The 54,228-nt window shown below is 58.5% G+C and carries 58 protein-coding genes, 1 other RNA gene and 1 pseudogene (1 of these 60 running past the window's edge); 30 read left to right on the top strand and 30 right to left on the bottom strand.

What is annotated here, in order from left to right; genetic code table 11:
- On the top strand, window positions 1–683 hold the 3' portion of the coding sequence (gene rlmB / locus B3797_RS02265) for a 23S rRNA (guanosine(2251)-2'-O)-methyltransferase RlmB (protein ID WP_081140753.1). The gene continues 52 nt to the left of window position 1, outside the view; 683 of the gene's 735 nt are visible here — the last part of the coding sequence; its start codon lies beyond the left edge, outside the window; the stop codon is at window positions 681–683.
- Window positions 684–768: 85 nt separating this feature from the next.
- Window positions 769–2,397 (top strand): isovaleryl-CoA dehydrogenase, encoded by a 1,629-nt coding sequence (locus tag B3797_RS02260; RefSeq protein ID WP_311790262.1) that lies wholly within the window; start codon window positions 769–771, stop codon window positions 2,395–2,397.
- Here B3797_RS02260 and bsmA read toward each other — a convergent pair.
- Window positions 2,371–2,697 (bottom strand): biofilm peroxide resistance protein BsmA, encoded by a 327-nt coding sequence (gene bsmA, locus B3797_RS02255; protein WP_311784508.1) that lies wholly within the window; start codon window positions 2,695–2,697, stop codon window positions 2,371–2,373. The two genes, B3797_RS02260 and bsmA, sit on opposite strands and share 27 nt — an antisense overlap.
- 56 nt (window positions 2,698–2,753) lie before the next feature.
- Entirely contained in the window at window positions 2,754–4,685 is a 1,932-nt protein-coding gene (locus B3797_RS02250) for a methyl-accepting chemotaxis protein (RefSeq protein ID WP_311790261.1), read from the bottom strand.
- A gap of 156 nt (window positions 4,686–4,841) precedes the next feature.
- Between B3797_RS02250 and yjfP the strand changes: the two genes are divergently transcribed.
- Window positions 4,842–5,591 carry an esterase gene (yjfP, locus tag B3797_RS02245; RefSeq protein WP_311784510.1) on the top strand — a complete coding sequence of 250 codons (750 nt, stop codon included), beginning with the start codon at window positions 4,842–4,844 and terminating at the stop codon, window positions 5,589–5,591.
- A 46-nt stretch (window positions 5,592–5,637) separates the two neighbouring features.
- Here the strand turns inward: yjfP and B3797_RS02240 are convergent, their stop codons facing one another.
- A complete protein-coding gene (locus B3797_RS02240; RefSeq protein WP_120455013.1) occupies window positions 5,638–5,844 on the bottom strand; it encodes a hypothetical protein in 207 nt (68 codons plus the stop codon).
- A 373-nt stretch (window positions 5,845–6,217) separates the two neighbouring features.
- On the opposite strand from B3797_RS02240, the gene rpsF reads away from it, so the two are divergent.
- From rpsF to rplI, 4 genes are read left to right on the top strand one after another with little or no spacing between them, the layout of a single operon-like run.
- Entirely contained in the window at window positions 6,218–6,613 is a 396-nt protein-coding gene (gene rpsF, locus B3797_RS02235) for a 30S ribosomal protein S6 (RefSeq protein ID WP_120455011.1), read from the top strand.
- A gap of 6 nt (window positions 6,614–6,619) precedes the next feature.
- Window positions 6,620–6,937 (top strand): primosomal replication protein N, encoded by a 318-nt coding sequence (priB, locus tag B3797_RS02230; protein ID WP_311790260.1) that lies wholly within the window; start codon window positions 6,620–6,622, stop codon window positions 6,935–6,937.
- A 4-nt stretch (window positions 6,938–6,941) separates the two neighbouring features.
- The gene (gene rpsR, locus B3797_RS02225) at window positions 6,942–7,169 is read left to right on the top strand and encodes a 30S ribosomal protein S18 (RefSeq protein ID WP_000135199.1); all 228 of its coding nucleotides are present in this window, start codon (window positions 6,942–6,944) and stop codon (window positions 7,167–7,169) included.
- Window positions 7,170–7,208: 39 nt separating this feature from the next.
- Window positions 7,209–7,658 (top strand): 50S ribosomal protein L9, encoded by a 450-nt coding sequence (gene rplI / locus B3797_RS02220; RefSeq protein WP_120455007.1) that lies wholly within the window; start codon window positions 7,209–7,211, stop codon window positions 7,656–7,658.
- Between the two features lie 97 nt (window positions 7,659–7,755).
- On the opposite strand, the gene B3797_RS02215 is transcribed toward rplI, so the two are convergent.
- A complete protein-coding gene (locus B3797_RS02215) occupies window positions 7,756–8,427 on the bottom strand; it encodes an OapA family protein (protein ID WP_376751030.1) in 672 nt (223 codons plus the stop codon).
- A gap of 218 nt (window positions 8,428–8,645) precedes the next feature.
- On the opposite strand from B3797_RS02215, the gene fklB reads away from it, so the two are divergent.
- Window positions 8,646–9,266 (top strand): FKBP-type peptidyl-prolyl cis-trans isomerase, encoded by a 621-nt coding sequence (gene fklB, locus B3797_RS02210; RefSeq protein ID WP_311784512.1) that lies wholly within the window; start codon window positions 8,646–8,648, stop codon window positions 9,264–9,266.
- Window positions 9,267–9,359: 93 nt separating this feature from the next.
- On the opposite strand, the pseudogene B3797_RS02205 reads toward fklB, so the two are convergent.
- Window positions 9,360–11,304: pseudogene (locus tag B3797_RS02205) on the bottom strand (bifunctional 2',3'-cyclic-nucleotide 2'-phosphodiesterase/3'-nucleotidase).
- 272 nt (window positions 11,305–11,576) lie between these two features.
- Between B3797_RS02205 and cysQ the strand changes: the two are divergent.
- The gene (gene cysQ, locus B3797_RS02200; RefSeq protein ID WP_311790259.1) at window positions 11,577–12,317 is read left to right on the top strand and encodes a 3'(2'),5'-bisphosphate nucleotidase CysQ; all 741 of its coding nucleotides are present in this window, start codon (window positions 11,577–11,579) and stop codon (window positions 12,315–12,317) included.
- Window positions 12,318–12,350: 33 nt separating this feature from the next.
- On the opposite strand, the gene B3797_RS02195 is transcribed toward cysQ, so the two are convergent.
- The gene (locus B3797_RS02195; protein ID WP_311784514.1) at window positions 12,351–12,905 is read right to left on the bottom strand and encodes a YtfJ family protein; all 555 of its coding nucleotides are present in this window, start codon (window positions 12,903–12,905) and stop codon (window positions 12,351–12,353) included.
- 315 nt (window positions 12,906–13,220) lie between these two features.
- Here B3797_RS02195 and B3797_RS02190 point away from each other — a divergent pair, with 315 nt between their 5' ends.
- Entirely contained in the window at window positions 13,221–13,427 is a 207-nt protein-coding gene (locus tag B3797_RS02190) for a DUF1107 domain-containing protein (protein ID WP_033754894.1), read from the top strand.
- A gap of 33 nt (window positions 13,428–13,460) precedes the next feature.
- Here the strand turns inward: B3797_RS02190 and B3797_RS02185 are convergent, their stop codons facing one another.
- Entirely contained in the window at window positions 13,461–14,789 is a 1,329-nt protein-coding gene (locus B3797_RS02185) for a hemolysin family protein (protein WP_311790258.1), read from the bottom strand.
- Between the two features lie 471 nt (window positions 14,790–15,260).
- Here B3797_RS02185 and tamA point away from each other — a divergent pair, with 471 nt between their 5' ends.
- From tamA to B3797_RS02170, 3 genes are read left to right on the top strand one after another with little or no spacing between them, the layout of a single operon-like run.
- Window positions 15,261–16,976, top strand: coding sequence for an autotransporter assembly complex protein TamA (gene tamA, locus B3797_RS02180; RefSeq protein WP_311784527.1), 1,716 nt, complete (start codon window positions 15,261–15,263; stop codon window positions 16,974–16,976).
- Window positions 16,973–20,743 (top strand): autotransporter assembly complex protein TamB, encoded by a 3,771-nt coding sequence (tamB, locus tag B3797_RS02175; protein ID WP_311790257.1) that lies wholly within the window; start codon window positions 16,973–16,975, stop codon window positions 20,741–20,743. The genes tamA and tamB overlap by 4 nt, the downstream gene beginning before the upstream one ends.
- Window positions 20,744–20,745: 2 nt before the next feature.
- Entirely contained in the window at window positions 20,746–21,102 is a 357-nt protein-coding gene (locus tag B3797_RS02170) for a gamma-glutamylcyclotransferase family protein (protein WP_033792318.1), read from the top strand.
- A gap of 125 nt (window positions 21,103–21,227) precedes the next feature.
- On the opposite strand, the gene ppa is transcribed toward B3797_RS02170, so the two are convergent.
- From ppa to B3797_RS02155, 3 genes are all read right to left on the bottom strand, one after another.
- Window positions 21,228–21,758 (bottom strand): inorganic diphosphatase, encoded by a 531-nt coding sequence (gene ppa / locus B3797_RS02165; protein ID WP_120454990.1) that lies wholly within the window; start codon window positions 21,756–21,758, stop codon window positions 21,228–21,230.
- A gap of 99 nt (window positions 21,759–21,857) precedes the next feature.
- Complete coding sequence (locus B3797_RS02160) at window positions 21,858–22,307, bottom strand: DUF441 domain-containing protein (protein ID WP_311784517.1); 450 nt, start codon at window positions 22,305–22,307, stop codon at window positions 21,858–21,860.
- Window positions 22,308–22,377: 70 nt separating this feature from the next.
- A complete protein-coding gene (locus B3797_RS02155; RefSeq protein ID WP_311790256.1) occupies window positions 22,378–22,791 on the bottom strand; it encodes a lysozyme inhibitor LprI family protein in 414 nt (137 codons plus the stop codon).
- A gap of 156 nt (window positions 22,792–22,947) precedes the next feature.
- Here B3797_RS02155 and B3797_RS02150 point away from each other — a divergent pair, with 156 nt between their 5' ends.
- Window positions 22,948–24,507 carry a methyl-accepting chemotaxis protein gene (locus B3797_RS02150; protein ID WP_311790255.1) on the top strand — a complete coding sequence of 520 codons (1,560 nt, stop codon included), beginning with the start codon at window positions 22,948–22,950 and terminating at the stop codon, window positions 24,505–24,507.
- An 82-nt stretch (window positions 24,508–24,589) separates the two neighbouring features.
- Here B3797_RS02150 and fbp read toward each other — a convergent pair whose 3' ends face one another.
- The gene (gene fbp, locus B3797_RS02145) at window positions 24,590–25,594 is read right to left on the bottom strand and encodes a class 1 fructose-bisphosphatase (protein ID WP_120454983.1); all 1,005 of its coding nucleotides are present in this window, start codon (window positions 25,592–25,594) and stop codon (window positions 24,590–24,592) included.
- Window positions 25,595–25,762: 168 nt separating this feature from the next.
- Between fbp and mpl the strand changes: the two genes are divergently transcribed.
- Entirely contained in the window at window positions 25,763–27,115 is a 1,353-nt protein-coding gene (gene mpl / locus B3797_RS02140) for a UDP-N-acetylmuramate:L-alanyl-gamma-D-glutamyl-meso-diaminopimelate ligase (RefSeq protein ID WP_126690403.1), read from the top strand.
- A gap of 95 nt (window positions 27,116–27,210) precedes the next feature.
- Here the strand turns inward: mpl and yjgA are convergent, their stop codons facing one another.
- Entirely contained in the window at window positions 27,211–27,753 is a 543-nt protein-coding gene (yjgA, locus tag B3797_RS02135) for a ribosome biogenesis factor YjgA (protein ID WP_120454979.1), read from the bottom strand.
- 117 nt (window positions 27,754–27,870) lie between these two features.
- Between yjgA and pmbA the strand changes: the two genes are divergently transcribed.
- From pmbA to B3797_RS02080, 11 genes are all read left to right on the top strand, one after another.
- Window positions 27,871–29,211, top strand: coding sequence for a metalloprotease PmbA (gene pmbA / locus B3797_RS02130; protein ID WP_311784520.1), 1,341 nt, complete (start codon window positions 27,871–27,873; stop codon window positions 29,209–29,211).
- A 70-nt stretch (window positions 29,212–29,281) separates the two neighbouring features.
- Window positions 29,282–29,668, top strand: coding sequence for a cytochrome b562 (gene cybC / locus B3797_RS02125; RefSeq protein WP_311784521.1), 387 nt, complete (start codon window positions 29,282–29,284; stop codon window positions 29,666–29,668).
- Between the two features lie 293 nt (window positions 29,669–29,961).
- Window positions 29,962–30,294, top strand: a complete 333-nt coding sequence (locus B3797_RS02120) for a glycine dehydrogenase (RefSeq protein ID WP_240629457.1) — start codon at window positions 29,962–29,964, stop codon at window positions 30,292–30,294.
- 15 nt (window positions 30,295–30,309) lie between these two features.
- A complete protein-coding gene (locus tag B3797_RS02115) occupies window positions 30,310–30,672 on the top strand; it encodes an SFCGS family glycine-rich protein (protein ID WP_096072111.1) in 363 nt (120 codons plus the stop codon).
- Window positions 30,673–30,674: 2 nt separating this feature from the next.
- The gene (locus B3797_RS02110) at window positions 30,675–30,974 is read left to right on the top strand and encodes a DUF4312 family protein (protein WP_311790254.1); all 300 of its coding nucleotides are present in this window, start codon (window positions 30,675–30,677) and stop codon (window positions 30,972–30,974) included.
- A gap of 28 nt (window positions 30,975–31,002) precedes the next feature.
- Window positions 31,003–31,779 carry a DUF4311 domain-containing protein gene (locus tag B3797_RS02105; RefSeq protein WP_311790253.1) on the top strand — a complete coding sequence of 259 codons (777 nt, stop codon included), beginning with the start codon at window positions 31,003–31,005 and terminating at the stop codon, window positions 31,777–31,779.
- Window positions 31,780–31,789: 10 nt separating this feature from the next.
- Entirely contained in the window at window positions 31,790–32,431 is a 642-nt protein-coding gene (locus tag B3797_RS02100) for a DUF4310 family protein (RefSeq protein ID WP_120454968.1), read from the top strand.
- Window positions 32,432–32,476: 45 nt separating this feature from the next.
- Window positions 32,477–33,610, top strand: coding sequence for an amidohydrolase/deacetylase family metallohydrolase (locus B3797_RS02095; protein WP_311790252.1), 1,134 nt, complete (start codon window positions 32,477–32,479; stop codon window positions 33,608–33,610).
- Entirely contained in the window at window positions 33,594–34,715 is a 1,122-nt protein-coding gene (locus B3797_RS02090; protein WP_311790251.1) for a DgaE family pyridoxal phosphate-dependent ammonia lyase, read from the top strand. Before B3797_RS02095 ends, B3797_RS02090 begins: the two co-directional genes overlap by 17 nt.
- The gene (gene dagF, locus B3797_RS02085; RefSeq protein ID WP_311790250.1) at window positions 34,712–35,452 is read left to right on the top strand and encodes a 2-dehydro-3-deoxy-phosphogluconate aldolase; all 741 of its coding nucleotides are present in this window, start codon (window positions 34,712–34,714) and stop codon (window positions 35,450–35,452) included. The genes B3797_RS02090 and dagF overlap by 4 nt, the downstream gene beginning before the upstream one ends.
- A gap of 131 nt (window positions 35,453–35,583) precedes the next feature.
- On the top strand, window positions 35,584–37,494 hold the full coding sequence (locus B3797_RS02080; protein ID WP_120454961.1) for a BglG family transcription antiterminator: 1,911 nt from the start codon (window positions 35,584–35,586) through the stop codon (window positions 37,492–37,494).
- 42 nt (window positions 37,495–37,536) lie between these two features.
- Here B3797_RS02080 and B3797_RS02075 read toward each other — a convergent pair whose 3' ends face one another.
- Complete coding sequence (locus B3797_RS02075) at window positions 37,537–38,436, bottom strand: LysR family transcriptional regulator (protein ID WP_120454959.1); 900 nt, start codon at window positions 38,434–38,436, stop codon at window positions 37,537–37,539.
- Window positions 38,437–38,566: 130 nt separating this feature from the next.
- On the opposite strand from B3797_RS02075, the gene B3797_RS02070 reads away from it, so the two are divergent.
- Window positions 38,567–39,271: a pirin family protein gene (locus tag B3797_RS02070; RefSeq protein ID WP_311790249.1), complete on the top strand. Its 705-nt coding sequence runs from the start codon at window positions 38,567–38,569 to the stop codon at window positions 39,269–39,271.
- A gap of 41 nt (window positions 39,272–39,312) precedes the next feature.
- Here B3797_RS02070 and dolP read toward each other — a convergent pair whose 3' ends face one another.
- Genes dolP through B3797_RS02050 form a run of 4 tightly spaced genes read right to left on the bottom strand, consistent with a single transcriptional unit; the run spans window position 39,313 to window position 42,882 of the window.
- On the bottom strand, window positions 39,313–39,885 hold the full coding sequence (gene dolP, locus B3797_RS02065) for a division/outer membrane stress-associated lipid-binding lipoprotein (RefSeq protein ID WP_120454955.1): 573 nt from the start codon (window positions 39,883–39,885) through the stop codon (window positions 39,313–39,315).
- A gap of 14 nt (window positions 39,886–39,899) precedes the next feature.
- The gene (gene diaA / locus B3797_RS02060) at window positions 39,900–40,487 is read right to left on the bottom strand and encodes a DnaA initiator-associating protein DiaA (RefSeq protein WP_311790248.1); all 588 of its coding nucleotides are present in this window, start codon (window positions 40,485–40,487) and stop codon (window positions 39,900–39,902) included.
- A gap of 14 nt (window positions 40,488–40,501) precedes the next feature.
- On the bottom strand, window positions 40,502–40,897 hold the full coding sequence (locus B3797_RS02055; RefSeq protein ID WP_120454951.1) for a YraN family protein: 396 nt from the start codon (window positions 40,895–40,897) through the stop codon (window positions 40,502–40,504).
- Window positions 40,855–42,882: a penicillin-binding protein activator gene (locus B3797_RS02050; RefSeq protein WP_311790247.1), complete on the bottom strand. Its 2,028-nt coding sequence runs from the start codon at window positions 42,880–42,882 to the stop codon at window positions 40,855–40,857. Before B3797_RS02050 ends, B3797_RS02055 begins: the two co-directional genes overlap by 43 nt.
- Window positions 42,883–42,944: 62 nt before the next feature.
- Here B3797_RS02050 and rsmI point away from each other — a divergent pair, with 62 nt between their 5' ends.
- Together rsmI and rnpB are read left to right on the top strand one after the other, a co-directional pair.
- Window positions 42,945–43,808, top strand: a complete 864-nt coding sequence (gene rsmI, locus B3797_RS02045; protein WP_311790246.1) for a 16S rRNA (cytidine(1402)-2'-O)-methyltransferase — start codon at window positions 42,945–42,947, stop codon at window positions 43,806–43,808.
- A 33-nt stretch (window positions 43,809–43,841) separates the two neighbouring features.
- An RNA gene (gene rnpB, locus B3797_RS02040) (RNase P RNA component class A) lies at window positions 43,842–44,219 on the top strand.
- A 595-nt stretch (window positions 44,220–44,814) separates the two neighbouring features.
- Here the strand turns inward: rnpB and B3797_RS02035 are convergent.
- Both B3797_RS02035 and B3797_RS02030 read right to left on the bottom strand, forming a co-directional pair.
- On the bottom strand, window positions 44,815–45,162 hold the full coding sequence (locus B3797_RS02035) for a DUF1493 family protein (RefSeq protein WP_311790245.1): 348 nt from the start codon (window positions 45,160–45,162) through the stop codon (window positions 44,815–44,817).
- A complete protein-coding gene (locus B3797_RS02030) occupies window positions 45,156–45,599 on the bottom strand; it encodes an STM2901 family protein (protein ID WP_311790244.1) in 444 nt (147 codons plus the stop codon). The genes B3797_RS02035 and B3797_RS02030 overlap by 7 nt, the downstream gene beginning before the upstream one ends.
- A gap of 387 nt (window positions 45,600–45,986) precedes the next feature.
- On the opposite strand from B3797_RS02030, the gene B3797_RS02025 reads away from it, so the two are divergent.
- On the top strand, window positions 45,987–47,390 hold the full coding sequence (locus tag B3797_RS02025; protein WP_311790243.1) for a PLP-dependent aminotransferase family protein: 1,404 nt from the start codon (window positions 45,987–45,989) through the stop codon (window positions 47,388–47,390).
- On the opposite strand, the gene B3797_RS02020 is transcribed toward B3797_RS02025, so the two are convergent.
- The 11 genes from B3797_RS02020 to B3797_RS01970 all read right to left on the bottom strand — a co-directional run.
- Window positions 47,387–47,869: a YlaC family protein gene (locus B3797_RS02020; protein ID WP_120454943.1), complete on the bottom strand. Its 483-nt coding sequence runs from the start codon at window positions 47,867–47,869 to the stop codon at window positions 47,387–47,389. The genes B3797_RS02025 and B3797_RS02020 overlap by 4 nt on opposite strands.
- Before the next feature lie 129 nt (window positions 47,870–47,998).
- On the bottom strand, window positions 47,999–48,973 hold the full coding sequence (locus B3797_RS02015) for a glutathione S-transferase family protein (RefSeq protein WP_120454941.1): 975 nt from the start codon (window positions 48,971–48,973) through the stop codon (window positions 47,999–48,001).
- A gap of 73 nt (window positions 48,974–49,046) precedes the next feature.
- Window positions 49,047–49,460, bottom strand: coding sequence for a DoxX family protein (locus B3797_RS02010; RefSeq protein WP_311790275.1), 414 nt, complete (start codon window positions 49,458–49,460; stop codon window positions 49,047–49,049).
- Window positions 49,461–49,669: 209 nt separating this feature from the next.
- A complete protein-coding gene (locus tag B3797_RS02005) occupies window positions 49,670–49,957 on the bottom strand; it encodes a YqjK-like family protein (protein ID WP_311783730.1) in 288 nt (95 codons plus the stop codon).
- Complete coding sequence (locus B3797_RS02000) at window positions 49,954–50,352, bottom strand: phage holin family protein (protein ID WP_311783731.1); 399 nt, start codon at window positions 50,350–50,352, stop codon at window positions 49,954–49,956. Before B3797_RS02000 ends, B3797_RS02005 begins: the two co-directional genes overlap by 4 nt.
- A gap of 2 nt (window positions 50,353–50,354) precedes the next feature.
- Entirely contained in the window at window positions 50,355–50,660 is a 306-nt protein-coding gene (locus B3797_RS01995) for a DUF883 family protein (RefSeq protein WP_048784365.1), read from the bottom strand.
- A gap of 36 nt (window positions 50,661–50,696) precedes the next feature.
- The gene (locus B3797_RS01990) at window positions 50,697–51,071 is read right to left on the bottom strand and encodes a DUF1090 domain-containing protein (protein WP_120454933.1); all 375 of its coding nucleotides are present in this window, start codon (window positions 51,069–51,071) and stop codon (window positions 50,697–50,699) included.
- A 178-nt stretch (window positions 51,072–51,249) separates the two neighbouring features.
- A complete protein-coding gene (mzrA, locus tag B3797_RS01985) occupies window positions 51,250–51,612 on the bottom strand; it encodes an EnvZ/OmpR regulon moderator MzrA (protein WP_311783732.1) in 363 nt (120 codons plus the stop codon).
- Window positions 51,609–52,286, bottom strand: a complete 678-nt coding sequence (locus B3797_RS01980; protein ID WP_311783733.1) for a DedA family protein — start codon at window positions 52,284–52,286, stop codon at window positions 51,609–51,611. Before B3797_RS01980 ends, mzrA begins: the two co-directional genes overlap by 4 nt.
- Before the next feature lie 322 nt (window positions 52,287–52,608).
- Entirely contained in the window at window positions 52,609–53,382 is a 774-nt protein-coding gene (gene exuR, locus B3797_RS01975) for a transcriptional regulator ExuR (RefSeq protein ID WP_311783734.1), read from the bottom strand.
- A gap of 126 nt (window positions 53,383–53,508) precedes the next feature.
- The coding region (locus tag B3797_RS01970) for an MFS transporter (protein ID WP_311790242.1) at window positions 53,509–54,228 on the bottom strand (720 nt) is incomplete at its 5' end.

Raw genomic sequence — 54,228 nt, 5'->3', positions numbered from 1 at the left:
ATCCCCAGCGCTTCCAGGAAGTCTTTATCCTCAAGGGCCGCGACGATCGTCGCCTGCAGCCGTTGGTGGCGGCGCTGGAAGCTCAGGGCATCGTTATCCAGCTGGCGAACCGCCAGTGGCTGGACGGTCAGGTTGAAGGCGGCGTGCATCAGGGCATCGTGGCGCGCATTAAGCCTGGCCGTCAGTACCAGGAAGGGGATCTGCCGGATCTGCTGGCGAGCCTGGAGAAACCGCTGCTGCTGGTGCTGGATGGCGTTACCGATCCGCATAACCTTGGCGCCTGCCTGCGCAGCGCCGACGCCGCAGGCGTGCATGCGGTGATCGTGCCAAAAGATCGTTCCGCCTCGCTCAACGCTACCGCGAAGAAAGTGGCCAGCGGCGCGGCGGAGAACGTGCCGCTGATTCGCGTCACCAACCTGGCACGCACGCTGCGTCTGCTGCAGGAATACAACATCTGGGTAGTGGGCACCGCTGGCGAAGCGGATCATACCCTCTATCAGAGCAAAATGACCGGGCCGATGGCGCTGGTGATGGGCGCAGAAGGCGAAGGCATGCGCCGTCTGACGCGCGAGCACTGCGACGAGCTGATCAGCATCCCGATGGCGGGCAGCGTTTCATCGCTTAACGTCTCTGTCGCGACCGGCGTCTGCCTGTTCGAAGCGGTACGCCAGCGCGGGGCGTGATCGCCGCCGCAAAACTTTTCAGATCCAGGCATAACCACGCGGCGCTCTCCCATACTTATCGGGACACGCATTGCGAGGAGTGGTTATGACCTGGACAACCCACACCGTTTTTAATCAGCCGCAGCCCCTTAGCAACAGCAATCTCTTTCTCTCCGACACGCCGCTGCGCGAAGCGCTGGCGCGCGAAGGTGCGGAGTGGGATCGCGAGTGGCTGGCGTCGGTAGGCGCGCAGCTTGGGGGCGCCGAGTCGCTGGAGCTGGGGCGGCTGGCTAACGCCGCGCCGCCGGAGCTGCTACGCTACGACGCGCGCGGCGTACGCATCGACGAGGTGCGTTTTCATCCCGCCTGGCACCTGCTGATGCAGGGCGTCTGCGCCAGTCGTCTGCACAACCTCAGCTGGCAGCCCGACGTGCTCGATCGCGCCATGGTGGCGCGCGCCGCGCGCTTTATCCTTCACGCTCAGGTCGAGGCGGGCACGCTCTGTCCGGCGACCATGACGCACGCCGCCATACCGCTATTGCAACGCTGGCTGCCCGACGCCTTTAGCGACTGGCGCGACCCGCTGCTCAGCGATCGCTACGACACCCACGCGCTGCCGGGCGACCAGAAGCGCGGTTTGCTGATCGGCATGGGCATGACGGAAAAGCAGGGCGGCAGCGACGTCACCACCAACACCACGCGCGCGGAGCCGCTGGCGGATCGCGCGCCCGGCTCGCTCTGGCGCATCACCGGCCATAAATGGTTCTTTTCCGTCCCGCAGAGCGACGCGCACCTGATCCTTGCGCAAAGCGGCAATGGGTTAAGCTGCTTTTTCCTGCCGCGTCTGCTGCCGGACGGCACGCGCAACGCCATTCGTCTTGAACGGCTAAAAGATAAGCTGGGCAACCGCGCCAACGCCAGCAGCGAAGCGGAATTTCAGGACGCTACCGGCTGGCTGCTGGGGGAAGAGGGCGACGGCGTGCGCATGATACTCAAAATGGGCGGCATGACCCGCTTCGACTGTGCGCTCGGCAGCCATGGTCAGATGCGTCGCGCCTTCTCCGTCGCGCTTTACCATGCGCACCAGCGTCAGGTTATGGGTAAAAATCTGGTGGATCAGCCGCTGATGCGTCAGGTATTAGCGGCGCAGGCGCTGCAGCTTGAGGGACAAACGGCGCTGCTGATGCGGCTGGCGCGCGCCTGGTCGCAACCGGCGCAGCCGCTGGAAGGGGTGTTCGCGCGGCTCTTCACACCGGCGGCAAAATACGCCGTCTGCAAGGCGGGCATGCCGTTTGTGGCTGAAGCGATGGAGGTGCTGGGCGGAATCGGCTATTGCGAAGAGAGCGAACTGCCGCGTCTCTATCGCGATATGCCGGTCAACAGCATCTGGGAGGGATCGGGCAACGTGATGTGCCTCGACGTACTGCGCGTGCTGCGTAAGCAGCCGGGCGTAATGGAGATGTTGAATCAGGAGTTCGACGCGGTCAGAGGCGTCAATCGTCTGTTTGATGCTGGCTGGCGACAGCTAAAACTGCGCCTGAACCGGCTGCAGGAGAGCCAGGCGCGTGACACCGCCCAGCGCCTGTTTCTGCTGGCCACGGGCGCACAGCTGCTGAAATATGCCGAACCGCCGCTGGCGGATGCATGGTGCCGGCAGTGGCTCGACAGTCGTGGCGTCCGTCCGCTGGAAAGCCTGGTGGCTGAGCGCTTACTGATGCGCGCCAGCGGTGGGTGACGCGCCGTACAGGATCGCTGTGCCGTACCAGAATCCCGGCGTCACCGTGTCGTCCAGCATAATCACCTGATAGTAAACCGCGCCGCGCTTATTGGCTTCCGCCGCCAGCGAACGCTGCGCGTCATCCGGCGAACCGCGTACCTGCGTGGTGATGCTGCCGAGCCTTGGCAAACCGGCGCTCTGCGCGCGCGTGATCTCCTGCGCCTGGTGAGTGGGCGCAGGCGGCGGTTGCGGCGTGGTTCTCATCGCCGAGCAGCCGCTTAACAGCAGCGCCATTGTCAGTAAGTAAGCGTAACGCATAACGTTTCCTCCAGAGGGACGGTGGAGTAAGTGTAAGCCACCGTCTCAAAAGAGGGTCAGGATTTCAGATGAAATACGCTGACTAACTGCGTCAGATGATGACCTTTGTGACTCAGGTTCTGCGCCGAAGCATCCGCCTGCGCCATCAGCTCGCTGTTTTCATGGGTCGCCTGACTGATCTGATTCATCGCCAGGTTGACCTGCCCAATGCCCGCCGCCTGCTCCTGCGCCGCAACGTTGATTTCGCTCATCAGCGCCTGCACCTGTTCGATGTGCGACACGATATGGGTCATGGCGTCATGGGTCTGCTGCGACAGCTGGTGACCTTCTGAGACGTTGCGGATCGAGGTAGCAATCAGGCCGTCGATCTCTTTCGCCGCCTGCGCGCTGCGCTGTGCCAGCGCGCGTACTTCCGCCGCTACTACCGCGAAGCCGCGTCCGTGTTCGCCCGCGCGCGCCGCTTCTACCGCTGCGTTAAGCGCCAGGATATTGGTCTGGAAAGCGATGGATTCAATAACGTGCGTAATATCAGCAATGCTCTTAGAAGAGACCTGAATCGCCGACATGGTATTCACTGAACGGCTCACCGTCTGGCTGCCGTGGGTCACCAGGCCGCTCGCTTCCGCTACCAGCGTCATCGCCTGACGCAGGTTATCGGCGGTATGCTCTACCGTCGCGCCGAACTGCTCCATGCTGGCTGAAGTCTCTTCGACGCTGCTCGCCTGGCGGCCAATCTGCTCGCTGATGTTGAGGCTGCTGGCGGCGATGGTATCGGTGCCGTCGCTGATCTCCTGCGCGGCAACGCGTACCTGACCAACAATCTTCTCTAACCCGTCGCCGATGCCGTTAATCGCGCTAATCAGCTGGCCGACTTCATCATGGCGTTGGGTATCAAGATGCACGCGCAGGTTGCCCGCTGCGTACTGCTCAGCCAGGTGGATCACCTGCTGCAGCGGTCGGGTAATGGCGCGGCGGCTGTAAAGCACAAAGCCCAACGCAAAAATCAGCACCAGCGCCAGGCCGGTCAGCATAAACAGATTGCGGCTGTGGGTAATCGGGGCCAGCAGCGTGTCGCGGCTCACTTCGCCTACGACGATCCAGTTCCAGCCCGGAAGCTGTTGCCATGCCAGCATCTTGCTTTCGCCATCCAGCTCCGCCTCCTGCACGCCCTGCGGCTGGCTCAGCAGCGCCTGCTGCACGCTGGCGTCCCAGGCTGGCTGCTTGCCTTCATTTTGCGCGGCAAAGAGATACTGCCCCTGCGCTGCGCCTGGCGCGCCGTTCAGCACGTAGAAATGGCCGCTGTCGCCCAGCTTGCGCGCCAGCACTTTGTCGCGCATCAGCGCGTATTGCTTATCGATTTGTACGCCGACGAACAGGATGCCGATGACGGTGCCGCCCTCATCTTTAACCGGCTGATACTGCGTGATGTAGCGGTGGCCGAACAGCGTCGCCAGCCCGCGATAGATCTCGCCACGGCTCACGCTTTTCCACGCCGCGCTGCTGCGATCGAGACGGGTGCCGATGGCGCGGCTGCCGTCCTCTTTTTTCAGCGAGGTGGAGATACGGTAAAAGTCGTCGCCGTCGCGCACGAAGATGGTGGAGACGGCGGTAGTGCGCTGTAAAAAGTCGTCGACCGCGACCTGATCGAGGTTCAGGGTTTTAAGCCCGGCGCGCAGGGTTGGGGTCGAGAACTCCCCCACCTGAATACGTGAGCTCTCGTCGCGGCTAAAGCGCTGCGGCAAAAAGCTGGTGAACAGCTGGGTATAGTTGTCGACCTCTTCGCTGAGGGTGGCGTTAAACATCGTCGCCATTTCACTGATGCCCTGCACCTGATTGTGCATGTCGTCCATGGCCAGGCTTTGCAGCTGACGGGATGCGTTGTGACTTTGGGTCAGGGTCAGGGCGAACAGCAGCAGCGCGACGCTGAGAGACGTCAGTACAGACAGCTTAACTCCAAGACTCATGGTGCTGAGAGAGAGACGCTTCATAAGATACCTTTGGATGGGATTTGGGGGATATACGATTAACGGCATCGGCAGCAAAAGGTTTACCCCCTAAATCTTGTAAAGGATTTGTGAAGTTGTTCGCAGATTAAGGTTGAGGCACGTAAACTCAGCGGAGTCGACATCCACAGCGGGGCGAGCATGATTGAACTGAATACAGAACGGCTGGCGGGCATTCAGGTGCTGCACGCCGCGCCAGCGGGCCAGCGCGACGCGGCGCTGCCGACGGTGCTGCTTTACCATGGGTTCACCTCGTCTAAAGAGGTTTACGCTTATCTGGCCGTGGCGCTGGCGCAGGCGGGATTCCGCGCCGTGATGCCTGACGCCGACCTGCATGGCGCGCGGGATAATGGCAACGACGCCGTACGGCTCGCCCGTTTCTGGCAGATCCTGCAGCGTAATATTGACGAGATGCCGCAGCTGGAAAACGCACTGCGTGCCGCTGGCCTGATTGACGGCGACCGCTTCGGCGTGGCGGGCGCGTCGCTGGGAGGCATGACCGCGCTGGGCGCGATGGCGCGCTATCCGCAGATCCGCAGCGTCGCCTGCCTGATGGGCTCCGGCTACTTTATGCAGCTGAGCCGGTCGCTCTTTCCGCCGTTGCAGGTGAACACGCCAGAGGAGCAGGCGCAGTTCGATCGGCTTATGGCACCGCTGGCAGCTTACGATCCCTGCGAAAAGCTAGAGGCGCTGGCGAACCGGCCGCTGCTGCTGTGGCATGGCGAAGCGGACGACGTGGTGCCTTTCGCCGAAACGGCGCGGTTAGTGGAGGCGCTGCGGGCCAGCGGCGAGGCGGAGAATATGACCTTCCTTTCAGAAAAGGGAATTGGTCATAAAATTACCCCTTTCGCGCTGCGCGCGCTGACAGATTTCTTTAAACAGCATCTGTAACACAGCCGGGCTGGCGGAACCCCGTCAGCCCGTTGCCCTGCAGGTATTACAGCTGATTCGACAATCGCTCCGCCGCGCTGGTGGTGGCGCTGGCGTGCGTATTGCCCGGCGCGTCCAGTCGATTGACGTAGACATAGCCTGAAGCCGCTTTGCTGCTGTTACTTCTTATCTGCTGCGCACAGTCAGTCTGGCTGGCAAGGGCGGGTGGAGACAGGAAGAGACCCAGTAAAGTGGCGATGACGAACGTTTTCATGCCCGACTCCTCACTGATGGGAACACACTCTGCGACGCCGCGAATGCAACTCACCGCGTCATGATCAAGTTTAGTGCGCGCCAGCGCCGATGCCAGACGGTGGCGCTGAACGCCTTTATCAGAAAAACTGATGGAGTGATGCGCAACCCGATGAATTTAAGGCGTTAGCACATAAAGCCTCTTTAATGACGATTTAATGAAATGTGCGCTTGAGTTTAGCGTCCGGCGTCAGTATGATTACGCGTCAATTTTTCAGCTGCATTCAGGGGCGCGTTACATTCATAGAATGTTTCACGACCTATAACGTTCCTTGCTTCCGTGGGCCGCAGCTGACCCTGACAGGAGGCTGAATAATCCGTAAGGAGCAATTTCGATGCGTCATTACGAAATCGTATTTATGGTCCATCCTGACCAGAGCGAACAGGTTCCGGGCATGATCGAGCGTTACACTGGTGCTATCACTGGTGCAGAAGGCAAGATCCACCGTCTGGAAGACTGGGGCCGCCGTCAGCTGGCTTACCCGATCAACAAACTGCACAAAGCTCACTACGTTCTGCTGAACGTTGAAGCGCCGCAGGAAGTGATCGACGAGCTGGAAACGAACTTCCGCTTCAACGACGCCGTTATCCGCAGCATGGTTATGCGCGTTAAGCACGCGGTAACCGAAGCATCTCCGATGGTTAAAGCGAAAGACGAGCGTCGTGAGCGCCGCGAAGACTTCGCTAACGAAACCTCTGACGAGTCAGATGCTGGGGATTCTGAAGAGTAATCATTCGTGACGGCCAATCGACTGCGCCTGTCTGGCACCGTGTGCAAGACGCCGGTTCGAAAAGTGAGCCCGTCAGGAATTCCTCACTGTCAGTTCGTGCTTGAGCACCGCTCAGTGCAGGAAGAGGCCGGTTTCCACCGGCAAGCCTGGTGCAGAATGCCCGTGATTATCAGCGGCGCGCTTCATCAGGAGATTACTCAACATATAACGGTCGGCACGCTGCTCACCCTCGAAGGCTTCATTAGCTGCCATCAGGCGCGAAATGGACAGAGTAAAATGGTGCTGCATGCCGAGCAGATTGAATTGATAGATTCTGGAGACTAGCCAAATGGCACGTTATTTCCGTCGTCGCAAGTTCTGCCGTTTCACCGCGGAAGGCGTTCAAGAGATCGACTACAAAGATATCGCTACGCTGAAAAACTACATCACTGAAAGCGGTAAGATCGTACCGAGCCGTATCACCGGTACTCGCGCAAAATACCAGCGTCAGCTGGCTCGTGCTATCAAGCGCGCGCGTTACCTGTCTCTGCTGCCGTACACTGATCGTCATCAGTAATCGGCAACTGTCCATTAACGACTTTAAGAGGATAAGGTAATGCAAGTTATTCTGCTTGATAAAGTAGCAAACCTGGGCAGCCTGGGTGATCAGGTCAACGTTAAAGCGGGCTACGCGCGCAACTTCCTGGTACCGCAGGGCAAAGCTGTCCCGGCTACCAAGAAAAACGTTGAATATTTCGAAGCTCGTCGCGCTGAACTGGAAGCCAAACTGGCTGACGTTCTGGCTGCTGCCAACGCACGCGCTGAGAAAATCAATGCACTGGGTTCAGTGACCATCGCCTCTAAATCAGGCGACGAAGGTAAACTGTTCGGTTCTATCGGTACTCGCGACATCGCTGACGCTGTAACTGCAGCTGGCGTTGACGTGGCTAAGAGCGAAGTTCGTCTGCCGAACGGCGTTCTGCGCACCACCGGTGAGCATGAAGTTGACTTCCAGGTTCACAGCGAAGTTTTCGCTAAACTGGTTGTGAATGTAGTTGCTGAGTAATTTTACTCGGTAATGCGAAAAAGCCGGCCTTGCGCCGGCTTTTTTGTGTCTGACGATCGGGCGGCAGGAAAGGCGGCCCGTTCGTAAATCCGGCCTTTTACTGCGCGCGGATAAAGGTGCCGTCCGGCTGGCGAGTAAAGAGCACCGGGCCGTTAGCGCCGTCCACGGTCAGTCCCGTCACTACGCCTTGCGCATTCTGTCGAATCTTCACCTGCTGTCCGCTCTGCAGCGCGCTCAGCGGCTGATCGTTGCCCTCTACGCGCGCCATGGCGAACACGTCGCCCACCGGCAGATTATTGTCGCGAAACAGCTGCGCCAGCGTCTGGCCTGAGGCGATGGTGTAGTTGTGCCACTCACCCTGAGAATCCGCTTTCGGCGGCTGCGTAGTCTGCTGCGGCGCTTTCTGGTCGTAAATCTCCGCCTGCATTGGCACCTCTTTTTCAGTGCTCTGCGTCTGCGGGCGCTCGACAGGGTATTGCGGCGAGCTGGATGGCCATAAAAACGCCAGCAGCATGACCAGCAGGGCGATAACGATGCCGCGCCGGTGCGCAGGCGGCAGTGGGGACATCCAGCGGATGTGATCCGTATAGTGCCAGATTTTACCGATCCAGGCGGGCAAGCGGGAAGGCGCGTCTGAAGCCATTCGTGAATCCTCCTCATCGCCAGCGGCGCGCGGCGGTTTAACAGACCGCCAGGCGAAGCGTTGGCGCAATGTGCGCAATGTGCGTGGCGCGCGCGTCCTGCGGCGTTGTGGGGCGATTTGACCCATGTATCTTCTCTTCTTTTCAGTGCTCTGGAAAAGTTGCCCTCGTCCAGATTTATAGTATGGGCAATACGGGCGCGACGTGCCTGCCAGCCTTTAGAAATATGACCTGCGTATTGTTTCTGTTTCACCGCGAAAAGTCACCTGCGCGGCGTGGGATTTTACGCCAGCGGCCCGCGCTGATATGCTTCCGGTTCAAATTAGCGAAAGAGACAGGTATCAAGATGACGACCCCTTCATTCGACAGCGTCGAATCACAAGCAAGTTACGGAATTGGTTTACAGGTTGGCCAGCAGTTGCTGGAGTCTGGTCTGCAGGGACTTCAGCCAGAAGCGCTGCTCGCGGGCCTGCGCGACGCGCTGGAAGGGAATTCGCCGGCGGTGCCGGTTGACGTCGTGCATCGTGCGCTGCGTGAAGTGCACGAGCGCGCTGAAGGCGTGCGTCGCGAGCGTGTGCAGGCGATGGCTGCTGAAGGCCAGACTTTCCTGGCTGAAAACGCGCAGCGCGAAGGCGTTAACAGCACCGAATCGGGCCTGCAGTTCAGCGTGATCAAGCAGGGCGACGGTCCAATCCCGTCACGTCAGGATCGCGTGCGCGTCCACTACACGGGCAAACTGATCGACGGTACGGTATTCGACAGCTCGGTCGCGCGCGGCGAACCGGCAGAATTCCCGGTGACCGGCGTGATTGCAGGCTGGATTGAAGCGCTGACGCTGATGCCGGTCGGTTCGAAGTGGGAACTGACGATTCCGCACAACCTTGCCTACGGCGAGCGCGGCGCTGGCGCATCCATTCCGCCATTCAGCACCCTGATCTTCGAAGTTGAGCTGCTGGAAATTCTGTAAGCTACGCCTGCGCGGTTAACAAGGCGCACGCCCGACAATTGCGCAGCGTATCAGAATGATGAAGCCAGCCTGCAGGCTGGCTTTTTTACGCGCTTATTTCTGCTGTAAATCTAGCTTCCATATAGCAAAACCGATCTCGTCGCTGCCCTGCGGCTGCATCGGGTACTGCGCATGGCTGCGGATAAAGGCGGTTGCCTTCTCGCCCGGCGCGGTCTCAAAACGAATATCGAGCGGGGTGGTGCTCTTTATCGGCGCCAGTCGCCAGTTGTTGTCCGCCTGCGGGCTGACTTCGCCCTGTTTTTTGGTCTCCGCGCTGATATAGGCCGCGACGACCGCGCGGTTCTCATCGGGCGCGGCGAAGGCGATAAATTTATCTCCGGTGCCTGCGAATTTGCCGCCGTAGGCACGATAGTTATTGGTGGCGACCAGGAAGGTGGCGTGCGGATCGACCGGCTTGCCCTGCCAGGTGAGGTTTTTAATACGCGAAGCGTCGGGATGGATGAGCTGGCATTCGCCGTCGTAGCGCGCCGGTTGGGTCACATCGATCTGGTAATTAACGCCGTCGATCACGTCGAAATTATAGGTACGGAAATCCCAGTTGATCAGCGACTGCGCGCTGCTGCGCTGCGGATCGATCTGGTTAAACTGACCGGCGGAGCACTCCAGCCACTCTTTTACCTGCGCGCCGCTCACTTTCATGACGACCAGCGTATTAGGATAGAGATAGAGATCGGCGGCGTTACGGAAGGTCAGTTCGCCTTTCTCTACTTCGGTATAGCTGGCGGGATCGTTCTTGCGACCGCCCGCTTTAAACGGCGCGGCGGCGGAGAGCACCGGCAAACGACCCAGATCGGGATCGCCCTGAATAAAATGTTCTACGTAAGCGCGCTGCGCGTTATTGACGATCTGTACGGTCGGATCGTCCTGTACCAGCGAAAGGTAGCTGTACATCACGTCGGCAGACTTACCGATCGGTTTCGCCACAAACTCCCGCGTGGCGCGGTGATCCTCCGCCAGCACTTTAACCAGCGCCGGATCTTCCGCTGCCAGCGACTTTTTCTGCACCGCATCGTAAATCGGGCGCGCTTCCGCTCGACTGTCGCTGACCTGCCAGCGGCCGCCTTCATGGGTCAGCACCAGATCCACAACGCCGAGATGATCGCCCCACATGCCGGGCATCACCGCTGCAACCCCGTTCAGCGTCCCTTTTTCAATATCGGCCCCTTTGATGGCGGCGAAATCTTTACCGGGAAAAACCGCATGGGCGTGGCCAAAGAGAATAGCGTCAATGCCTTTAACCTGGCTCAGGTAGTAGACCGAGTTCTCCGCCATTGCATGGTAAGGCTCGCTGCTGAGGCCGGAGTGGGGAATAGCCACCACCAGATCCGCGCCCTGCGCGCGCATCTGCGGCACATAGCGCCGCGCGGTTTCGGTGATGTCCTCTACGCGCACTTTGCCCTGCAGGTTGGCTTTATCCCACACCATAATCTGCGGCGGGACGAAGCCGATAAAGCCGATCTTCAACAGCTGGGTCTTGCCGTCGCGATCCGTTACCTGAACAGGCTTAATCAGCCAGGGCGTAAACATGGGTCGGTTGGTCTTAAGATCGATGATATTGGCGTTCACATAGGGAAAACGCGCGCCCGTCAGCGCCTTGCGCAGGTAAGGCAATCCGTAGTTGAACTCGTGGTTGCCAAGGTTGCCGACGCTGTAATCCAGCGTATTCAGCGCCTTATAAACGGGATGGATTTCGCCCTGCTGTAGCCCTTTCGCCGCCATATAGTCACCGAGCGGGCTGCCCTGAATAATATCGCCGTTATCCACCAGCACGCTGTTCTTCACTTCCTGACGCGCGGCATGGATTAGCGACGCGGTACGTACCAGCCCGAACTTCTCGGTCGGGGGTATCTTTGTAGTAGTCGAAGTCCATCATATTGCTGTGCAGATCGGTGGTTTCCAGCAGACGTAGATCAACGGTGGCGGCGTGCAGACTGACTGAAAGGCTCAGCGCCAGAAAGGTGATAGTGGGTTTAAACATGCGTGCTCCTGCTGCAAAAGGGTAAGTCTCTCAAATTAATGTAAAAGAATGATGATGTGTCAGAGGAATACGTGATGGGTTTAACGTTTTACAGGTTGAAAAGGGTGATTACTGTACGGCATAGCGGCAAGGCGCAATCTATGGTATTGATATTGTTAAAATATTGAGAGAAAAGCGCCCGGAAGCCCGGGCGGCGGCGCAGTAGCTGCTAAAATTTAACCGATGTGGCGCACGATGACGTCGTGCAGTCGCCACCGATGAGGAGGTGAAAGATGTTAGAGCAAATCTGCCAGCTGGCGCGCGAAGCGGGCAACGCGATCATGCTGGTTTATGAAAAGGAAACGCCGGTAGACGTTTCCCGCAAAGCCGACGACTCCCCGGTGACCGCTGCGGATATTGCCGCGCACGATATTATTCTGCAGGGGCTGAAACAGCTGACGCCGGAAGTGCCGGTGCTGTCGGAAGAGGATCCGCCTTCATGGAGCGAGCGGCAACAGTGGCAGCGCTACTGGCTGGTCGACCCGCTCGACGGCACCAAAGAGTTTATCAAGCGCAACGGCGAGTTTACCGTCAATATCGCCTTGATCGATCAGGGCAAACCGGTGATGGGCGTGGTATATGCGCCTGCGCTCGGCGTGCTTTATTCCGCCGCAGAGGGGAAAGCCTGGAAAGAGGAGGGCGACCATAAGACGCCGATCCACGTGCAGGAGGCGCGACCGCCGCTGGTCGTGGTCAGCCGTTCCCATGCCGATGATGAACTGAAAGAGTATCTGCAGCAGCTGGGCGAGCATCAGACCGTCGCCATCGGCTCTTCGCTGAAGTTCTGTCTGGTGGCGGAGGGCAAAGCGCAGCTCTATCCCCGCTTCGGGCCGACCAATATCTGGGATACCGGCGCGGGGCACGCCGTCGCCGTCGCTGCTGGCGCGCACGTCCACGACTGGCAAGGCAAAACTCTGGACTACGCGCCGCGTGAATCTTTTCTCAATCCCGGTTTCCGCGTGTCGCTGTTTTGAACAATAAGGGAGGCGAAAGCCTCCCGTTTTCATTCATGATTTAAGCAGCGTGCGCACCAGCGTAATGACCTGCGTCACTTCCTCCTGCGTCAGCGCGCCGTCTTTAACAAAGCGGACATGACCGCTCTTATCCAGCACCACAATAGCCGAACCGGCATCTTCAAGCTGCCAGGCACGCTTTACGTTGCCTTTGCTGTCGACGATAAACTGCGACCAGGGGTACTGCTTTTTGTTGCTCTCAATGCTGCTGCGCACAAACATGCCGGTGCCGGGAATAGCATCATTGGTGTTAACGATAGTCGTGGTCTGGTAGCGATCGTGCGGGAAGGCCGCGGCTTTGATCGCTTCAACTACGGCGGCGTTTTTCTCTTTAGCGGATGAGCGACCGGCGATGTGCTGAATAACGCGCACTTTGCCCGGCAGCTGCGCGCTGTTCCAGCGTTTGTAGCTAAAGTCATCCTGCTGGTAAAGCAGCTCGCCTTTATCGTCAACGCCGACTGCAGGCACGCGCTGATCTTCTTTCAGGCTATGAGCGAAAACCGCGCCGGGTAATAAAACCAGCGCAAACAGGGCACAGGCGAGTCGCATTGTGAGTCTCCTTAGTGATCGGACCAGTTGGTCATTTTTCTGCAATAGTAAGCAGGGATGATGCGCCTGTCTTGTTAAGGTGTCAGGTTTGTTATTCATGCCACAATTTCTTAACAAGTTTGGATTTATACTGTGTTGGTAAAGCGTGATAACAGACTATTCTGTAATGATGTGTCAATTCAGTAAAAAAGTTCAGTTTTCGGAACATTATCCCAGCTGAGTGTTCTATAGTTTACCGGCACTTTGCGCTTCATGGGCTCGTACCGAACTTGGAAACGGCGAAGCGTATTTATAAATGTACAGGAGTTAGACAGCATGAAGATCTTCCAACGCTATAATCCACTGCAAATAGCGAAATATGTAAAAACGCTGTTCAAAGGAAGGATGTATATCAAGGACGTTGGCGCGTTCGAATTCGACAAAGGGAAAGTGTTGATCCCGCGCGTAAAGGACATCCAGCACCTGAGCGTGATGTCCGAAATTAACCGTCAGGTTCTGCGCCTTCAGGCGGAGTTCAACTGATAAAAAAGGGCGCCGTCGGCGCCCTCTGATTTTCTACTCTTCAGCTTCCGTGGTTTTCGCCACATTCAGCACCGGCGGACGATCGTCAATCCGCGTCACCAGCAGCTGATCGATACGATAACTGTCGATATCCACCACTTCGAACTTAAACCCGGCGAACTTCACAAAATCGGTGCGTTTCGGGATTTTGCGCAGCATATACATCATAAAGCCGCCGATGGTTTCATAGTTGCCCGACTGCGGAAACTCGTCGATATGCAGCACGCGCATTACATCATCAATCGGCGTGCCGCCCTCTACCAGCCAGGAGTTTTCGTCGCGCGCCACAATCTGCTCTTCCAGACCCTGGCCGACCAGATCGCCCATCAGCGTCGTCATCACGTCGTTCAGGGTGATAATGCCCACCACCAGCGCATATTCGTTCATGATCACCGCGAAGTCTTCACCGGCGGTCTTAAAGCTTTCCAGCGCTTCAGAGAGCGTCAGCGTATCCGGCACAATCAACGCCGAGCGGATCTGCACGCCGCTGTTGAGCGCCATGCTCTGATTGCCCAGCACGCGCAGCAGCAGCTCTTTAGAATCGACATAGCCAACGATATGGTCGATATCGCCGTCGCACACCAGAAATTTAGAGTGCGGATGCTCAGCGATTTTGCTTTTCAGCATGGTTTCGTCTTCGCGCAGATCGAACCAGACCACGTTTTCGCGTGAGGTCATCGAGGAGGGTACGGTGCGCGATTCCAGCTCAAAGACGTTTTCAATCAGCTCGTGCTCCTGCTTACGCAGCACGCCTGCCAGCGCGCCCGCTTCCACCACCGCGTAAATATCGTCGGAGGTAATGTCGTCTTTACGCACCATCGGCAGCTTAAAGACGCGGAAGAAGACGTTTGCCAGGCCGTTAAACAGCCATACCAGCGGGCTAAACACCAGCAGGCAGAAACGCATCGGATTAATAATTCGCAGCGCCACCACTTCCGGCGCGATCATGCCGACGCGCTTCGGCGTCAGATCGGCGAACAAAATAAACAGGCTAGTGACGATAACGAAGGAACAGATAAAGCTGAGCTGATCGGCGAGCGCCGGCTCCATAAAGCGGTTAAAGAGGCTGCGGAAGGCTGGCGAGAACGCCGCGTCGCCGACAATACCGCCGAGGATAGCGACCGCGTTCAGGCCGATCTGCACCACCGTAAAGAAAGTGCCGGGGGTTTCCTGCATTTTCAGCACGCGCTGCGCGTTGACATTGCCTTCATCGGCCAGCAGTTTCAGTTTGATCTTGCGGGCGGCGGCCAGCGAGATTTCCGAGAGAGAGAAAAAGGCGCTGATCACGATCAGCAATAATATGACAAGCAAGCTATCTAACATAGGTTATCCAAAAGGTTATCCACTTGTCATTTTTGGCCTGGGCAGCGCACGCAAAGGGCGTACCGATTGTACTCACCTCGTAGTCTGGGCTATCCGTGCCAAAAATGTCTGCGCCTTATCGACGGTGCGGAGCAGCGCCGGGGCAGAAATAGAGCAGGCGTAACCTGCGCCGCTGATTATAGCAGCAGCGCCCTCAACGCCGCCAGAGATCCCGGCGACGCCGTTTCGCTCAGATTAATCCGAGTGGCGAGCGCTTCTGCTGCGCAGCGGTTGTATCGGTCCGGCCATTTGCTGACAATAGGGCGCTATTTGGCTTTGTTAACCGTTTTTCGCCGCCGCAGGCCGCTTTATACGGCTATGATGATGACTGCGCCGCTGCGATGTTCTTATATCAGGGATATATCACGCCCCGCGGAATAGGGGTCGGCATGATTAACAGGAGTACGCGTGCCACGAATTCACGTCTGTTTTATGACCTGCCTGTTGGCCGCCGCGCCAGTCGCTGAGGCAGCGAAAGTGCGCCTTGAAGTGCAAGGCTTAACCGGGGATCTCAACAAAAACGTGCGTGCTCGCCTCTCGACCATCAGCGCCGACGAGGTGTCGAACGATGGCCGTTTTCGCGCGCGCGTTTCAGAGGCAATCCAGCAAGGGCTGAAGGCGCTCGGCTACTACGAGCCCGACATCGATTTTGAATCGCGTCCCGCGCCGCCGCAGGGCGGACGACCGGTACTTATTGCCCATGTCACACCCGGCGAGCCGGTAAAAATCGCTGGCAGCACTATCGTGCTCGAAGGCGACGCGCTGCGCGATCCCGACTATCGGGCCTGGGTGAAACAGGGTACGCCGAAAAAAGGGCGGCAGCTCAACCACGGCGAGTATGACAAATTCAAAAGCGGCTTTTCGAACCTGGCGCTACGCAACGGCTATTTCGACGGCGATTTTAAAAAGAGCCAGCTCGGCGTTTCCGTTGAACGGCGCGAAGCCTTCTGGGATATCGACTATGACAGCGGCCAGCGCTATCGCTTCGGCGACGTCAGCTTCTCCGGCTCGCAGATCCGCGAAGAGTATCTGAAAAACCTGGTTCCCTTTAAGAAAGGCGACTACTACAGCTCGCGCGATCTCGCCGAGCTGAACCGTCGTCTCTCGGCGACGGGCTGGTTTAACTCGGTGGTGGTCGCGCCGGAATTCGCGCAGGGGCGGAAAACCAAAGTGCTGCCGCTGAGCGCGGTGGTATCGCCACGCACCGAAAACACCATCGAAACCGGTATCGGCTACTCGACTGACGTCGGCCCGCGCCTGAAAGGCAGCTGGAAAAAGCCCTGGGTCAACGATCGCGGCCACAGCCTGACGGCGGACGCCTATCTCTCCGCGCCAGAGCAGCAGCTCGACCTCAGCTACAAAGTGCCGCTGCTGAAAAGCCCGCTGGAGCAGTATTACATCTTCTCCGGCGGCCTGAAGCGCACTGATCTGAACGACACCAAAGCTGACACCTCGACGCTCGGCGTATCGCGTTACTGGGAGAACAGCTCCGGCTGGCAGAAGGCGATCAACCTGAAATGGAGCCTCGATCATTTTACCCAGGGCAGCGTTACCAACACCACGATGCTGCTCTATCCGGGCGTCAGCCTCAACCGCACCCGCTCACGCGGCGGCCTGATGCCGACATGGGGCGATTCGCAGCGCTACTCGGTGGATGTCTCCGACACCACCTGGGGTTCAGACGTCGACTTCCTGATCCTGCAGGCGCAGAACGTCTGGATCCGCACGCTGGCGGATAAACATCGCTTCGTGGCGCGCGGCAATCTCGGCTGGATCGAAACCAACGACTTTGAAAAGGTGCCGCCTGACCTGCGCTTCTTCGCGGGCGGCGATCGCAGTATTCGCGGCTACAAATACAAAGATATTTCCCCGCGCGACGAGGACGGTAAGCTGACCGGCGCCTCGAAGCTCGCCACCGGCTCGCTGGAGTATCAGTACAACGTGACCGGCAAATGGTGGGGCGCGGCGTTCATTGACTCAGGTGAAGCGGTCAACGACATCAAACAGAGCAATTTTAAAACCGGCGCGGGCTTCGGCGTGCGCTGGGCGTCGCCGGTCGGGCCGATCAAACTGGATATTGCCCGGCCGATTGGCGACAGCGAGGAGCATGGTTTGCAATTTTATATCGGACTGGGGCCTGAACTATGAAGCTGTGGAAAAAGGTCCTGATCGGCATACTGATTTTTCTGGTAGTGCTGCTGGGAGGCGTGGCGTTTTTAATCGGCACGACGCCTGGCTTGCATCTGGTGTTGAACGGCGCGGCGCGCTGGGTGCCGGGCTTATCGATCAAACAGGTAGAGGGCGGCTGGCGCAACCTGACCATTAGTGGGCTGCGCTATGAAATGCCCGGCGTCAGCGTTGACGCCGGCACCTTTCATCTGGCGGTCGATCTCAACTGCCTGCTGCACTCGTCGGTGTGCGTTAACGACATCGCGCTGAAAGATGTCAGCGTGGTGGTCGACAGCAAAAAGATGGCCCCCGCGCAGGAGGCACCGCAGGAAGAGGATAACGGCAGCGGCGATCTCAGCACGCCTTATCCCGTTACGCTGCGTCATCTCGGCCTGCATAATATCAATGTGAAAATCGACGACACTGCCATTTCGCTGCTCGATTTCACCACCGGACTGCAGTGGCAGGGGCGCGCGCTGACGCTCAACCCGACGCATATCCAGAGTCTGCTGGTGGCCCTGCCGAAAGCGGCGCAGGTCGCCAGCGAAGAGGTGGTGCAGCCGAAAGTGCAGAAACCGCAGCCGGACGAAAAGCCGCTGGGCGAAACCCTGCAGGCGATGTTTGCCAAACCGCTGCTGCCGGAGCTGCCCGATTTTCGTCTGCCGCTCGATATCGACGTGCAGGAGATCCTTGGCGAGCAGCTGCGTCTGACTGGCGATACCGACATTGCGGTAAATCGCCTGCTGCTGAAGGCGAAAACGGCCGACCGCCGACTGCAGCTGCAGACGCTGGACGTCGACTCGACGCTTGGCCAGCTTAACGGCAGCGGCGAAGCGACGCTGGCGGACAACTGGCCGGTAAATTTCACGCTCAACGGCACTGCGAACGTCGATCCGCTGAAAGGAGAGAAGATCAAGCTTGAGCTGGGCGGCGCGATGCGCGACGAGCTGAAGCTGGGCCTCAACCTCTCCGGTCCGGTCCGGGCCCGGCTTGACGCCGCCACTCAGCTGGCGGTGGCGGGCCTGCCGCTGTCGCTGCATCTCACCAGCCCGCAGCTGCGCTGGCCACTGACCGGCGCGGTGCAGTATCAGGCAGATAATCTCGACTATCAGTTTAAAGGCAAAGCCACTGACTACGTGATGTCGCTGCGTACGGCGGTGAAAGGCGACAGCGTGCCGCCCGCTACCGTGGCGCTGGACGGCAAAGGCAACGTCGAGCAGTTCAATCTCGACAAGCTGCGCATCGGCGCGCTGCAGGGCAACGTCGATCTCACGGCGCTGGTGGACTGGAGCAAAGCCATTAGCTGGCGCAGCGAGCTGACGCTCTCCGGCATCGACACCGCGCGCCAGTATCCTGACTGGCCAGCGAAGCTGGACGGCAAAATCGCCACGCGCGGCAGCCTCTACGGCGGCAGCTGGCAGGTAAGCGTGCCGCAGCTGCAGTTGAAGGGCAACGTTAAGCAAAACGCGGTAAGCGCCGAAGGGTCGCTGAAGGGCAACAGCTATAACCAGTGGGAGATCCCGGGCGTGAAAATCGCCCTGGGCCGCAATAATCTCGATGTGAAAGGCTCGCTGGGCGACGCGCTCAATCTTGACGCCACCATCGACGCGCCCCATCTCGATAACGCGCTGCCGGGACTGGGCGGCGTTGCTAAAGGCACCATCAAGGCGCGCGGCACCCTGCAGGCGCCGCAGCTGCTGGCCGATCTTAACGCCACCGGCCTGCGCTGGCAGCAGCTGCAGATCCGGCGCGTAACGCTGGACGGCGACGTCCGCTCCAGCGATCAGATCGCCGGTAAGCTGCAGCTGCGCGTCGAGCAGCTGAAACAGGATGCGCTTACTATCAGCCTGCTGACGCTCAACGCCGACGGCAATGAAAAACAGCATCAGCTGAAGCTGCAGGTGCAGGGCGAGCCGGTTTCCGGTCAGCTGGCGCTTAGCGGCAGCTTTGATCGTCAGCAGCAGCGCTGGAAAGGGGCGCTTAACGACACGCGCTTCGATACGCCGGTCGGCGAATGGCGACTGACGCGCGCGATGGCGATCGACTACCTGAACGCGAAGCAGACCGCCACTATCGGCCCGCACTGCTGGCAGAACCCCAACGCGCAGCTCTGCGTGCCGGAGCCGGTTGAAGCCGGCCCGAGCGGGCATGCGCATATCGCGCTCAACCGCTTCGACCTGGCGATGATCAAGCCGTTCCTGCCTGACGCCACCCAGCTTGCAGGCGTATTCAGCGGCGACGCGCGCGTAAACTGGACGGCGGACGGCGCGCTGCCGACCGGCACCGTCTCGCTGAAGGGCAACGGTGTTAAGGTCAGACAGGATGTGCAGGGCAATACGCTGCCCATCGACTTCAACACGCTGAACCTCAACGCGGCGCTGCGCAACGGCCGCGCCGATCTTGACTGGCTGATCCGTATTGCCAACAACGGCCAGCTCGATGGCAACGTGCAGATCAGCGATCCGCAGAACCGTCGTACGCTGGGCGGCAACGTCAATATCCGCAATATCTCACTGACGATGCTCAATCCGGCGCTGGCGCAGGGCGAGAAGATCAAAGGCAACCTGAACAGCAGCCTGCGCCTCGGCGGCAGCGTGAAGCAGCCGCAGATCTTCGGCCAGCTTGGTTTGCAGGGCGTCGACGTCGACGGCAACTTTATGCCGGTCGATCTCACCGCTGCTAACCTGAACATGGTGTTCAACGGCATGAGCTCGACGCTCAATGGACTGGTGCAGACCGCGCAGGGCAATATCAACCTCAACGGCAATGCGGACTGGAGCCAGCTTGACAACTGGCGTGCGCGCATCGCCGCGCAGGGCAGCCGCGTGCGGGTCACTGTTCCGCCGATGGTGCGCATGGACGTCTCGCCGGACCTGGTCTTCGAAGCAACGCCAGCGGCTTTCAGTCTGGACGGCAGCGTAGATATTCCCTGGGCGCGCATTACGGTGCAGGAAGTGCCGGAGAGCGCTACAGGCGTCTCGTCGGACGAAGTGCTGCTGGATAAAAACCTGCAGCCGATTCAGCCGAAAAGTGCTGCGATCCCGATTAACAGCAATCTGGTCATTCACGTCGGCAACGATGTTCGCCTGTCCGCCTTTGGCCTGAAGGCGAAGCTTAACGGCGATCTGAAAGTAGTGCAGGATAAAACCGGGCTGGGCCTCAACGGCCAGATCAATATCCCGTCCGGTCGCTTCCATGCCTACGGTCAGGATCTTATTGTGCGTAAAGGCGAGCTGCAGTTCGCCGGCCCGCCGGATCAGCCCTATATCAACCTTGAGGCGATCCGTAATCCCGAGGCGACAGAAGATGACGTGACGGCTGGCCTGCGCGTCACCGGACTGGCGGACGAGCCGAAAGTCGAAGTCTTCTCCGATCCGGCGATGTCGCAGCAGGAGGCGCTTTCCTATCTGCTGCGCGGCCAGGGACTGGGAACGGACGGTGACAGCAACGCATTAACTTCTGCCTTAGTTGGACTGGGGGTTGCACAAAGTGGGCAGGTTGTGGGTAAAATCGGCGAGACGTTCGGCGTCAGCAATCTTGCCCTTGATACTGCCGGCGTTGGCGACAGCCAGCAGGTGCAGGTCAGCGGCTATGTGCTGCCGGGTCTACAAGTAAAATATGGTGTTGGCATATTTGATTCACTGGCGACGTTAACCTTGCGTTATCGCCTGATGCCCAAACTCTATTTGGAAGCCGTGTCCGGTGTGGACCAGGCTCTTGATTTGCTCTATCAGTTTGAGTTTTAGCAATGCGAATAATTGTCTACGGCAGTTTACGGCGCAAACAGGGAAACAGTCACTGGATGACGAATGCGCAATGGCTGGGGGATATGCAGATTGAGGGCTATGAGCTCTACAGTCTTGGCCATTATCCGGGCGTGATCCCGGGCGAAGGAACCGTCTATTGTGAAGTTTACCGCATCGATGCCACTACGCTGGGTGAGCTGGATGCACTGCGCACAAAGGCTGGCGAATACAAACGTCAGCTGATGCAAACGCCTTACGGCAGCGCATGGCTCTACGTCTACCAGCGGCCGGTTAAAGGGCGTCAGCGCATCGCCAGCGGCGACTGGCTAAGGCGCGACGATCCACCGTCAGACGCATAAACAAAAACACCGTCCAGAGGACGGTGTTTTTTTCTGCAGGTGGGCCATATCACCCACAGAATTCTGACCGCTGTAAACAAAAACACCGTCCAGGGGACGGTGTTTTTATATCGGTCGGCGACAGATTACTTCTTCTGCGCGCGCTCGAAAGAGGCAACGATTTCAGCTTTCGCCGCTTCGGCGTCTGCCCAGCCGTCAACTTTCACCCACTTGCCTTTTTCCAGATCTTTGTAGTGCTCAAAGAAATGGGTGATCTGCGCGCGCAGCAGTTCCGGTAGGTCGTTCACATCTTTGATGTGATCGTACTCTTTGGTCAGCTTGGTGTGCGGCACAGCGACCACTTTCGCATCCTGACCTGATTCGTCGGTCATGTTCAGCACGCCAACCGGACGGCAGCGGATCACGGAGCCCGGCTGCAGCGGATAAGGGGTTGGAACCAGCACGTCAACCGGATCACCATCCAGCGACAGCGTGTTGTTGATGTAGCCGTAGTTGCACGGATAGAACATCGCCGTGGACATGAAACGGTCCACGAACAGGGCGCCAGACTCTTTGTCGACTTCATATTTGATCGGATCGGCGTTGGCCGGGATCTCAATGATAACGTAGAGATCTTCTGGCAGTTCTTTACCTGCAGGCACCTGGTTCAAACTCATCGGGCATTCCTTCAATAGTCACATGTTGTGTGTCGGCTATTATAGCCAACTGCCTGTGAAAGTATGCCCCAATTTTGACCTTTCGGAATGCTCCTCGCCTTACTTCGCGACCACAAATAGCGAGACGATCCCCGCAGCAATCAGTGGTCCGACCGGCACGCCGCGGAAGAAGGCGACGCCAATCACCGTACCGATTAATAAGCCGCCGATCACCGACGGCTGCGCGCTCATAAAACTGACGCCGCGCCCGCCCAGCCAGGCGACGAAAATGCCCACCAGAATCGCCACGATCGACTGCCAGCTGGCGAAAGACTTCAGCAGCGAGGAGGCGGGAAGCGAACCGCTGGCGAGCGGCGCCATAACCGCGACCGTCAGGATAATAATGCCGAGCTGGATGCCCTGTTTCTCAACGTAGGGAAAAAACTGCGACAGCGGCGTGAGCTTGATCGCCAGCAGGATCAGAATAGAGATAGTGACCGCGCTGTTGTGAACGAAATAGCTGAGGACCGCGAGGCCGATAAGAATAAGGGTAGAGGCATACGCAGCCATGATTTCTCCCTGAAAAAAGATGGATGCGCTGGCCAGCGCCAGCGCGTGAGTAAGAGATACCCCCCATTAATCAACAATCGGCGTCGCGGGCGCAACTGCCTTTATTCAGCGACCGCAGCATCAGCGCCTGATTGCGCACCAGATCGACGCCCTGCGCCGCCAGCGAAACCTGCGCCAGCGAGCCCTGCGTGCGGGTGAAATAAGCCGCGCTCGCTGCCTGCCAGCTGTCGCGATAAGCCAGCCACTGCCGCTGCGCGCTGCGCAGTTTCTCTTTTGGCTCGCCGCTGAGCTGCTTCATTAGCTGCGCATACTGCGCGTTCATCTCGCCGTCCCAGCCCTGGCTGGCGCGGCCGTAGCAGTTCACCATCGCCAGGGTAGTGGAGGCGTCATTCAGACAGTTTTTAAGCGCCTCGTCGACCGGGTTCTGCTGCGCCTGCGCGAAGGCGCATACCAGCAAGCCTGCGGCGGCAATCCCTATTTTCATTCCTGCGATCCTTTTTCTGAAAGGGCTAAGCCTGGGTGATGATCAGGTGAATGACCATCAATAGCGATAAAGTTTCCCTGCGCAACTGCCGATAACTTGTACGTTTTAGGGCTGCTGGATTCTCTGCCTTTATATAAGCAAACGGAAAACAACATCATGAATAAGCTCTCACTACGCACAGGACTATTAGCTTTACTCGCCTTTATGACTCTGCTGCTGCTGGCGGTCAGCGTCATGGGGATCATTGCCATTAACAAAGGAAACCGATCGCTGGATGTTATTAACCGCATTCAGGGTATCGAACTCAACGCGCTCTATCAAAGCAACGGCGATCTGATGCGCGCGCGCGCCACCGCCGCGCTGGCAGTGCGCAAAATCGAGATTGGCCTGCTGGACGAGGGCGCCGCCTCGGTGAAGCAGGCGCAGGCTGACGTGCAGGCGTCGCAGCACAGCATGAAGGCCTTTATTGCAGCCGGGACGGTGACGGCGCAGGGCAAAAAGCTGGCCGATGAGGTGGTCGCCACCTGGAACGCCTATCTGGCGCAGGGCATTACGCCCATCATGAGCGCGCTGGAAAAACAGTATACCGATGAATATTACAGCGTGCTGGAAGGCAATCTCGCTAAGCTGGCGCTTAACTACAGCAACGCGGTAGAGGCGTTCGGCAGCTATGCCGATCAGGTCACCGACGCGCAGCTGGCGCAGGCAGCCAGAAACGAAGCTTTTATGAAGGCGCTGATCGGCGCAGCGGTGGCGCTGACGCTGCTGCTGTTCGTGCTGGCCTGGGTGCTGATGCGTCGCCTGCTGCTGCTGCCGCTTGATGGTGCCATTGCGCATCTGGAACAGGTTGCGGCAGGGGATCTCTCGCAGACGCTGCCGCCTCCGGGCGACAACGAGCTGGGCCGCCTTAACCGCGCGCTCGGCGAGATGCAGCAGGCGCTGCGCGTGCAGGTGAGTCAGGTGCTCGACGCCAGCCAGCAGATCGACGTCGGCAGCCGCGAGCTGGCGGCGGGCAACGTGCATCTTTCCCAGCGCACCGAGGAGTCGGCGGCGTCGCTGGAGCAGACGGCGGCCAGCATGGAACAGCTTACCGCCACGGTACGCCTTAACGCCGCCAACGCGCAGCAGGCGCATAAGCTGGCGAACAGCGTTTCGGACACGGCCGATCGCGGCGCGGAAGTAGTTTGCTATGTAATGGAAAAAATGCAGGAAATTACCGACAGCGCGAACCGCATCGGCGATATTCTCGGCGTCATCGACAGCATCGCCTTCCAGACCAATATACTCGCGCTCAACGCCTCGGTAGAGGCGGCGCGCGCCGGCGAGCAGGGACGCGGTTTCGCCGTAGTGGCGAATGAAGTGCGTACCCTGGCGCAGCGCAGCGCCAACGCGGCGAAAGAGATCCGCGGGCTGATTTCCGAGTCGCAGACGCGGGTGAAAGAGGGCAGCGATATGGCGACGCGCGCGGGCGAAACCATGGATGAGATCTCCAGCGAGGTGATGCGCGTTACGACGCTGATGAAAGAGATCTCCATGGCGTCGGATGAGCAGAGCCGCGGTATTGAGCAGGTTAATCTGGCGGTGACGCAGATGGATGAGGTGGCGCAGCAGAACGCGGCACTGGTCGAACAGGCCACGGCAGCTACGCAGTCGCTGGAGGCGCAGTCGCAACATCTGCAGTCCACGGTATCGCTGTTCCGTCTGGAAACGGCGTAAAAGAAAAGGGCGCGATATTCGCGCCCTTGTCATTCCGCGTCAATCAGCACGCAGAACGCAGCCATCTTACACGTTAGCGAACTTACTGCGCCGCGTCCGGGTACTCGCGCAGGAAGCGCTCAACGTCATCCACCATTGCGTTGTTGCCGCAGAAGAACGGGCAGCGCTGATGCAGGGTTTCCGGCTGGATGTCGAGGATACGGTTCGCGCCGTCGCTCGCCTTGCCGCCCGCCTGTTCAGCGAGGAACGCCATCGGGTTGCACTCATAGAGCAGGCGCAGCTTGCCGTTCGGGTGGCTGGCGGTGCTCGGATAGAGGTAGATGCCGCCTTTCAGCAGGTTGCGATGGAAATCCGCTACCAGCGATCCGATATAGCGCGAGGTATAAGGACGATGCGTGGCATGATCCTCTTCCTGGCAGAACTTCAGGTATTTCTTCACGCCCTGCGGGAAACGAATATAGTTGCCTTCGTTAATGGAGTAGGTGTAGCCCGTCGGCGGGTAGGTCATGCGCTCGTGGCTCAGGCAGAAGACGCCGAGCGACGGATCGTAAGTAAAGGCGTGCACGCCGCAGCCGGTGGTATAGACCATCATGGTCGAGGAGCCATACACCACGTAACCTGCCGCCACCTGCTTGTGGCCCGGCTGCATAAAGTCCGCTTCGGTTACCGGTGTGCCAGGGGCGCTGACGCGATGATAGATAGAGAAGATGGTGCCAACAGAGACGTTAACGTCGATATTTGAGGAGCCGTCCAGCGGATCCATCAGCACCACATATTTACCGTGTTCTACTCCTTCGAAGATTACAAACTCGTCCTCTTCTTCCGAGGCGATCCCCGCCACGATGCCGCGCGCTTTCAGCGCCGCTTTAAGCTTCTCGTTTGCGAAGAGATCGAGCTTCATCTGCTGCTCGCCCTGGACGTTTTCAACGCCGCTTGCGCCGAGAATATCCACCAGGCCAGCTTTGTTAATATCGCGATGGATAATTTTCGCGCCCAGCTTGATAGCGGAAATCAGCGCCGTCAGTTCACCTGTAGCGTGAGGAAAGTCGTGCTGTTTCTCGACGATAAATTCGCCTAACGTTTTCATAACACATTCCCTGAATCTTCGATGGAGTGGCAGCCTGCCTGTCAAACCGCCAACGTTTGCGTACGCAGTTTAGCCGATTGAACTTCAAAAACCATAGTCCTAATCCGTTTCTTAACTCTGCGAGCGGGGTTACACTGTGCGCCGAACTTTTGAGTAATGGATCTTGTTATGCGCATTCATATCCTTGGGATTTGCGGCACGTTTATGGGCGGTCTGGCGATGCTGGCACGTTCCCTGGGCCATCAGGTGACCGGTTCGGACGCCAACGTTTATCCGCCGATGAGCACGCTGCTTGAGCAGCAGGGCATTGAATTAACAGAGGGTTACGACGCCTCCCAGCTCGATCCCGCGCCGGACCTCGTTATCATCGGCAATGCCATGACGCGCGGCAACCCCTGCGTAGAGGCGGTACTGGAGCGCAATATTCCCTACCTCTCCGGCCCGCAGTGGCTGCATGACTTCGTACTGCGCGATCGTTGGGTGGTGGCGGTAGCAGGAACTCACGGTAAAACAACCACTTCTGGTATGGTAGCCTGGATTCTGGAGTCGTGCGGACTGGAGCCTGGCTTTATCATCGGCGGGGTGCCCGGCAACTTCGACGTCTCGGCAAAATTAGGAAAAAGTCCATTCTTCGTCATCGAGGCGGATGAATATGACTGCGCCTTCTTCGACAAGCGTTCCAAATTCGTTCACTACTGCCCGCGCACCCTGATCCTCAACAATCTGGAGTTCGATCACGCGGATATCTTCGACGATCTGCGCGCCATTCAGAAGCAGTTCCACCATCTGGTGCGTATCGTGCCGGGCCAGGGCAAAATCCTGCTGCCGGAGCACGATCACAATATCCGCCAGGTGATGGCGATGGGCTGCTGGAGCGAGCAGGAGAGCGTTGGCGAAGGCGGTCACTGGCAGGCGAAGAAACTGACGCCGGACGCTTCGCGCTGGGAAGTGCTGCTCGACGGCGAGAAAGCTGGCGAGGTGAACTGGTCGCTGGTAGGCGAGCACAACATGCATAACGGCCTGATGGCGATCGCCGCTGCGCGTCACGTCGGCGTCAAACCGGAAGACGCGGCGCAGGCGCTGGACAGCTTTATCAACGCGCGCCGCCGTCTGGAACTGCGCGGCGAAGTGAACGGCATTAAGGTCTATGACGACTTCGCGCATCACCCGACGGCGATTCTGGCGACCTTATCCGCGCTGCGCAGCAAAGTCGGCGGCAGAGCGCGTATCCTGGCGGTGCTGGAGCCGCGCTCCAACACCATGAAAATGGGCGTAAGCAAAAACGATCTGGCACCATCGCTGGCGCGCGCGGACGAGGTCTTTCTGTTCCAGCCGCACCATATTCCCTGGCAGGTCTCTGACGTTGCTGAAGCCTGCATGCCGCCCGCACACTGGAGCGCTGACATCGATACGCTGGTCGAGATGGTGGCGAAAGCCGCTCAACCGGGCGATTCGATCCTGGTCATGAGTAACGGCGGATTTGGCGGCATCCATCAGAAACTGCTGGATCGCCTCGCCTGAAAGAACAAGCGCCCTGAAACGGGCGCTTGTTTATGCAGTGATCTGTCTGCTGCGTTAGCCTTCGCTTTCGGACGGGCATCTTCGCCCGTCGCCGCTTAGCTTTCCGCCAGCTCGCGCAGATACTGGAAAATCTGACGTGACGATTTCGGCGGCTTGTTGCCCGCTTTCTCTTTCTGTGCGTTGCGGATCATGCTGCGCAGCTGCTGACGATCGGCGTGGGGATAAAGCGTAATCACCTCGTTCATCGCCTCGTCGCCCTGATCGATCAGACGATCGCGCAGCGCTTCCAGCTTGTGAAACAGCGCAACCTGCTGGTTATGGCGGTTCTTCAGCTTATCGAGCGCCTGACGGATCGGGTCAACGTCGCGGGAGCGCAGCATTTTGCCGATCAGCTGCAGCTGACGACGGCGGCCCTCTTTTTTGATGCGCTGCGCCAGTTCGATAGCGGCCAGCAGCTCTTCATCCAGCGGGATCTTCTCCAGGGCGTTCTTGCCCAGATCGACCAGTTCGGCACCCAGGCGTTTCAGCTCTTCAGCGTCGCGTTTAATTTCGCTTTTACTGACCCAGATAATCTCTTCATCATCTTCTTCCTGATTATCCGGCACATCGTCGAGCCACTCATCGGGCTGTTTGGTCATTTTCTGGGCTCCCCTAAAAAAAGAGGCTAATCCTATCAGTTTATCGGGTGACTGCGAAATTGTTCTCTGACTCTGATAGACTCAAAACTTTCATACATAAGATTAGACGGCAGGCCGATGAACGTATCTACTCAGGTTGCAGAACAGCGAAAAGTGTTGGAACAGGCAGTGGCGCAGGCGCTCGATCTGGCGAAAGCCAGCACCGACGGCGCGGAAGTGGCAGTGACCAAAACCACCGGAATCGGCGTCAGCACCCGTTACGGCGAAGTGGAGAACGTCGAGTTCAACAGCGACGGCGCGCTCGGTATCACCGTTTATCACCAGAACCGCAAGGGCAGCGCCTCCTCCACCGATCTCAGCCCGGAAGCGATCAAACGCACCGTGCAGGCGGCGATCGATATTGCGCGCTACACCTCGGCGGATCCTTACGCCGCACCGGCGGATGCCGATCTGCTGGCGTTCGAGGCGCCGGATCTCGATCTCTATCACCCCTGGGAGATCGACGCCGATCGCGCCATCGAGCTCGCCGCCCAGGCGGAGCAGGCGTCCCTGAAGGCGGATCCGCGCATCACCAATACCGAAGGCGGCAGTTTCAACAGCCACGTCGGCATTAAGGTATTCGGCAACAGCCACGGCATGCTGCAGAGCTACTGCTCCAGCCGTCATTCGCTCTCCAGCTGCGTTATCGCCGAGCAGGACGGCAATATGGAGCGCGATTACGCCTACACCATCGGCCGCGCTTTTGAAGATCTGAAAAGTCCCGACTGGGTCGGCGAAGAGTGCGCGCGTCGCGTGCTGTCGCGCCTGGCGCCGCGCAAGCTCTCCACCATGAAAGCGCCGGTTATTTTCGCGCCGGAAGTCGCCACCGGCCTGTTCGGCCATCTGGTCGGTGCCATCAGCGGCAGCAGCGTCTACCGTAAATCGACTTTCCTGCTCGATGCGCTGGGCCAGCAGATCCTGCCGGAGTGGCTCACGATTCAGGAGCATCCGCATCTGTTAAAAGGCCTGGCGTCAACGCCGTTCGACAGCGAAGGGGTACGTACCCAGGCGCGCGACATCATTAAGGATGGCGTACTGCAAACCTGGCTGATGACCAGCTACTCGGCGCGCAAGCTGGGCCTGAAAAGTACCGGTCATGCGGGCGGCATTCACAACTGGCGCATCGCCGGGCAGGGCAGCAGCTTTGACGACCTGCTGAAGCAAATGGGACGCGGCCTGGTCGTTACCGAACTGATGGGACAGGGCGTCAGCGCCATTACCGGCGACTATTCGCGCGGCGCGGCTGGCTACTGGGTTGAGAACGGCGAGATTCAGTATCCTGTGAGCGAGATCACTATTGCAGGAAATCTCAAGGAGATGTGGCGAAATATAGTCACGGTCGGTAACGACATTGAAACCCGCAGCAACATACAATGTGGTTCGGTGCTGCTGCCGGAGATGAAAATCGCCGGACAATAAGAAAACTCGCTTCCTGAAAGCAGCCGCTCTGGCTGCTTTTTTTTTACCCACAATAAAAAAGGATATACCGATGCGTAAGCATGTGATTGCTATGTTGTCTCTCTCTTTGCTGTTCGGAAGCGCCAGCCTTTACGCGGCGGATTTAGAAAATGATATGGATACCCTGAAAGACGGGCTGAATACCGTTATGAAAACCAGCGACGCGCAGACGATGCAGAAAGCGCTGGGCGAGATGCGTCAGGCTGCGCAGGATGCTAAAAAATCGACGCCGGAAAAGCTTGAAGGCCAGCCGGCCGACAGCGCGTCGATCAAGGATTACCACGCCGGGCTTGACTCGCTGATTGCGCAGATCGACGTGGTTAACGAGCTGGCGAAAGCCAACAACCTGGACGGCGCCAAATCCGAAGCGAAGAAGCTGGCGGATATTCGCAACGCCAACCATAAAAAATTCCGCTGATCTATCGGGCCGGTCTGCGTGACCGGCTTCGCATCGTCATCATATTTTCTTATCCCAATCCGCTCCTGATGCGCGCCGCGCCGCAGGACGTGCGCACATCTCTTTTTTAACGACGCAATCGGGCGCAAACCACGCATAACGCGGCCTCTGTCACACAATCCATGCGTCCTGCGATCTGGCGCACAGCCTGCCCTGCGATTTCCACTTCCATGCGGAAAAAGTGCGTCTGCACTTCCGCCGCGCCACGCCGTAATTTATTCGTAACGCGAATTTTCGTGAACAGGAGTAGCAAGGTGAGCAGCAACGGAGCTTCGGTACGGCAGGCAACGCCGGAAGAGATTCAGGCCCTGGCCGACAAGGTCATGGCGCAAATCGCGGCGATCTATGCCCGACACGATATAGAGCCGAACGCGGTGCAGCAGCAGATGCTGGCTTCGCACGTCCGCGCCATGGCGCAGCGCTCGCTGACTGGCGAACCGCTTCCGGAGGTGGAAGAGGAGCTGTTTGAGGATATTTCGCCGGAAACCATGCAGCTGGCGCAGCAGATCGTCGATCTGTTCGGCAATCTGCCGCGCGAAGAGGCCTGGCTTCTCTCCGTCCATATAGAAGTGGCTCGTTCTAACTAATTGTATAAAGAGGAAATAATCATGGTGACCGTAGTGATTGGCGATCGTTTAGGTAAAGGACAGAAAGTGGCCGCAGGCGTAGAAAAAGCGGGCGGGCGCGCCGTCGTCGTACCGGGCGTCGCGGCGGACATGAAGCTGGGCGATGTGATGAAGGCGGAAAACGCCGACTTCGGCATCTCTTTTTGCGGCAGCGGCGGCGCGGGCGCCATCACCGCCCAGAACAAATATGGCTACAAAGCGCGCCACGGCATGCGCTCCGTTGACGAAGGCGTCACCGCTATCAACGAAGGGGCCAACGTGCTTGGCTTCGGCTTTATGGACAAAGAAGAGTTAGGTGAGCGGCTGGTGCAGGCCTGGAACAAGAAGCATGGCAGCTGATTATGAAAGAACAATACGTTACTCAGGTGACGGTGCAGGGCAAAGGCGACAGTAAAGAGAAGGCGTTTGCCGATGCCCTGAGTCACGTGCAGAACCAGGTTCTGCGCGCGACGCAAAACATTCTGCTGCGCATTGAACCCCTGGATGTTCGGGTGCTGCGCGCGCAGGAGAGCGTCAGAACGGAGAAGTTTTTGTTCTTCTTTCTGGCGCGCCAGCGGCGGAACTACAGCGTCGAGCTGGAAATTTCCGTCAGCGTCACCGTGATTGATACCGGGCAGGTGACATTCACGGCGGCACCGTAAAAACAGACGACAACAAAGGTAAAAAAACATGTTTTTAATTATTTTGTTTAAGTCGTTGATCATTGGGGGGCTGGTAGGTGTGGGCGTTGGCGCCGGTGCGGCGCGCATGTTCCACGCGCCGACGTCGCAGGGCATGGGCGCGTTCCGTACGCTGGGCGAGCTCAACTCCTGTGAGGGCGATCCCGCCTCGCATTTCTCCTTTGGTCTCGGCTTTTTCTTCAATGCCTGGGCATCTTCCGTCGCAGCAGGCTCCTTCACTCAGGACGTCGACCACCGCATCATTCCCAACTGGGGCGCGGCCGCGCTGATGGTTAAAAACCGCAACCTGGCCGAAACCCTGCATGACCCGAAAAAGATGGCCATCGCCTGCGGCATTATCGGCATGATCGTCGTGGCCTTCCTGAACTCCACCGCGTCGGCCGTCCCCGCCGCGCTGCAGGTGACCGCGGTAAAAGTGCTGGTGCCGGCAGCTAACCTGCTGGTTAACACCGTCATGCCGGTGATCTTCTGGCTGGCGGCGATCGACGCCGGAAAAAAATCGGGCTTCTGGGCGACGATTTTCGGCGGCCTGGCGCAGCTGATCATGGGCAACGCCGTACCGGGGCTGGTGCTTGGCATTCTGATCGGCAAAGGCGTCGAAGAGAGCGGCTGGAACAAAGTCACCAAAGTAATGATGGCGGCGATTGTGCTGCTGTTCGTGCTGAGCGGCTTCTTCCGCGGTTTTGATATGAAGCTGTTGCAGTCGTTCCAGTTAGGCATTCCCGGCTGGCTCGACATGATCCACAACTCTCTGAGCGGCAAGTAAGGCTAACGATATGACTGAAAATAAAGGCTTCTGGTACGCCGACTGGTCTTTCCCGATCTTCGTCGGCCTGCTCTCGGCGGGCGTATTCGCCGGTACGCATATGTATTACCTCTACGGCATCGGCGCGTTTAATGAAGTGGCGTTTGTTTCTATGCTGCGCGCCGGCATGGAAACCGGCGTCTATGGCGCAGTAGCGGCCTTCGGCGCGAGTTTTTTGTTTGCGCGCATCATCGAAGGCTCGCTGGTGGGCATCCTCGACATCGGCGGCGCCATCCAGACCGGCGTTGGCCTGGGCGTTCCGGCGCTGCTGCTCGGGGCGGGCATCGTCTTCCCGGTGGCGAATTTCGCCGCCTCGCTGGCGACGGGCCTGGTGATTGGCCTGGCTATCGGCTACATCATCATCCTGGCGCGCAAGTTCACCATTAACCAGAGCGACTCTACCTACGGCGCAGACGTCATGATGGGCGCAGGCAACGCCTCCGGCCGCTTTCTGGGGCCGCTGATCATCCTTTCCGCTATGGCAGCTTCGATTCCTATCGGGCTTGGCTCGCTGCTCGGCGCGCTGCTGTTTTACCTGTGGAACAAGCCGATCACCGGCGGCGCGATCCTGGGCGCCATGATCCTCGGCGCGATCTTTCCGATCGCTATCTGAAACTGGCGGCGGCTCGTCAGCGGGCCGCCGCGTTAAGGAGACGCTATGTTCGATCTGATTCTTCGTCGCGCAAGGCTGACGGATGAGCGGCTGGTGGATATCGCTCTTCAGGACGGGAAAATCGCCGTCGTCGCCGACAGCGTGCAGGGCGAAGCAAAAAGCGAGCGCGATCTGGCCGGGCGCTATTACGTCAGCGCAGGCTGGATCGATTCTCATGTGCACTGCTACCCCAAATCGCCCATCTATCATGACGAGGCGGACGCCATCGGCGTCGCCACCGGCGTCACCACGGTGATCGACGCAGGCAGCACCGGCGCAGACCATATTGATGATTTCTATACCATTACGCGTGCGGCCAGCACGCAGGTTTACGCGCTAATCAATATTGCGCGCACTGGCATCGTGACGCAGAACGAACTGGCGGATATGCGACAGATCGACGGCGACGCGGTGCAGAAAGCGGTCGAGCGACTGCCTGACTTTATCGTCGGCCTGAAGGCGCGCATGAGCAGCAGCGTGGTCGGCGAGAACGGCATTCAGCCGCTGATCAAAGCCAAAGCGATCCAGAAGCGGGTCGGGGATCTGCCGCTTATGGTGCATATCGGCAATAACCCGCCGGATCTGGCGGAGATCGCCGACCGGCTCACCGCAGGCGATATCATCACCCACTGCTTTAACGGCAAGCCCAACCGCGTGCTGACGCCGCAGGGGGAACTCAAGGCGTCGGTGCAAAAGGCTATCGCGCGCGGCGTGAAGATGGACGTTGGCCACGGCAGCGCCAGCTTCAGCTTTGAGGTGGCGCGCGTCGCCATCGCGCAGGGCATTCTGCCTGACACCATCAGCTCGGATATCTACTGCCGCAACCGTCTCAACGGCCCGGTGCATAACCTGGCGCACGTCATGTCGAAATTTTTCAGCGTCGGCATGACGCTGCCACAGGTGATCGACTGCGTTACCTGGAAAGCGGCGGATGGGCTGCATCTGACGCAAAAAGGGCGTCTGGAGGCGGGTTTTGACGCCGAACTCACCATTTTCAGCGTCACAGAAGCGCCCCGCCTGTTTGTTGATTCCGAAGGCGAACAGGTCACCGGGGAGAAACATCTTACGCCGCTGGCCGCCGTGGTGGCGGGCGAGTGGTTCCTGACAGAAGAAGGGAAAGCCAATGTCTTCGATCTATGAAAAATATGGCCTGAAGCCGGTTATCAACGCCTCGGGCCGCATGACGATCCTCGGCGTCTCTACGCCCTCGGCTGAGGTGGTCGATACCGTTCAGACCGGCCTCAGCCACTATTTTGAAATGAAAGATCTGGTCAACAAGACCGGCGCCTATATTGCCCGGCTGCTGAATGTCGAAAACGCGGTAGTGGTCTCCTGCGCCTCGGCGGGCATTGCGCAGTGCGTCGCGGCGGTCATCGTGAAAGAGAGCGACTGGCTGCTGGATAACCTGCACGCCGCGCCGCTTGAGGTGCCGCACGACATCGTGGTGCCGAAAGGCCATAACGTCAATTTTGGTGCGCCGGTCGGCAGCATGGTGGCGCTGGGCGGCGGCCGCCTGGTGGAAGCGGGCTACAGCAACGAGTGTTCGCCTGAGCAGCTGGCGGCGGCGATCACTCCACAAACCGCTGCGATCCTCTACGTTAAATCTCACCACTGCGTGCAAAAAAGTCATTTAAGCGTCGAGCAGGCGGCGGCGGTGGCGCGCAAGCATGGCGTCCCGCTGATCGTCGATGCGGCCGCCGAAGAGGATCTGCAGTGCTACTACCAGTACGGTGCCGATCTGGTGATCTACAGCGGCGCGAAGGCGATTGAAGGGCCGACCAGCGGGCTAGTGATCGGCCGACAGCAGTATGTTGAATGGGTGAAGCGGCAGAGCAACGGTATCGGCCGGGCGATGAAGGTGGGCAAGGAGGGGATCCTCGGCCTGACGCAGGCGATTGAAAACTATTTGCGGCTGGAAAAAGTGAGCGGCGCGCAGATGGTGGAGAAGATGACGCCCTTTATCGACCATCTCAACCAGCTGCGCGGCGTTAGCGCGCGCGTAGTCTGGGACGCGGCAGGGCGCGATATCGCCCGCGCCGAGATCAAATTCGACGAGGCGGCTATCGGTCAGCGTACTGGCGATATCGTTCAGGCGCTGAAGAACGGCGAGACCGCTATCTATTTTCGCGGCTACAAAGCCAATGAAGGCATTATCGAGGCGGATGTCCGCAGCGTCAGCGCTGAGCAGCTGCACACCATATTCACCTCGATTCAGGCGCTGTTGAACGGAGAAAAAACCGCATGAAGCTGACCCCAAATTTCTATCAGGATCGTCTGTGCCTTAACGTGCTGGCCGGATCGAAAGCAAACGCGCGCGCCATCTGGGAAGCGGCGGAAGGGCATGTGCTGGTAGGGGTGCTGTCGAAAAACTACAGCAGCAACGAGGCGGCTATCGCCGATATGCGCGAATATGCCGCGCTGATCGATAACGCGCTCTCGGTCGGACTTGGCGCGGGCGATCCGAACCAGTCAAAAATGGTGAGCGAGATTTCCGCCGTGTTGCAGCCGCAGCACGTTAACCAGGTATTCACCGGCGTCGGCGCCAGCCGCGCGCTGCTCGGCCAGTCGCAAACCGTGGTTAACGGGCTGATTTCGCCGACCGGCACGCCGGGTCTGGTAAAAATCTCTACCGGCCCGCTAAGCTCGCAGAGCAGCGACGCCCTGGTGCCGATCGACAGCGCCATCGCGCTGCTGAAGGATATGGGCGGCAGCTCGGTGAAATATTTCCCGATGGGCGGGCTGAAGGCGGTCGATGAGTATCGCGCCGTCGCCCAGGCGTGCGCGGCGCATGACTTCTGGCTGGAGCCGACCGGCGGCATCGATCTCGATAACGTCGAAGCGATCCTGACGATCGCGCTGGAGGCAGGCGTCAGTAAAATCATCCCGCACGTCTACAGCTCGATTATCGATCCCGCCAGCGGCGATACGCGGGTGGAAGATGTACGCCAGCTTCTGGCGATTTGCAAAAAACTGCTGCCGTAACGACCATCGCGCCGGCGCGCTTCACAGGGCGTCGGCGCTTGCCTGGACGTAACGCGCCGTTCGCTTTAGGCTGCTATTTTTCGACATGATGCCGCTGAATGCATGCCAGCGCCGTAACAGGTAGAACCGCTTTGAGATTTCCTAATCAACGCCTTGCACAGCTGTTTGACGCCCTGCAAAACGAAACGCTGCCTCAGGATGAGCTGGCGCGGCGCTTCGCCGTTTCAACGCGCACCGTACGCGCCGATATCAGCGCGCTCAACGCACTGCTGGAGGAGTATGGCGCGCAGTTCGTGCTCAGCCGCGGCGAGGGGTATCAGCTAAAAATCGAGGATGCGCAGCGTTTCCAGCGGCTGGAGCTGCAAAAACGCTCGCCGCTGCGCGTGCCGCGCACCTCCGCCGAGCGGGTGCGCTATATGCTGACGCGCTTTCTGACCGCCGCCTGGTCGCTCAAACTGGAGGATCTGGCGGATGAGTGGTTCGTCAGCCGCGCCACGCTGCAAAACGATATGACCGAGGTGCGCGAATGGCTGGCGCGCTATCACCTGAATATCGAAAGCAAACCTCATTACGGCATGAAGCTGTTCGGCAGCGAAGTGGCGATCCGTACCTGCTTAACCGATCTGCTGTGGCAGATCGATCAGGAACAGGCCGACAGCCCGCTTATCACCATCGAAGCGCTGCACAGCAACATTCTGGAGACGCTGCGCCCGCTGCTGCAGCAGTGCCTGTCGCGCCACAACGTTCGCCTCAGCGATGAGGGAGAGCGCTATCTGCGCCTTTACTGCGCCGTGGCGGTGCGGCGCATCAGCGAAGGGTATCCGCTCAGCGATCCCGGCGCGGAGGATGTCGGTCTCGACGTGCGCGAGGCGGCGCACGAGCTGATTAATCTGCTGCGGCCGCTGGTGGGCAAGCCGGTATCGCCGGCGGAAGAGGGGTGGCTGCGCGTCAATATCGCGGCGCGCCAGATGCAGGAGGTCGCGCCGAGCGCCATCAACGCCGATGACGCCGACGCGCTGGTGGACTATCTGCTCAGCTATATCAATACCCACTATAACTACAACCTGCAGGGCGACGAGCAGCTGCGCGCCGATCTGTTGACGCATATTAAAACCATGATCACTCGCGTGCGTTACCAGATCCATATCCCAAACCCGCTGCTGGGCAATATTAAGCAGCACTACCCTATGGCCTATGACGTCACGCTGTCGGCGGTCTCCAGCTGGGGCAAATATACGCCTTACGTTATCAGCGAAAACGAAATCGGCTTTCTGGTGCTGCATATCGGCGTCGGGCTGGAGCGCCACTACGACGTCGGTTACCAGCGCCACCCGCAGGTGCTGCTGGTGTGCGACAGCGGCAACTCGACGCTGCGGATGATTGAGGCAATGCTGCTGCGCAAGTATCCGCAGCTGCAGGTCACGGGGCGCCTGTCGCAGCGCGAATATGAGGAGCGCACGCGCATCGACGAAGATTTCGTTATCTCCACCACGCGCCTGAGCGAGAAGGATAAGCCGGTAGTGGTGATATCGCCGTTCCCCACCGGCTTTCAGCTGGAGCAGATCGGCAAGCTGGTGCTGGTGGATCGCACCCGGCCCTATATGCTGGAGAAGTTCTTCGACGCGCAGCACTTCCTGATTGTCGATAAGCCGATGACGCAGTCGCAGCTGTTTCGTCAGCTGTGCGATCGGCTGGAGGCGGAAGGCTTTGTTGACGCGAGCTTTTATCCCTCGGTCGAGGAGCGCGAGGCGATCGTCAGCACCATGCTGGGCGAAGGCATTGCGCTGCCGCACTCGCTCGGCCTGCTGGCGAAAAAGACCGTGGTTTACACGGTGCTGGCGCCGCAGGGTATTGCGTGGGGAGAGGATACCGCCTCGGTGATCTTTCTGCTGGCGATCAGCAAAAGCGAGTATGAAGAAGCGATGGCGATCTACGACCTGTTCGTGACTTTTTTACGCGAAAGGGCTGTAGCCCGGCTGCGCGACAGCAAAGATTTCGCTGAATTCAAGGCGGTGGCCATTGAGTGTCTGGGGCGGCTGTAAAATTAGGCTCCAGCCTGAGGGCCGACTGGAGCAGGAACGCGTTTAGCTTTTTTTCGCCAGCAGACGCGGGATTTCGCGCAGGCACCAGGCTTTGGCTTCGCCCATGCTGTCGCGTCGCCACGCCATAATAATATCCACTTCGCGGGTATATTCCGGGCTGACGACGCGCAGCCGACCTTCCGCGATATCCTTCTCCACCAGCGAATAGGGCATAGTGGCGACGCCAAGGCCCGCCAGCAGCGCGCGGCGTTTGTCGTCCATGCTGCTCACCGTCAGGCGCTGCTGTTTATCCAGCAGCTGCACCGTCAGAACCGGGCGCTCGCGCGCCGTATCGGCTACCGCGATGCCGCGATACTTCACGCGCGTCACTTCCGACTGCGGCTCCGGCTCGTTATGGATAGGGTGGTCGGCGCTGGCGACATAGACGCTCATCATGGTGTAGAGCTTACGGGTATTGATTTCGGTCGAGGCGCGGAAGTGCATATCGGGCGCGATAACGATATCCGCGCGGCCCTGCTCCAGCCGTTCCCACGCGCCCGCCAGCACCTCAGTCACCAGCGAAATCTGGGTATTGGCTTTTTCCGACAGCTTCTCCACCAGCGGAAAGAGCGCGTCGGTCGGCACCAGCGCCTCGGTAACGATAGTCAGATGCGTTTCCCAGCCGCGCGCCAGCGCTTCGGCGTCGGTAGTGAGCTTGTCCGCCGCCTCCAGCAGCACGCGTCCACGCTCCAGCAGCATGCGCCCGACGTTGGTGAATTTCGTCCGGTGGCCGGAGCGGTCGAACAGCACCACGTCCAGCTCCTCTTCCAGCTTTTGCATGGTGTAGCTGAGCGCCGATGGCACACGCCCCAGCTCATCCGCGGCCGCCGCAAAACTGCCGCGACGATCGATCGCATCCATCACGCGCAACGCTTCTAGGGTTAAGGCACGCTCTTTAGCCATCCGAACTCTCTTTCAGGAAATTTGAATATGCACGGCAGATTAACTGGCTAACAATACGGCGTCCAGCCTTTTACCATAATGGGTATCAGGTCTGCGGCCGCTCTCTGCCGCAGCGAGCTGGAGGTAAATTATGATAACGACGCGCAGCGCGTCCGCGTGCGGCCAGGCCGATTTCGGCTGGTTGCAGGCACGCTACAGTTTCTCTTTTGGTCACTATTTCGATCCCAAACTCATGGGCTATGCCTCGCTACGGGTGCTGAATCAGGAAGTGCTGGCGCCAGGGGCCGCCTTTCAGCCGCGCACCTATCCGCAGGTCGACGTGCTGAATATCGTGCTGCAGGGCGAGGCAGAGTACCGCGACAGCGAAGGCAACCATATCGTCGCGCGCGAGGGCGAAGCGCTGCTGCTCGCCACGCAGCAGGGCGTCAGCTACAGCGAAATCAACCTGCGCAAGGACCAGCCGCTGACGCGTATGCAGCTCTGGCTGGCGGCCTGTCCCGAGCGTGAAAACCCGACGCTGCAAAAGATTGCGCTGTCGGAGCGCGGCAAGCTGCAGCTGATCGCCTCGCCGGACGGCGCGGGCAACAGCCTGCAGCTGCGTCAGCAGGTGTGGGTTCATCAGCTGCTGCTGGCGCCAGGCGAAGAACAGTCGCTGACGCTGCGCGGGCCGCGCGCCTATCTGCAGTCGATTCACGGTTCGCTGGAGGCGGTGACTTCAGGCGAGCGGCAGGAGAAGCTGGGCTGCGGCGACGGGGCGTTTTTGCAGGAGGAGCAGCAGATTCGGCTGCGGGCGAAAACCGCGACGCGGGCGCTGGTGATTGATATACCGGTATAAAAAACGGGCGGCTCAGGCCGCCCGTTCTGTTTCTTTGCCTGTTACTTCAGCATGGTGAATGCGGTAGTGACGTGCTTCACGCCGCTGACCCGGCTGGCGATATCCGCCGCGGCTTTCGCCTCTTCCTGCGTCACCAGACCTAACAGGAACACTTCGCCGTTCTCGGTCGTCACCTTCACGTTCGACGATTTCACCTGATCGCTGCCTAACAGCTGCGAGCGGATTTTGGTGGTGATCCAGGTATCGGAGGACGAGGTGCCCAGGCTCACTTTCTGGCCGATGCGAATTTCGTTATAGACCTCGGTCGCGCCATCTACGCCCATGGCGATCTGCTTAGCGCGGCTGGCGATGTCCTGCGACGGCGCCTGGCCGGTCAGCAGCACTTTGCCCTGGTAAGCGGTGGCGATAATGCGCGCGTCGGTTTTAATCTGCTGATCTTTCGCCAGCGCGTTGCTGACGCGCAACTCCAGCGTGCCGTCATCTACCTGGGTGCCTACGGTGCGCGGATCGGTGGCGGTTTTGGTGGCGACGGCCGCGCCGCCGGCGACAACGGCGACGCAGCCCTGCAACAGCATGGCGGTTAACAGGATGGCGACAGCATTCAATGCTTTCATGTTTGCTCCTTCAGTCATTCCTGGTGTGGAAACAGGGTGTTATCAATCAGGTCGCACAGACAGTTCAGCGTCAGCATATGCATCTCATGGATGCGGGCGCTACGGTGCGACGGGATGCGAATTTCCACGTCGTGCGGGCCTAACAGGCCTGCCAGCTCGCCGCCGTCATAGCCGGTGAGCGCAACGATGGTCATATCACGGGTAACCGCGGCTTCTACCGCTTTGACGATATCTCGCGTGTTGCCGCGGGTGGAGATCGCCAACAGGACGTCGCCGGTCTGACCCAGCGCGCGCACCTGTTTGGCGTAGATTTCATCGTGCTGACGATCGTTGCCGATCGCCGTCAGCATCACGTTGTCCGCGCTGAGCGCCAGCGCAGGCAGGCTGGGACGCTCAGTCTCGAAGCGGTTAATCATGCTGGCGGCGAAATGCTGCGCGTTGGCGGCCGATGCGCCATTACCGCAGCTGAGAATTTTATTGCCGTTAAGCAGCGACTGCACCAGCGTCATCGCGGCGCGGGAAATGGCATCCGGCAGCGCTTCCGCGGCGGCAATCTGGGTTTGAATACTTTCAGTAAAACACGTTTTAATTCTGTCCTGCACACGACCACCTGGTTCTATACGTCTGCATTAAAGGCATTGGGCAGCCACTCCAGCGCCGTACCGGTAATGGCGATGATGTCGAAACGGCAATCCACCGTATCAAAACTGCCGCCGCGCTGCGACAGCCAAAGGGCGGCGGCGCGCAACAGCTTTTGCCGCTTGAGGCGGGTGACGCTGGCCAGCGCGCCGCCGTAGCGCGCATCGCGCCGGTAGCGCACCTCCACAAACACCCAGCATGCGCCGTCGCGCATGATGAGATCCAGCTCGCCGCCGCGATAAGTCACGTTGCTGGCGATCCAGCGCAACCCGGCGCGCTCTAAATAGCGCCGGGCGCGCTGTTCCTGTTCAGCGCCGAGGCGCCGCGAGGTCAGGAGGCGGGAACGATCGCGCCCTGACGGTACTGGCTCCATGACAACGCCCTGTTGATCACGCAATCCTGATTCGCGCTCAGCTTGCCGGTATTGCCGTCAATGGTGAAGCCCGGCGTCTGGCGCATCTGATTAAAACTGTTCGCCAGCGTCCAGGCGTCAATGCCCATTGCATAAAGGCGAACCAGCGAATAGTCGTTGTTAAACGACTGCGCTGCCCGCTGCATCAGCGCCGGATTACGACCTGAAAGCAGCGGAATATCGCTGAACTGCAGTCCTTCCATCTCCAGGCGGAAATCGGGGCCTGCGCCAGCCTGATAGCTGCGCGAGCTGGCGTAGAGCGATGCCGCGCTACGGCTGCCGGTGCGCATGGCGATCATCGGCTTGATCAGCTGCAGCTCATCCTGCGTTGAAACGATATAGACCGAATCGACGTTGCCGCCGCTGCTCGCCGCTGGCGGCGCGCTCTGCTGCTGCGGCGAGGGAATATTCAGCCCGGCGATAGCGACACCCTGCGGTTCAGCCGGCTGCGTAGTAACCGGCGTGCCGCTCAGCGTAATGCCCGCGCCGCTGTTGATGCCTTGCTTCAGCTCAGCAGTCGAGCCAAAGCGCTGTTGCAGCGGCGCACCGCCGCCCAGTTTCTGCCACTCCTGCGCAAAGGCGTTAACCACGCGATCGCCGAAGCTGCTGCGCGGCACCAGCAATAGCGGCTGGCGTTTGCCCTGATCCCACATATGGTGCGCGGCATCGCGCGCTTCGTCTTCAGGAGAAAGCGCAAAGTAACAAACATTCGGATGGTTCTGGATCTGCTCCGGCGCGTTAAGCGCCAGAACGTTAAGCGACGTCTGGCTGTTAGCGACCGCTTCAACGTTGCTTTTCAGCAGCGGACCGACCACGAGGGTGGCGCCGTCCTGCTGTGCCTGCTGCATCACCTGCTGAATCGGCTGGCTGCTGGTGTCATACACCTTGACCTGCGCAGTGCTGGAAGGGGCGCTTGCCGTCGGCTGCTGCGGCTGCGCAGCGGCGGGCTGCTGCGACTCGGCTGGCGTGATCGAGGCGGCTGCCGGGCTGACCACGGCGTTGGCTGCGCCGGTCGGCGCAGGCTGCGCGTCTGCGGCGGCAGGCTGAGCTGCGGTCGGCGCGGTCGGCTGCGGCGCAGCGTTCAGGGCGCCGTTTTTCGCATCGTTGAAGCCTTTCTCAATCGCGCTGGCGAAGACCTGCGCCTGACCGTTCAGCGGCAGCAGCAGCGCGATGGTGCTGGTAGAGGCTTTGGTAAAGTTCTGCGCCTGGCTTAACGGCGTCGGCAGGGTTTTAGCCGCCGGGTTTTGCGGATAGCGCGTCTGCCAGTCTTTAAGAGCGGACTTCAGCATCTCGCCGTCCTGCGCGTTGGCGCGCCAGACGTTAAGCAGATCCAGCCAGCCCTGCAGGGTATTTTCACTGGCGTTGATCACCAGGCTGCTGGCTTCCTGCGGCGTCATCTGCGTCAGCGCCTGCCAGGTGGCGTCGATGTTTTTCTGATGATCGTCGCCGGTCAGTAGCGGCTCCTGCGCAATATAGGCGCGCAGCAGCGCCAGCGAGGTTTTACCCTGCGCGGCGGCGATCTGCAGACCGTAGTAGCGCGCCTGCTGCTCTTTCGACAGGTCGTCGACTTTCACCTGATTCAGCAGCTGCGTCGCGCCCGGCACGTTCTGCTGGCTAAACAGGAACTGCGATTTAAGCAGCAGCAGTTCCTGCTGTTGCGTGTCGCTGAGGCGGCTCGGCAGCTGGTTAAGCTGCTGGCCAGCCTGTGGATACTTTCCTTCTTTCATCAGGGCACGGATGGCAAGTAATTGCCAGTCTGTCCTGCTATCATCGCTGCTTTGCTGCACTTGCTGCAGATAGTAATCAGACCCGCCGGTCACGGGTCCCTGAATATTAACGTTTGAGGTTTGCGGCCCCTGACCGCTACAGGCGGCTAAAATCAGCCCAGCAAGAAGGACAGGCACAAAGCGTCCTGCTTTATGACGAACGACTTTTGAAGGAAGCATACTGTATCCAGTGATGTTTTTTTCAAGATGCTCAATATTAAATCGGCAATTCGGATGAAACAATGAAACAACTCGATCGGGCAGAGATTTCTGCCAGCACGCTCTACATCGTTCCAACCCCGATTGGTAATTTGGGTGATATCACCCAGCGGGCGCTGACGGTGCTTTCGGGCGTCGATCTGGTCGCAGCGGAAGATACACGTCATACCGGAGTGTTGCTACAACATTTCGCCATCGCTGCGCGGCTCTTCGCACTTCACGACCACAATGAACAGCAGAAGGCCGAACTGCTGCTGGCGAAGCTGCAGGAAGGGCAGAGCATCGCGCTGGTCTCCGATGCCGGCACGCCGCTGATTAACGATCCGGGTTACCATCTGGTACGCCGCTGCCGCGAGGCGGGCATTCGCGTGGTGCCGCTGCCTGGCGCCTGCGCTGCCGTCACAGCATTAAGCGCCGCCGGGTTACCGTCCGATCGTTTCTGTTACGAAGGGTTTCTGCCTGCCAAAACCAAGGCGCGCTGCGACACGCTGCGCGCGCTGGCGCAGGAGCCGCGCACCCTTATTTTCTATGAGTCTACCCATCGTCTGCTCGACAGCCTGCAGGATATGGCGAGCGAGTTGGGTGCCGGGCGCTACGTGGTGCTGGCGCGCGAGCTGAGCAAGACCTGGGAGTCGATTCACGGCGCGCCGGTGGGTGAGCTGCTCGCCTGGGTCAAAGAGGATGAGAATCGCCGCAAAGGGGAGATGGTGCTGGTCGTCGAAGGGCATAAGCCGGACGAAGAGGCGCTGCCCGCCGAAGCGCTGCGCACGCTGGCGCTGCTGCAGAAAGAGCTGCCGCTGAAAAAGGCGGCGGCGCTGACCGCGGAAATCCACGGCGTGAAGAAAAATGCGCTCTATCGCTTTGCTCTCGATCAGCAAGAGACGTGACAATTGCAGTCGAATGGCCTATCATCCGGCGCCGAAGCTGACCAGACAGTCGCCGCTTTGTCGTCGTCCCTCTTGTAGGGAGACGGGCAGAGGGGAGGAAAGTCCGGGCTCCATAGGGCAGGGTGCCAGGTAACGCCTGGGGGGCGCAAGCCTACGACCAGTGCAACAGAGAGCAAACCGCCGATGGCCCATTTATGGGATCAGGTAAGGGTGAAAGGGTGCGGTAAGAGCGCACCGCGCGTCTGGCAACAGTTCGCGGCACGGTAAACTCCACCCGGAGCAAGGCCAAATAGGGGTTCGCATGGTACGGCCCGTACTGAACCCGGGTAGGCTGCTTGAGCCAGTGAGCGATTGCTGGCCTAGATGAATGACTGTCCACGACAGAACCCGGCTTATCGGTCAGTTTCGACTCTTCAGGTGAAAACCCCGCGCAAGCGGGGTTTTTGCTTTCTGGAGCAAGTTGCCGCCCACTTTGTGCCACGTTCGCCGCCGTTGAAAATGACAAAGCTGCCTGCTCAAATCACGAACATTTCGGCCCATAAGGGATATATCGCTGCGTATGAAATAATATTCGAAACGCATTGTGATAAATGCGCAACCTGTGACTTTAGGCGGCAAACAGCCTTCAACGTCTGCATCGGGAATGCGCATTTAGTTTTTAAAATACTTTTCCCGTTTTTTTCTCGCCCAGATAGGGTAGGCGGCTTTAACATCATTGTGAACAGACAAGTTATTTCTTCACAGATATAATCTCGGCTTTCTGACTCTGTTTTTTATCGGCCATTAACGCTTTTCAGTAATAGCTTGCTAAATGAGGGGGGGATCTGCCTGCATAGGTTTATTTCTGTATGGAATATAAATAAAGTGGTATTTGAGTATGTGACCTTTTTTCAAAAAATGGCGGCTAAAATTTTTATTAAGTTCTTCTTCAGCACTTTTTTAACAGAGGCAAGATTTTCGTATAAGGGGCGGGTGAGTGCCGCCACAAACATACTACATTTGACATTTAATCAAACAACCAATAACCCGCTTTAGCGGAGTCAATCAGCATCTGAATTGTTAGCGGCTTGGGAGACACCGACTGGATCTTCTGGGAATTTGGGCGAAGGAAGTTTGGTAGCATGCCTTTTTCGTAGGGCCAGTATGAAAGGAAATTGAAATTACTATAATCAACGTTAAATCGCTTGAAGTAGTCCTTCATAATTTCATCACCGGTCTCTCTGGACCAGGGATATTTCCCCGTATTTAAACTCGTCTCTGGCGTTAATACAGGTTTAGCTTTGGCAAATAGCGGTTTGCTGTTGTAGCTTCTTTCATACCATTCAGTAACGCATTTACCGATATCATTCACCATATGCGATCGCTCCCTCTTGCAATTCGGTTATAAGTGTTCAGAGCATTAAACCCTATTCGTAAAACATCATTCATTATAAAAATAACCCCAAGGATCGGTATCCAGCGGCCCGCAAAAGCGCCCAGGTTAGTCACATAGCTAAAACGTAAATGCCGAATACTTTGATTTGTTAGCGTAGGCCAGCGATTAACACGGAATTTTAACCAGCGCCGAAGGTTTTCACTAAGAATTGATGTTCCGGGCGTTGCTTGTACTGGCTTTCCCCTTGTGCTTTGCGTTGGTTGTCCCAGAATGATAAGAGCCAGTGCCGCTATATCATCCGTACCAAGCTGCTTTTGAGCCTCCTCAAGAAAAACAAAGAAGAACAATTCACCGGCGGTGAGGTTGGGTAGTCCCTTGAAAAAGTATGTTCCATTAAATTCTTCAGTTGTGTCCATTTGCAAGACTCCCTGTGTTAAGCAATTTTATCCTAACGTCTGTTTTTCACTCAGTCTACACTCAGTCCATGTTGCTAGTACTACTCCGACAGTAGCTCTAACGTCAGGTAAAAAAGGGACATTAAAAAGGCCCTGGTCGGGATGAAAGAAAAGTAGGATTTGGATAATATTTTTATATTTATTTGATTATTATAAACATTTGCCTGTTCAGGCTATCTTATCGGTCAGTTTCGACTTTTCAGGTGAAAACCCCGCGCAAGCGGGGTTTTTGCTTTCTGGAGTAAGCTGCCGCCCGCGTTTGCGCCACGTTCGCCGCCGTTGGGGCTTCCCCGTTGCCTCACGACCTCGCCATGTTAAACTGCGCAGCGGCAACGAAAGGAGCAGCCCGTGGCGAAATACCAGCAACTGACGGATGAGATTCAGCAGCAGATCGAGGCGGGTATCTGGCTGCCAGGCACGAAGCTGCCGTCGCTTCGTCAGCAGGTGGCGCAGCATGGGCTAAGCCTGATGACGGTGATGCACGCCTACGAGGTGCTGGAAAGCCAGGGCTGGATCGTCTCGCGTCCGCAGTCCGGCTACTACGTCGCGCCGCGCGCGCTGCAAACCGCGCCGGCGCAGGTGGCGCTCAGCGAGCAGGTCGATATTAACGATTTTGTCTTCGACGTGCTGCAAGCGATCCGCGATCCGGATATCGTGCCTTTTGGCTCCGCCTTCCCCGACCCCGAACTCTTTCCTCAGCGTCAGCTGATGCGCTCGCTGACCAACGTCTCACATCAGCTGACGCCGCTCGACGCGCTCAATAATCTTCCACCCGGCAACGCGGCGCTGCGGCAGATGCTGGCGCAGCGCTATGCGCGACAGGGCATTACGCTGTCGCCAGATGAAATCGTGATTACCAACGGCGCGCTGGAAGCGCTCAATCTCAGCCTGCAGGCGCTTACCGAACCAGGCGACTATGTGGTTATCGAGCAGCCGACCTTTTATGGCGCGCTGCAGGCGATCGAGCGCCTGAAGCTGAAAGCGCTGGCGGTGCCGAGCGACGCGCAGCAGGGCATTGATATGCAGCAGCTGGAAGAGACGCTGCAGCGCTGGCCGGTGAAAGCGTGCTGGCTGATGACCACGCTGCAAAATCCGCTTGGCGTTACCCTTTCGCCCGCGCGCAAGGCGCAGCTGGTGGCGCTGCTGGCACGCTATCAGGTTCCGCTGATAGAAGACGATGTCTACGCCGAACTCTGGACAGGCGATGAACCGCCGCATCCGGCGAAATACTGGGATCGCGGCGGCGACGTGCTGCACTGCGGCTCCTTTTCCAAATGTCTGGTCGCCGGGTTCCGCGTCGGCTGGGTCGCGGCGGGACAGCACGCGCAGCGCATCCAGCGCCTGCAGCTGATGAGCACGCTCTCTACCAGCGCGCCGATGCAGCTGGCGCTGGCAGATTTTCTCGCTACGCGCCGCTACGATAGCCATTTGAAAAAACTGCGGCAGACGCTGGCGCGGCGTAAAGAGTGGGTGCGTCAGGCGCTGCGCCGCGTGCTGCCGGACGGCGCCAGCGTGAGCGATTCGCCGGGCGGCTTCTTTTTGTGGGTAACGCTGCCGCGCGGCTATGATACGACACAGCTTTATCAGCAGGCATTACAGCAGGGGATCAGCATCGCGCCGGGGCGGCTGTTTTCAGCGGGCGAGGAGTTTACCCACTGTTTTCGCATTAACGCCGCCTGGCCGTGGGATACACGCGCCGAAGCGGCGGTCGAGACGCTGGGAAGGCTGATTGCCGAACAGCGTAAGGTTTAAACCTGCGCTGCCTGCTGGTGGCCCCAGGTCAGATAGTAGATGTCATAGAAATCGACTTCGCCTTTCTGCTGTAGCAGACGATGAATGCCACTTTTCACCTGCTCCGGCGCATCCGGCAGATTCAAAATCTTCTTCACGCCGCCTTCAGAAACCGGCTGCACGTAGTACCACTCGCCGTTATAGCAGACGCGCAGATCCAGCGCGTCGATATCCTCGAAGCGATATTTCGGGTTGATATCCAGCAGCATCAGAAAGCTCATTACCAGTACGAAAATGGTAGCGAACCAGAAGGCGGGCCAGCCCAGCATTTCGGTAGAAAAAATCAGCGCCACGCACAGGGCATAGCAGAGATACATGACTGCCCAAAGCCCGGGATGGGTTTTCAGAAAAGAGAAGCTAAAACGCGGCCGGTTGTCACGGCGCTCCTCACGATTAAGCGTAGCGATCTCATCAATTAAAATTTGTTTAATGGCGTCCATTGTTCACCTCACCGTCACTTTTCTGCTCAGTAGAACAGATAACAGTGAGCCGGAGGAGACACAGAAACGCGCAGAATTTTTATAACAGTTCAGACGCGCGCCGTTCCAATGAGAGGACGGCGCGAACGATTAACCGCGGCCGTGTGGCTCATCCCAGTCAAACGCCGGACCCAGCGAAATAACGCCGTTCGGGTTGATGGTTTTATGGCTGACGTAATAGTGATGGCGGATATGGGGCAGATTCACGGTATCGGCGATGCCCGGCATCTGGTAGATATCGCGCAGAAAGCCGCTCAGGTTGAGGTAGTCGCCGATGCGATGACGGTCGCACTTAAAGTGGGTGACGTAAACCGGATCGAAACGCACCAGCGTAGTCCAGAGGCGCAGATCCGCTTCGGTCAGCTGATCGCCGGTCAGGTAGCGGTGCTGTCCCAGAATCTGCTCCAGCCGCGACAGCGAGTGAAACAGCGCCGTCACCGACTCGTCATAGGCCGCCTGCGAAGTCGCGAAGCCCGACTTGTAGACGCCGTTGTTAACCGTGTCGTAAATCCAGCCGTTCAGCTCGTCTATCTTCTCGCGCAGGGCAGGCGGATAGTAATCGCCCGCGCGGGCGCCAACGGCGTCAAAAGCGCTGTTGAACATGCGGATGATATCCGCCGATTCGTTGCTGACGATGGTGCCCTGCTGCTTATCCCACAGAACTGGTACGGTAACGCGTCCGGTGTAGTGAGGATCGGCATGCAGATAGAGCTGATAGAGAAATTCATTCTGATAGAGCTTGTCGCCGGTGGCGTCGGGAAAATCGTCGTCGAATGTCCAGCCGTTTTCCAGCATCAAAGGATGCACCACGGAGACGTCGATCATCGACTCCAGCCCTTTCAGCTTACGCATCAGCAGTGTGCGGTGCGCCCAGGGGCAGGCGAGAGAAACATACAGATGATAGCGATCGCGTTCAGCTTTAAAGCCCGCCTCGCCCGTGGGGCCGGCGCTGCCATCCGCCGTTACCCAGTTGCGCCAGACTGCTTCAGTACGCTTGAAGCGTCCGCCGGTTGATTTGGTATCGTACCATGTGTCGTGCCAGACACCTTCGATCAGTTGGCCCATATCGCCTCCAGTGCAAACAGGGCGAGGAGTCTCCTCGCCCTGCTAAGTATATGCGGCATTACGCAAGATGTGCTTAGCGAAGTACGCCCACCGGCTGCGCTTTTTTACGCAGCAGACGGTCAAGGCTGTACGCGCCCGGACCCACCAGGCCCAGCACCAGGAAACCGCCCGCGATAGAGAGGTTTTTCATAAACATTATCTGATTAACGCCTTCCGCGAAGTTGCTGTGGAAGAGGAACGCCGTCAGGATGGTGAAAGCCGCGGTAAAGAGCGCGGTAAAGCGGGTCAGGAAGCCGAACAGAATCGCCAGGCCGCCGCCGAACTCCAGCAGAATAACCAGCGGCAGGAAGAAGGCGGGTACGCCCATCGCTTCCATATACTGCTGCGTGCCCGCATAGCCAGTGATCTTGCCCCAGCCGGCAGTGATAAACAGGATCGGCATTAAAATGCGCGCCAGCAGCAGGCCAGTATCTTCGAATTTTTTCATCATTTACTCCAGGCTAATTTTACGGCAGGACAGCAGCGCCTGCGTTATGTAGTTCCCAGCATAAGGCGCTTTAGTCGTTTGCTGAGCTGATAGCTGGAGATAATAGTCGCGGAGTGAAAAGGTTGTAAGCGAGATATTCTGTAGGTGTTGTTCAGGAAATCTGATAAAGAAAAGCCGGCGTTTTCGCACCGGCTACAGAGAGAGAAAAATTAGCGCTGCGGCAGGGCCGCTTTCAGCATGCGCCAGGTGCTCCAGACGCCAAATCCGCGCTTGAGCAGGCGCATAAATTTATTCGGGCTGCGCACCGACCAGATAGCCAGCGCGCTGCTGCCGATAGCCAGATAGCGCCGCATGCTGAGGAACGTCAGCCAGCCGCGGTCATACTGCGCGGTGCTTTGCAGAAAATCACGGCGGCTTGCGCTCAGGTCGAGCCGCTGCTGTTGTATATCGCTCAACAGCGCATGGATGCGCGCTTCACGTTCCTGTTTGCTGCTCATGCGCGGTTATCCTCCAGCAGCTGACGATCGGTCTCCAGCTCTTTGCGCGTATGGTGCAATAGTGTGGACTGACGCGATTTGCGCAGGCTCCACAGGCCGAAAATAATCGCCAGAAGAAAGAGTACGCCGGTCGTAATGCCGATCGCCATCAGGCGATACTGCGCGTCGACGGCCCAGATAATCAACACCATCAGGCTCATCAGTCCGAAGGCGGTAAACAACATAGTCAGACCAACCATCAGCAGCAGCTGAATCAGGTTGGCCTTTTCCGCTTCCAGCTCGACCACCGCCAGACGTACACGGGTCTCGACCATGCTGACCAGCGTAGTGACGATGCGCTGACCGATGTTGATGACCCCTTTGCCGGGGCCGTGGCTCTGCTGAGAATCCGCCATAATTAACGCCGTGAAATCAGGATGCCGATCGCCACGCCAATTGCCGCACCGATACCAACGCCATGCCAGGGGTTTTCACGCACGTAGCCGTCTGCTTTCTGCGCGGCTTCACGCGTGGTTTGCGCCAGATATTCGCCAGAATCGCCCAGCTTCTCGCGTGAGCTGTCGAGCGCTACGCGCGCTTTCTGACGCAGCTTATCCAGTTCGCCTTTAGACTTATCCGTGGTGCTGCTCAGCACCTCTTCCAGCGTATCCGCCAGATTTTTTAACTCAGCACGCAAATGTTCTGATGAAGTGTCTTTTGACATGTAATGTTCCTTTTAGCTTCAGTGATTGAGTCCGGATTAATAAGGCTCCGCCTGTAACTTTTTCAAATCCTGGCGGGCTTCTTCCAATTTATGTTCACGTCTGGCAATTTTTTCCCTGTCGTCGCCCTCCTGACGCTCTTCTTTTAGCTCGCGTTCGCGCTCTGCGACTTTTTCTCGCTGCGCCTTGATGCGCGCCTGATGAGAGGCTTTCAGTTTATTGTCGCTACAGCTGGCGCGTACTTCGGTTAAGGCGCGCTCCAGTCCATTGACGCGACGCTGATTGTTATGCTGTTTCGCCATCGCAATTTCATGCTGAATGTCCTGCTCTTTCTGCTGACACAGCGATTCCGCCGCCATCAGCGAACCCGAGAGAGAAAACAGCGCGAGGCCAAGAAGTAATTGATGTTTCATCAGGCTTGTTACCTTCCATTGTTACTGACCTGCCGTGACCAGACAGCGTCATCTCCTGGCGTGTCAGATAGCTGAGCCATCCACTAAGCATAGACAGCGCCTGTAAAAAGTTCAAAAAAGACGGGGGGATACAGATTATTCTGTTGCCGTCCTGCCAGCGCAGGACGGCAACGGTAGGTCAGGAAATATTCAGCATGGTTGAGGAGGCGGAAGCCGAATCGGGGTGCCTGGCGACGACAAAGCCGTCCGGCAGCAAACGACGCAGCACTTTTTGTGCGGCAAGGCTCTGCTCTTCGTTTTCGAAATGAATAATCAGTGCATCACCTGAAGGGGTAATGCTTTTGATGCGAATGCCCTGCGCCGTCAGCTGTTGATAGAGATAAAACCCGTCAGGCAGCGGGCCGCCCGCGTGGGATACGCGGATCTGCACCACGCTTTCATGCTGCAGCAGCATCGGCGTCAGGCCGATGGTCAGCAGCAGCAGCGCGGCGATCGCCAGCCAGGGCAGCATGCGGCGGGGAATGGGGCGGTGAATTTTCATGACTCGCCCTTACCATTCTGATTCGCCTGGCGCTTGCGCCACAGCACCACCAGCGAGCCAACCAGGCCGACAATCAGCAGCACCAGCGGCAGCAGCATCAGGCAGAACATCATTTCATCTTCATAGCGACGGAAGATTGGCGTTTTGCCCAGCGCAAAGCCGAGTACGGTAAGGATGACTACCCAGAGCAGCGCGCTGACCCAGTTAAAAAACTGAAAGCGGGCGTTATCCAGGCCGGAAAGACCGGCAATGGTCGGCAACAGGGTGCGCACGAAGGCGATAAAGCGGCCAATCAGCAGTGCTGACAGGCCGTGGCGATGAAACAGGCTGTGCGCGCGAGCGTGATACTGGGCGGGAAGGTGAGAGAGCCACTTCTGTACCGTCGGCGTATTGCCGAGCCAGCGGCCCTGAATATAGCTGACCCAGCAGCCGAGGCTGGCGCCGGTCGTCAGCACCAGAATCGTCAGCGGGAAGCTCATGGTGCCTTTGGCGATCAGCACGCCTACCAGAATCAACAGGCTATCGCCCGGCAAAAATGCGGCGGGCAACAGGCCATTCTCCAGAAAGAGGATCATGAACAGCACGCCGTAAATGGCCCATACCAGCGTCGGATCGGAAAGGGTTTCGTAATCCTGTTGCCACAAGGCCTGCAGCAACGCATGCAAAATATCCATCAATCATTCCTGAACATCATTGTTTAACGCGTCTCAAAGGACATAAGCGCAGACCGGCGTTTGGTTATCTGTTTTAGGAGCACAGTCTGGGCAGAGTTTTCCGGATCCTTCCAGAACAGATTGTTTAACCAGCGAATTTTTAAACCCTGTCGCAAAGGGTAAAAAAGGGGCGCTAACTGTAACAAAAACTACAGGGCTGAGACAGGGGGATGTGTCTGTCGCACAGGAGTTTTACCTTTTGACAAGGCCCGTCAAAAGGAGCTTTACACGACCTGACACTATTGCAGATTAACTGACTTTCCTGCGCGAAAACGCAGCAGAATCAATGTGAATGGCTAGAACCATCCGGCAGGATGACGGGATTCTCGGCAAACATATAACGATCCACATTAAATTCAAAATCATCGGCGGTCGCGTTGAACAGCATCTGTTTAGTATTTTCCAGATGTTGCCACATCGCCAGTTTACTGGCGGCGGGATCTTTGCGCATCAGCGCCTTGAGGATCTGATCGTGGTCGTCACACCAGCTGAGAATGCTGCGCTGGTCGATATGCTCGTGGAGCTTAAGCCAGTAGGGGTTGTGCAGGCGATGCAGCCACATCTTTTCGACAATGGCCGCCAGCGCGCTGTTTTGGGTGGATTGCGCAATGCGCACGTGAAACTGCATGTCCCACTGAGAGTCGCGGAAGTGATCTTCCTGACGCGCTTTTTCCTGAATCGCCATCAGCTCGATAATGTCCTGGCGCGTCACCTGCGTCGCCGCGAACTCGGCGACGTTGCTCTCAATCAGCTGGCGCGCCTGCAGCAGCTCGAAGGGGCCAAAGGTGGCGAATTCGAGCTGGCTTGAGGTCATCACGCGGTTTTGCTGCTGGCTGGCTATAACGTGAATACCGGAACCTTTGCGCACCTCGACGTAGCCTTCCACCTCCAGCATGATAATCGCTTCGCGCACCACTGTGCGGCTGACGTTCATCTCTTCTGCGATCAGGCGTTCGGCGGGCAGCTTATCGCCTACAGGATAAATGCCTGTTTCGATACGGCTTTTCAGATCGCTGGCGAGCTGTTGGTAAAGTCGACGAGGTTCGGTCAGTTCCATAGCGTATTCCCGTGTCGCAAATAAAGTTGTTATACCACTTTGCGGCCGCTAAATAAAAGGTCCCGCGCCATTATGACGCGGGACGCTTGTTTTCCCGCCTGGCGGGCGGGTCAGCAACTGGCAGCCTCAGCCGCGTACGGTTGCTCCCTGCGGCGGCACCACCTCGTTCTCCAGCTCAGAGACAGGCTTATTGCGCAATACCGTCCAGATCACCACGGCGCCTAACAGATCGAACACCGCCAGCGCGGCGAACAGCGGGCTGAAGCCCAGCGTATCGGCCAGCGCGCCGACCACCAGCGCAAACATAGTGCTGGCTGTCCATGCCGCCATGCCGGTCAGACCGTTGGCGGTAGCGACTTCGTTACGGCCGAAGACGTCGGAAGAGAGCGTAATCAGCGCGCCGGAGAGCGCCTGATGGGCAAAGCCGCCGACGCAGAGCAGCGCGATAGCGACATAGGGGCTGGTGAAGAGGCCGATAGTGCCGGGGCCAATCATCAGCACCGCGCCCATGGTCACCACCAGCTTGCGCGAAACGATCAGGTTAACGCCGAACCAGCGCTGAAACAGCGGCGGCAGATAACCGCCAAGGATGCAGCCGAGATCGGCGAACAGCATCGGCATCCAGGCGAACAGCGCAATCTCTTTCAGGTTGAAGCCATACACCTTGAACATAAACAGCGGGATCCAGGCGTTAAAGGTGCCCCAGGCGGGTTCCGCCAGGAAGCGCGGCAGCGCGATGCCCCAGAACTGGCGGTTGCGCAGGATCTGACGAGCCGACATTTTTTTGGTGTTGCCGGTCTGATGCTGCGCTTCCTGGCCGGAAATAATGTACTGACGCTCTTCGTC

This window comes from Pantoea sp. UBA5923, assembly GCF_002431095.1.
GTDB classification, from domain to species: Bacteria; Pseudomonadota; Gammaproteobacteria; order Enterobacterales; family Enterobacteriaceae; genus Pantoea; species Pantoea piersonii.
Note: the sequence above shows the minus strand (reverse complement) of the source record. Positions and strands in the feature narration are given on the sequence as shown.

What these genes read in the sequence shown, in the direction of transcription:
- B3797_RS02260 (WP_311790262.1), top strand. Translation starts at nt 769, where the DNA reads ATGACCTGGACAACCCACACCGTTTTTAATCAGCCGCAGCCCCTTAGC.
- bsmA (WP_311784508.1), bottom strand. Translation starts at nt 2,697, where the DNA reads ATGCGTTACGCTTACTTACTGACAATGGCGCTGCTGTTAAGCGGCTGC.
- B3797_RS02250 (WP_311790261.1), bottom strand. Translation starts at nt 4,685, where the DNA reads ATGAAGCGTCTCTCTCTCAGCACCATGAGTCTTGGAGTTAAGCTGTCT.
- yjfP (WP_311784510.1), top strand. Translation starts at nt 4,842, where the DNA reads ATGATTGAACTGAATACAGAACGGCTGGCGGGCATTCAGGTGCTGCAC.
- B3797_RS02240 (WP_120455013.1), bottom strand. Translation starts at nt 5,844, where the DNA reads ATGAAAACGTTCGTCATCGCCACTTTACTGGGTCTCTTCCTGTCTCCA.
- rpsF (WP_120455011.1), top strand. Translation starts at nt 6,218, where the DNA reads ATGCGTCATTACGAAATCGTATTTATGGTCCATCCTGACCAGAGCGAA.
- rpsR (WP_000135199.1), top strand. Translation starts at nt 6,942, where the DNA reads ATGGCACGTTATTTCCGTCGTCGCAAGTTCTGCCGTTTCACCGCGGAA.
- rplI (WP_120455007.1), top strand. Translation starts at nt 7,209, where the DNA reads ATGCAAGTTATTCTGCTTGATAAAGTAGCAAACCTGGGCAGCCTGGGT.
- B3797_RS02215 (WP_376751030.1), bottom strand. Translation starts at nt 8,427, where the DNA reads ATGGGTCAAATCGCCCCACAACGCCGCAGGACGCGCGCGCCACGCACA.
- fklB (WP_311784512.1), top strand. Translation starts at nt 8,646, where the DNA reads ATGACGACCCCTTCATTCGACAGCGTCGAATCACAAGCAAGTTACGGA.
- cysQ (WP_311790259.1), top strand. Translation starts at nt 11,577, where the DNA reads ATGTTAGAGCAAATCTGCCAGCTGGCGCGCGAAGCGGGCAACGCGATC.
- B3797_RS02195 (WP_311784514.1), bottom strand. Translation starts at nt 12,905, where the DNA reads ATGCGACTCGCCTGTGCCCTGTTTGCGCTGGTTTTATTACCCGGCGCG.
- B3797_RS02190 (WP_033754894.1), top strand. Translation starts at nt 13,221, where the DNA reads ATGAAGATCTTCCAACGCTATAATCCACTGCAAATAGCGAAATATGTA.
- B3797_RS02185 (WP_311790258.1), bottom strand. Translation starts at nt 14,789, where the DNA reads ATGTTAGATAGCTTGCTTGTCATATTATTGCTGATCGTGATCAGCGCC.
- tamA (WP_311784527.1), top strand. Translation starts at nt 15,261, where the DNA reads ATGACCTGCCTGTTGGCCGCCGCGCCAGTCGCTGAGGCAGCGAAAGTG.
- tamB (WP_311790257.1), top strand. Translation starts at nt 16,973, where the DNA reads ATGAAGCTGTGGAAAAAGGTCCTGATCGGCATACTGATTTTTCTGGTA.
- B3797_RS02170 (WP_033792318.1), top strand. Translation starts at nt 20,746, where the DNA reads ATGCGAATAATTGTCTACGGCAGTTTACGGCGCAAACAGGGAAACAGT.
- ppa (WP_120454990.1), bottom strand. Translation starts at nt 21,758, where the DNA reads ATGAGTTTGAACCAGGTGCCTGCAGGTAAAGAACTGCCAGAAGATCTC.
- B3797_RS02160 (WP_311784517.1), bottom strand. Translation starts at nt 22,307, where the DNA reads ATGGCTGCGTATGCCTCTACCCTTATTCTTATCGGCCTCGCGGTCCTC.
- B3797_RS02155 (WP_311790256.1), bottom strand. Translation starts at nt 22,791, where the DNA reads ATGAAAATAGGGATTGCCGCCGCAGGCTTGCTGGTATGCGCCTTCGCG.
- B3797_RS02150 (WP_311790255.1), top strand. Translation starts at nt 22,948, where the DNA reads ATGAATAAGCTCTCACTACGCACAGGACTATTAGCTTTACTCGCCTTT.
- fbp (WP_120454983.1), bottom strand. Translation starts at nt 25,594, where the DNA reads ATGAAAACGTTAGGCGAATTTATCGTCGAGAAACAGCACGACTTTCCT.
- mpl (WP_126690403.1), top strand. Translation starts at nt 25,763, where the DNA reads ATGCGCATTCATATCCTTGGGATTTGCGGCACGTTTATGGGCGGTCTG.
- yjgA (WP_120454979.1), bottom strand. Translation starts at nt 27,753, where the DNA reads ATGACCAAACAGCCCGATGAGTGGCTCGACGATGTGCCGGATAATCAG.
- pmbA (WP_311784520.1), top strand. Translation starts at nt 27,871, where the DNA reads ATGAACGTATCTACTCAGGTTGCAGAACAGCGAAAAGTGTTGGAACAG.
- cybC (WP_311784521.1), top strand. Translation starts at nt 29,282, where the DNA reads ATGCGTAAGCATGTGATTGCTATGTTGTCTCTCTCTTTGCTGTTCGGA.
- B3797_RS02110 (WP_311790254.1), top strand. Translation starts at nt 30,675, where the DNA reads ATGAAAGAACAATACGTTACTCAGGTGACGGTGCAGGGCAAAGGCGAC.
- B3797_RS02105 (WP_311790253.1), top strand. Translation starts at nt 31,003, where the DNA reads ATGTTTTTAATTATTTTGTTTAAGTCGTTGATCATTGGGGGGCTGGTA.
- B3797_RS02100 (WP_120454968.1), top strand. Translation starts at nt 31,790, where the DNA reads ATGACTGAAAATAAAGGCTTCTGGTACGCCGACTGGTCTTTCCCGATC.
- B3797_RS02095 (WP_311790252.1), top strand. Translation starts at nt 32,477, where the DNA reads ATGTTCGATCTGATTCTTCGTCGCGCAAGGCTGACGGATGAGCGGCTG.
- B3797_RS02090 (WP_311790251.1), top strand. Translation starts at nt 33,594, where the DNA reads ATGTCTTCGATCTATGAAAAATATGGCCTGAAGCCGGTTATCAACGCC.
- dagF (WP_311790250.1), top strand. Translation starts at nt 34,712, where the DNA reads ATGAAGCTGACCCCAAATTTCTATCAGGATCGTCTGTGCCTTAACGTG.
- B3797_RS02075 (WP_120454959.1), bottom strand. Translation starts at nt 38,436, where the DNA reads ATGGCTAAAGAGCGTGCCTTAACCCTAGAAGCGTTGCGCGTGATGGAT.
- B3797_RS02070 (WP_311790249.1), top strand. Translation starts at nt 38,567, where the DNA reads ATGATAACGACGCGCAGCGCGTCCGCGTGCGGCCAGGCCGATTTCGGC.
- dolP (WP_120454955.1), bottom strand. Translation starts at nt 39,885, where the DNA reads ATGAAAGCATTGAATGCTGTCGCCATCCTGTTAACCGCCATGCTGTTG.
- B3797_RS02055 (WP_120454951.1), bottom strand. Translation starts at nt 40,897, where the DNA reads ATGGAGCCAGTACCGTCAGGGCGCGATCGTTCCCGCCTCCTGACCTCG.
- B3797_RS02050 (WP_311790247.1), bottom strand. Translation starts at nt 42,882, where the DNA reads ATGCTTCCTTCAAAAGTCGTTCGTCATAAAGCAGGACGCTTTGTGCCT.
- rsmI (WP_311790246.1), top strand. Translation starts at nt 42,945, where the DNA reads ATGAAACAACTCGATCGGGCAGAGATTTCTGCCAGCACGCTCTACATC.
- B3797_RS02035 (WP_311790245.1), bottom strand. Translation starts at nt 45,162, where the DNA reads ATGGTGAATGATATCGGTAAATGCGTTACTGAATGGTATGAAAGAAGC.
- B3797_RS02030 (WP_311790244.1), bottom strand. Translation starts at nt 45,599, where the DNA reads ATGGACACAACTGAAGAATTTAATGGAACATACTTTTTCAAGGGACTA.
- B3797_RS02020 (WP_120454943.1), bottom strand. Translation starts at nt 47,869, where the DNA reads ATGGACGCCATTAAACAAATTTTAATTGATGAGATCGCTACGCTTAAT.
- B3797_RS02015 (WP_120454941.1), bottom strand. Translation starts at nt 48,973, where the DNA reads ATGGGCCAACTGATCGAAGGTGTCTGGCACGACACATGGTACGATACC.
- B3797_RS02010 (WP_311790275.1), bottom strand. Translation starts at nt 49,460, where the DNA reads ATGAAAAAATTCGAAGATACTGGCCTGCTGCTGGCGCGCATTTTAATG.
- B3797_RS02005 (WP_311783730.1), bottom strand. Translation starts at nt 49,957, where the DNA reads ATGAGCAGCAAACAGGAACGTGAAGCGCGCATCCATGCGCTGTTGAGC.
- B3797_RS02000 (WP_311783731.1), bottom strand. Translation starts at nt 50,352, where the DNA reads ATGGCGGATTCTCAGCAGAGCCACGGCCCCGGCAAAGGGGTCATCAAC.
- B3797_RS01995 (WP_048784365.1), bottom strand. Translation starts at nt 50,660, where the DNA reads ATGTCAAAAGACACTTCATCAGAACATTTGCGTGCTGAGTTAAAAAAT.
- B3797_RS01990 (WP_120454933.1), bottom strand. Translation starts at nt 51,071, where the DNA reads ATGAAACATCAATTACTTCTTGGCCTCGCGCTGTTTTCTCTCTCGGGT.
- mzrA (WP_311783732.1), bottom strand. Translation starts at nt 51,612, where the DNA reads ATGAAAATTCACCGCCCCATTCCCCGCCGCATGCTGCCCTGGCTGGCG.
- B3797_RS01980 (WP_311783733.1), bottom strand. Translation starts at nt 52,286, where the DNA reads ATGGATATTTTGCATGCGTTGCTGCAGGCCTTGTGGCAACAGGATTAC.
- exuR (WP_311783734.1), bottom strand. Translation starts at nt 53,382, where the DNA reads ATGGAACTGACCGAACCTCGTCGACTTTACCAACAGCTCGCCAGCGAT.